Consider the following 57,671-nt stretch of genomic DNA (forward strand, 5'->3'; position numbering starts at 1 on the left):
CCCATTTATATCGTATTGATTTTAATTGCAATTATTGCTTTAGGGGAAGTGCTCTCTTTGTCCTCAAGAGCGAAGATCCCTACACTGCTAGTAGTTGTGGCAGTAACTTTTTTGTTGTTACAGACAGGAATTTTACCCGAATCATACATCGAAGCCTCTACTCTGGTGGCTGTCGGGGGCGTTCTCGTACCTGTGTTAATCGTTCACCTTGGTACAATGATCCCACTTTCGGTAATTAAATCTCAATACAAAGCCGTGATCATTACATTGATTGGATTAGTGATCTCTGTAGCTTTAATGCTGTCGCTCATTACCTTGCTATTTGATTATAGTACAGCGGTGGCAGGAGCTGGACCGCTAACCGGAGGTATTATTGCTTATATCGTGACAGCGGAAGGATTAACAGAGGCTGGATTTACGGCGATAGCCGCTATTCCTGTCGTTGTATTTGCGCTCCAAAACCTTGTAGGCATGCCGCTTACTTCTACGCTTCTGAGTAAATACGCAGTAAGTATTAGAGATGACTTGTCCAGTAGAGATTCTTCAAACGGAGAAGGGGACTCAGACGGCAGTGCGTTGTTGGGAGCCAATAGTCAAAAGAAGCTTCTCATCCCTGAGAAATTTTTAAGCAGTAATTTTATTTTACTTTTTATGTTATTTATTGGCGGAGCTCTCGCTACATGGCTTGGGGCAGTAACTGGAATTAACTATAGTCTTTGGTCACTTGCTATCGGGGTAGCCGGCGCAGCACTTCGTATTTATCCTGACCGAGCGCTGGATCGCTCGAACAGTTCAGGTTTTGCTATGGTTGCCCTGATTGTAGTAGTGGTAAGCTCGCTGGTGGGCATTACGTTTGAGCAGGTTGTTGCTTCGCTAGTTGCTGTTATTACCATTATTCTAATAGGAACAACCGGGTTAGTGCTAGGCGGAATTATTGGAGGTAAGATCTTTAAATGGAAGTCTACAAAAGCTATACCTGTCGTATTAACGGCAATGTACGGTTTCCCTGGTGATTATCTGATCGTCGAGGAAGTCAGCCGGAGTGTTGGTCGAACAAAAGAAGAAGAAAAAAGGATCATGGATGAATTAGTCGCCCCCATGTTAATCGGAGGGTTCACATCGGTAACAGTTGGTTCTATAGTCATAGCAAGTGTTCTAATCAGTACATTGTAATAAAAAGGAGGAGTTTAGGGTGGCTTACACACTTATTAAAAATGGAACATTAATTGATGGACTCGGAGGCAAACCGTTAGAAGAAGCTTCCGTATTGGTAAAAGACAACCAAATCGTAAAAGTAGGAAAGGATTCATCCATCAACGCTCCAGAAGGCGTAGAAACAATAGATGCAGAAGGTCAATATATATTGCCTGGATTGATTGATACCCATGTTCATATGACAATGGAATTAAAAAATATTCAGGATGCTGTATCGACTCCTTTTTCATATCGATTTTATGAAAGTACTCAATTTCTAAAACGTACGCTGAACACTGGAATCACATCTGTCAGAGACGCCGGTTTTACAGATATCGGGACAAAAAAAGCAGTAGAGGACGGATTGGTCGAAGGTCCCCGCCTGCAAATAAGTATAAACCCGTTAACGATCACAGGAGGCCATGGAGACAATTGGACTCAGTCTGGTGTTGATGCCACCCTCCAAACATATCCAGGTATGCCAGGTGGGATTTGTGATGGTGTAGAAGAAGTCCGTAAAACCGTCCGCCAAATGCTGAGAGCAGGGGCAGATGTTATTAAAGTTCATGCTACAGGGGGTGTGACAAGTCCTACCGACCACCCAGAGTTTACCCAATTTTCCTACGAAGAATTAAAAGTAATGGTGGATGAAGCTTACGACCGGAATGGTGTGAAAGTTATGGCTCATGCTCAAGGGGCTCAAGGCATAAAAAATGCCGTTAGAGCAGGTATCTATTCAATTGAGCATGGGATATATATTGACGATGAAGTGGTTGATTTAATGCTTGAAAATGATACATTCCTTGTACCTACATTGCTGGCACCTGTATCTGTACTTGAATCGGGGGAAAAGAATGACCGAATGGCTCCCTATGCCATTGAGAAATCAAAAGAAGTAATTGAAGCTCACAAAGCAAGTATTGCGAAAGCCTACGAGGCTGGCGTAAAAATTGCGATGGGCACAGATGCCGGAGTGATGGAACATGGAACGAACCTCAGAGAGCTCGGTCTTATGTGTGAGATTGGGATGACTCCTATGGAAGCAATAGTAGCTACAACTAAAACAGCAGCCGAATGCCTGGGATGGGAGAACAAGACAGGAACAGTGGAAGAAGGAAAATGGGCAGATATAATCGTAACGGCGATGAACCCGCTAGAAGACATTCGCTCGTTAGAAAACGCAGACAATGTTACAGTAGTGATGAAAGACGGAAAAATATATAAAAATATAGCAGGGTGATGGAGATGGAATGGAACTTATATGCACAATTAATGGAAGAGTATGATTCTAGTTTAACCTATGACGGGATCGACGGTGAAAGATTAGCTTCAAGATTACATGCCATTTCAAAAATTGGATTAACTCCTGACGGGGGCAGTCAGAGACCGGGATTTTATAAAGAAGAAAAACAGGCCAAAGATTTGGTTAAACAATGGATGAGTGAGGCCGGCCTTACAATTACTGAAGATGGAGCCGGAAATGTATTTGGTAGATTAGAAGGGAAGCAGCCGGGATTACCAGCTGTATTGAGCGGCTCTCATGTAGACAGCGTCCCAAATGGCGGTCATTTTGACGGTCCTCTCGGGGTTCTTTCTTCACTTGAAGTGGTAGAAGCGTGGAATGAAAGAGGATATCAACCCGAACGGTCTTACGAAGTCGTTATTTTCTCGGATGAAGAAGGAGCAAGGTTTAACAACGGTCTTACCGGGAGCCGCGCTATGACCGGGGAAGTTGACCGGGAGATCCAGGAGGGGTTAGTCGACCAAAATGATGTTTCTTTTGGTGAGGCTTTAAAAGAAGTTGGTTTATCTTCAGAGGGATTTTTTAATGCAAAAAGGAACCTGGATGAAGTGTCCCATTTTGTGGAGGTTCACATTGAACAAGGCAAAATTCTGGAACAGAAGAACCTCCCAGCAGGTATCGTGTCAGGCATTGCCGGTCCTTCCTGGCTCGAGATTACTTTTGAAGGGACAGCCGGACATGCAGGAAACACTCCTATGACGGAACGAAGGGACCCGCTTGTAGCAGCGGGGGAGTTTGTCAGTAATATTCACTACCTTCCTAAAGAAGTAAGTCGAACCGCTGTCGCTACTGTAGGAAAACTGAATGTACAGCCGAATGGAGCCAATGTTATCGCAGGAAAAGTTCATTTAATTGTAGACATCCGTGATATTTATGAAGACACAAGAGATCAGTTAGTGGAGTTAGTGACTCAGCAAGCGGACCGGATCGCTGATAAATATGGCGTGACCATGGAAGGAAAGCAGATATTAAAAGTCGCGCCCGTACCTATTGCTCCTAAGTATACCGATCTCTTGCAGCACACCTTTAACAACTTAGGAATGGATTCTCACCTTTTACCGAGCGGTGCCGGGCATGATGCTTTAATTGTCGGCCATCAAATTCCCGTTTCCATGTTGTTTGTCAGAAGCAAAGACGGAATTAGTCATACTCCAGAAGAGTGGTCCTCCCTAAACGACTGCGTCCAAACCGTTCACGTTTTAAAAAGATATATTGAAACCCATATTAATCAATAATCCCTACTCCTGTGCACCCATCGGGTACAGGAGTTTTTTGATGGTACACGGTACAGAAGGAGGAAAGAAGTGTACCCAAGAAGTGTACCCGGTACACAAACAATAAAAAGTGGTACCAGGTACACACTTTTCGCCAAAGTGTACCTGGTACCAAAAATGCTTTGAAAATTGAATTTTTAGTGGACGTTGAAGTATCTGGCTTCGGGGTGAGCGAAGACGATAGCTGTGACGGAGGCTTCGGGTTCCATCATGCATTCCTCGGTAAGTTCCACGCCGATCTGCTCTGGTTGAATGAGCTTAAATAGTTTCTTCTGATCTTCTAATTCCGGGCAGGCCGGGTAACCAAAGGAATAGCGCTGTCCCTGATATTTGGCTGAAAAACGTTCCTGCATGGTGAAATCCACTGCATCTGGGAATCCCCATTTATCACGCATCAGCTGGTGAATATGTTCGGCCAACCCTTCCGCTGTTTCTAAAGCTAGAGCCTGCAGTGCATGACTCTTCAAGTATTCTCCTTGTTCTTTCAACTTAACGGATTGGTCACGTATTCCCTTTCCGGCAGTAACAGAGAAGAATCCAACGTAATCCATTTCTCCACTGTCCACAGATCGCAAATAGTCAGCTAAACAAAGGTACGGATCTCGATTCTGTCTCGGAAAAGTAAACCGTTCGATGATTGTTTGTTGGTCACTTGGGTCGTAAATAATGACGTCGTCTCCATCCGACTGAGCCGGAAAGAACTGATAAAGCGCAGAAGGCTGAATAATCCCTTCTTTTTGAGCTTTTTCAATTAATTCATCAACCACCTCTTTTAAGTGTAGAGCCTTTTCATTTTTCTGTTCCATCAGTTTTGAGAATTTACCTTTTAACCCTAAGTGGTGTCCGATTAACATCTGCATATTAATGTAAGGTTCAATATGGGCAACTGAGTAATTTCTCAATAGATGCTGTTGAAAATCGTGAGGCTTAAATACAGGAACTGTTTTCGATACCGTTGAAACCGGTTTTTCAGCTACAGCGGTGGCGGCTGGCTTTTTGGCAGCCTGTTCTGCGCCTCTCGTTATGGCCTGTTCCTGCTTTTCACGCTGCTCCTCAATCAAGAGCTGGCGGTCTTCTTCATGACTCAGCCTATTCGATAACGACAGGCCGTCCATTGCATCTTTTGCGTAAAACACGGTGCCTTCATACTGGGGAGCAATCTTCGTGTTAGTGAACTTCCGTGAAAGGGCAGCGCCGCCAACTAATATAGGAATGTCAATTCGCTGCTGCTTTAAATCCTGGGCGGTAAGCACCATCTGTTGTGCAGATTTCACGAGCAGTCCGGATAATCCGACGAAGTCCGGGTTTTCATTTTTAATTTGTTCAATTAGTTCGGTGGATGTGACCTTAATCCCAAGATCAACGACATCAAACCCATTGTTACTCAAAATAATATCGACGAGGTTTTTGCCTATATCGTGTACGTCGCCTTTTACAGTTGCCAGTAGGATTTTTCCTTTTTTGTTCGACGTATCATCTTTTTCCATGTGTGGTTCAAGATAGGCAACAGACGTTTTCATTACTTCGGCACTCTGCAGAACCTCGGCAACAATCAGCTGGTTGTCATTAAACAGACGGCCGACTTCAGCCATACCATCCATCAAGGGACCGTTAATAATCTCTAACGGCGTCGGGTAACTTGCCAATGCTTCTTCTAAATCCGGGATCAGGCCTTCTTTCGTTCCTTCGACGACGTAGTGAGCGAGACGTTCTGATAGGCTCATCGTAGCTGTTGGTACTTTTACTTCCTTTTTCTTCCCGCGGTAAAAGGCCGTGAATTTGGCTAATGTTGCATCAGTGGTCTCAAAAAGAAGCTCGTTGGCCTGATCGATTTCTTCCTGGGCGATGGAAGCGAAGCGCTCAAGCTTCTCCGTATTAACGATCGCATAATCAAGCCCGGCTTTTGTACAATGATAAAGATAAACGGCGTTTAGTACTTCTCTTCCAACAGGAGGAAGACCAAAGGATACATTGCTTACACCTAAAACGGTCTGACAGTTCGGAAGCTTTTCTTTAATCATACGAATTCCTTCGACGGTTTCATCAGCAGAGCCAATATACTGTTCATCTCCCGTTCCAACAGGGAAGACAAGGGGGTCGAAAATAATATCCGACTCATTAAGTCCGTAATCTTCAACAAGAATATCCCTTGACCGAACAGCGATCTCAAGCTTGCGTTCTGCTGTAACCGCCATCCCTTCTTCATCAATCGTACCTACGACGACAGCAGCTCCATACTGCTGAACTAGTGGCAGGATTTCCTTGAAGCGGTCTTCGCCGTCTTCGAGGTTAATGGAGTTGATAATGACTTTACCTTGAGAGTAGGTAAGAGCTTTCTCGATAACGTCCACGTCAGTCGAGTCGATAATAAGAGGAACCTTCACTTTATTGATAACCTGTTTCATGAATTCTTCCATATCCCGCACTTCATCACGGTCAGGATCGGCGAGACAGATATCGATCACCTGGGCACCTTTTTTTACTTGTGCCCGGGCTATTTCGGATGCTTCTTCGAATTTCTCTTCAGCAATTAAACGTTTGAATTTACGGGAACCAATAACATTGGTCCGCTCCCCGATAAGAATAGGGCGGTCGTTTTTGTCTTCGTAAATGAAAGGCTCTATTCCAGATACAGCATGAGGGTGACTTGCAGGTGCTTTTCTTGGTGTGAAATCTTTAACGGCATCGGCAAGGGCTTTAATATGGTCAGGTGTCGTTCCACAGCATCCGCCGACTATGTTAAGCCAGCCTTTTTCAGCGAAACCGGCAATTTTTTCAGCCAGGGATTCAGGTGTTTCGTGATAGTTCCCTTCTTCATCAGGGAGTCCTGCGTTTGGATAGCAACTGACACTTGTCGTAGCTAAGTCAGATAATGAGCGAATGTGATCTCTCATAAATTCCGGACCTGTCGCACAGTTCAGCCCCACGACGGCAGGTTTCATATGTTCAAGCGATAGATAGAACGCTTCAATGGTCTGACCTGCAAGCGTTGTTCCCATCGGCTCGATGGTCCCTGACACCATGAGCGGCACTTCTTGCTCAACTTCTTTAAATGCGCGGGAGATACCTAGATACGCCGCTTTTACGTTTAGCATATCTTGAGAAGTTTCCAGCAGCAGAAGATCAACCCCGCCTTTAAGAAGTCCGCGAGCCTGCTCATGGTAAGCATGAGTTAAATGTGCAAAAGTCGTTCCACCGGTGACCGACAGCGTTTTAGTTGTCGGTCCCATCGCTCCGGCGACAAAGCGAGGGCGGTCTTCTGTGGAATGGCGGACAGCCGCTTCTTTAGCAATTTGAGCCGCTTTAATATTAATCTCTTCCGCTAAGTGCCCTAACTCGTATTCATCCAGGACAAGATCGGTAGCACCGAACGTATTCGTTTCAATAATATCGGCTCCCGCCTTTAAATATTCGTCGTGAATCCATTCGATTACACCGGGGGAGGTTAAATTCAAGTATTCATTACAACCATCATAGAGTTCTCCGCCAAAATCATCAGGAGAAAGGTCAGCGTCCTGGAGCATCGTCCCCATGGCTCCATCTAAAACTAGAATTCTATTTGAAAGATGCTGGTGAAATGCTGTCGTTTTCATGGTGAACCTTCCTTTCTGAGCGATGCTGGGTGACTTCTTTTATATATTTCGTTAATTCTACAGTAATTTCATAACGCAGGAATGGTGTAATTAAGTAAATTCCATTAAAAAGCTCCGCTGCTGTATCTATTAATGATTTGGCAATGGCAATTCCTTCAGCCTGAGCAAGGGAGGGGTCATGACTGACTGTTTCCATCCGTTTTCGTATTTCATCTGATAACGTAATTCCCGGTACTTCATTATGAAGAAATTCAGCATTTCTTGAGCTCGTAAGCGGCATAATACCTATATAAATCGGTGCGTCAATGTGCTTTGTGGCCTCATAGACTTCTTCAATCTGTTCTGAGCTGTAAACCGGCTGGCTGATAAAGTAGTCAGCGCCAAACTTTATTTTTTTCTCAAGACGTCCTACAGCCCGGTTAAGGTTACGTACGTTTGGATTAAAGGCTGCAGCTACGGAGAAGTTCGTGTTCATACCGAGTGATTTTCCTGAAAAAGAAATTCCTTTATTAAGTTGTTTAATGTATTGAATCAAATCAAATGAAGATAGATCATACACGGATGTAGCACCTGGAAAATCGCCAATTTTCGTCGGATCTCCGGTGACAGCCAACACTTCAGTAATTCCGAGTGTATGGAGTCCCATTAAATGAGACTGCAGCCCGATTAAATTGCGGTCCCGGCATGCAATGTGGACGAGCGGGTTAATATTATAATTCTGCTTAATAAGGGAAGCGATGGCCGTGTTGCTGATGCGCGGACTGGCCAGGGAATTATCAGCCAGTGTCACTGAGTCGACCCCTGCATCCCTTAAGGCTTGAGCCCCATTCATATATTTATCTGTATTTAATTTTTTGGGAGGGTCAAGTTCCACGATTACAGAAGGGCGCTTGGCTGCTATTTCATGAAGGTGAGGGGTGGTACGGACAGGTACGTCAGGTGTCTCAACTTCAGCAGGTTCACGCTGGACCTTTTTTTGCTGGATCGGTTTTTTACCTTTTACTTCTTCAGCAATGGCTTTGATATGTTCAGGTGTCGTTCCACAGCATCCGCCGATTAAACGAGCTCCTTCCTTATAAAGAGACCGTGCACTTGCTTTAAAATAGCTGGCATCCGTTTTATATACGAGTCTGCCATCCTGGTATGCTGGTAAACTCGCATTCGGATAAGCTGAGAGCACGGCCTTCTTAGGAAGCGGCACCCCTTCTAAGGCTCGAGTCATATGGTAGGGTCCAAGGCGGCAGTTGATACCTGTAACATCAGCACCGATATTCTCCAGAGCTTTTAAGGCATCAGGGAGGGAGGTTCCATCCTGCAGCACACCAGGTTCGTGCATCGATACTTGTGCAATAATAGGAAGCTTAGTTTCTTTTCTGGCAATCTGTACTACGGTTGACAGTTCTTCAAAGTCATAGAAAGTTTCTAATAAAAGACCATCCACCCCTTCAAACAGCATACAGTATAACTGCTCACGAAAACTTCGCTTGATTTCTTCCAGGGAGACTGCCTGTTTACTGATCGCCCGGATGCCTCCAATAGTTCCAACTACATAATTGTGGTCTGCCGCTGCTTGTTTCGCAAGTCTTATCGCGGATGTATTAATTTCTTTTACTTTATCCTCAAGTCCATAACGAGAAAGCTTTACATAATTAGCTCCGTACGTATTCGTTTGAATGACATCAGCGCCTGCCTCGACATACGCTTTATGAACGTTTAAAACCTCAGCAGGATGAGAACGGTTTAATTCCTCAAAGCATTGATCAATTCCATAAGAGTAGAGAAGCGTTCCTAGAGCTCCGTCTCCTACGAGAATCTGAGATTGTAGAGCTTCTTTCAAATTCATACATGTCCTCCTTACTTGAAATACCGATAAAAATAAAAAAGCCTTCTTAAGAAGAAGACTTTAATTTAAATTAATCCTCTCCTTATCTACCAAGTTTAAAAACTTGCTGGAGTTAGCACCATACTGTCAAAACAGTGGTTGCTGAGGCTTCATCGGGCCAGTCCCTTCACCTCTCTCGATAAGAAAGCATATGAAATTTTTCGAAATACATTGTTGCGACTTACGTTACACTAAATGATGAAAGGAATCAAGTGAATATTCTAAATTTTTCGCCCTGTTGACTTTTATGTTGTTGGATTTGGTTTGTTTACTTTAATTTTCCTTTTAACTAGTTATAATTACCCTGATTAAGTTCGACAATATATGACATTTCTGATCATAATGGAGTGAATTTTCACAATATTAAAACTTGTAAACGGATTTCTGTTATAATTTTCAAAAGCCTGCTATAAAGCCATTTACAACCACTATAAAAAGAATACTGGAAATCTATTAACGGCTATTGAATTTTAATGCAGTGGAATGTATGATTAATAAATTGGAACACTTGGATTAAGTACAATGTACTATTAATTTATACAATTTTTATTCATTTATGGGGGTTATATTATGGAAGCGGAAAAAAAGCAAGAACATGTTGCCCAGGGCTATACCTCAGGACAGCTTATTAAATTTTTAGTACCTTCAGTTATTGGGATACTATTATTTCTAGTGCCTGTATCGGTGGATGGTACAGTCACGATAGGATTAGGCATAATGGCAGACGGGCTTCAGGCTGCTATCTCAGAGCAGATTCCTTTATTTATGACAATTGTCCTCTGGCTTTCCGTTTTTGGAGCGTTTGTCATTAAAGCCATTAACAATCCTTCTATACGAAATCATAAATTTTTATCCAGTCTGTTTGATATTGGCGCATTATGGATTATCCTTCGAATCTTAGGAGCCGTATTTGCTACGTTAACGCTTGTTGGGGCAGGCCCCGAAATCATCTCTTCTGAACTGACGGGACAAGTCGTGTTGTTCGACTTAATCCCGGTGTTAATGGTTTGGTTCTTGTTTGCCAGTCTATTTATGCCGCTTCTTCTTGAGTTTGGTTTGATGGATTTTATCGGTACAGTAGTAAGAAAAGTAATGCAGCCCTTATTTAAGCTCCCAGGGCGTTCTTCCGTCGATGCTTTAGCTTCATGGATGGGGAGTGGAACCGTTGGAGTACTGCTGACGACTCAGCAGTACGAAGGAGGCTATTATTCCAAACGTGAAGCTGCTGTCGTGGCAACGAACTTTTCGATTGCTTCGATCGCTTTCAGTTTAGTCATAGCTCGTTTTATCGGAATCGACCATATGTTTGTCCAGTTTTACTTTACTGTAGCTGTCTGTGGAATTGTGGCCGCAGTAATTTGTCCTAGAATTCCCCCGCTTTCTCGAAAAAAGAATACGTATTACGAGCCGGCAGGAAAGCAAATTGATGAAGTCGTTCCCGCTGGTATCTCTAGTTTTCGCTGGGGAGTGGATCAGGCCGTAAAAAAAGCTGATCAAGTTAAAAGTGCAAAAGACGTCATCAGTCGTGGAGTTTTTAACGTTGCAGATATTTGGCTCGGTTTAATTCCCCTCGTTATGGCACTTGGAACAATCGCTCTAATCATCGCGGAGTTTACACCAATATTTACTTATTTATCTTATCCATTCATTCCTTTGTTAACCCTGCTCCAGATTCCTGAAGCTGCAGAGGCAGCTCCGGCGATGATTGTTGGTTTTGCAGACATGTTCTTGCCAGCTGTTGTTGGAGCCGGTATAGAATCTGAGCTTACGCGTTTTGTTATTGGTGTAATGTCTCTTACTCAGCTGGTGTACATGTCGGAAATCGGAATTTTGTTAATCAAGTCCAAAATACCATTGAATCTGTTTGAGTTGTTTGTGATTTTTCTTCAGCGTACAATTGTTACATTGCCGATTGCGGCTCTTATGGCTCATCTATTATTCTTTTAATGTTGAACTCATAGTAGGAGGTTATAGTTGTGGAATACAAATGGAAGCACCTTGTAGATAATATGTCTAATCGTTTAGCGCCGAGTATGGCGAAGGATCATCCGAATCTGCCTGTCGTTAAAGAGGAAGGCTGCTATTATTATGGGGTAAATGGAAAACAATATTTAGATTTTACCTCAGGCATTGCAACGACAAACGTAGGACACCGTCATCCAAAAGTGGTGGAGGCAATTAAGAAAGGAGCCGACCAGCTTGGGCATGGACCTTCAGGTGTCATAATTTATGAATCAATTTTAAATTTAGCCGACCGTCTGGCAGAAGTGATGCCTGGGAATCTGGATTGCTTCTTTTTTGGCAACAGTGGCGCCGAAGCGATTGAGGGAGCAATTAAGCTCGCGAAGCATGTCACACAACGCCCTTATATTGTTTCGTTTATAGGTGGATTCCATGGTAGATCGATGGGAGCCTTAAGTGTGACCAGTTCAAAAAGTAAATATCGTAAATTTCTTCAGCCATCCGGTTCTTACCAGGTCCCGTATGCTCAGGTCGATGAATGTCCTGAAGGCTTGGATCCTGAACAATACGTGGTGGACGAGCTTGAGAAGGATTTCGAAAGATTGTTTGCCCACCAGGTCACTCCTGAGGAAGTAGCGGCTGTTATCGTAGAACCGGTCCTTGGTGAAGGAGGTTATATTGTTCCACCAAAAGCCTGGCTGAAAAAGGTGAGAGAACTTTGTGACCGCTATAACTTACTGCTCATATTTGATGAGGTGCAAACAGGGTTTGGACGTACAGGCGAATGGTTTGCCTCACAGACCTTTGATGTTACCCCAGACATAATGGCCATTGCTAAAGGAATTGCAAACGGTATGCCGTTGAGTGCAACGGTAGCTTCAAATGAACTTATGAAGCAGTGGCCGCTTGGAAGCCATGCGACCACATTTGGAGGAAACCCGATCGCCTGTTCAGCAGCAAATGCGGTTCTTGATGTGATTAAAGATGAGAACTTACTTGAAAATACGAAGAAAAACGGAGCTTACGCAGCCCAAAAGCTTAATGAATTAAAAGCGAAGCACCCTGTGATCGGCCGGGTTCGTTCTGTAGGATTAATGATAGGGATCGAGATTATAGATCCCAAGACAGGAGAACCTAACAGTGAAGGCTTGTTTAAGATCCTGGATGCCGCCCTTGAAAACGGGGTACTTTTCTACTTCGGCGGGAATCAAACTGAAATTATCCGCATGATTCCACCGCTGACGGTTACAAAAGATCAAATTGATACTGGACTGGGAATGTTTGATGCAGCCTTAACAGCTTATGAAGAGGAAATTGGAGCTGTCATTAAATAAAGATAAAGAGCCTGTCTAAAAACGGACAGGCTCTTTACTTACTTAATTACCAGGACAGGACATTTAGCATGCTGTACAACATTGTTGCTCACACTGCCTAAGAAAAATTTCTTCACATTTCCTAATCCGCGGTTACCTATAATAATTAAATCGATGTCGTTCTTATTTGCATATTCGCAAATTTTTATTCCAGGATTGTTTTCACCTTTTCCGACCAAAGCTTCCGTTACAATTGGATGATGAACGGTTTTAAATTCCTCTTTAATCTTCTCTAAATCTTTCTTTAACTGATCGGCCAGCTCAGTTCCAATACTTTCGGACATTTTTGCATTAGTGAATGGTCCTGTCGGTTTGATAACAGAGATGACATGGACTTCAGCTTCGTTGTTGACTGATTCTTTAGAAAGTGCTTCCTGAATCGCTTTTTTACTGAGTTCTGAACCATCATATGCGACCAAAATCTTTTCCTTCATTATAACCACCTTCCTTGGAGTTATAATATTAAGGTTTTCCTACTTCCATTTTACCATACAGTGACATAGAAATCTTCCATTTTAACCCTTTTGTCGAATGACAATTGTTAATCGTGGTTAAACTTAGAATAAACATAAGATTAGGTGAAGTCCGTGAAAATACTATGCATTGACGGTGGTGGAATTAGAGGTATCCTTCCCGTAACGATCTTAAAAGCCATTGAAGAAGATTGCGGCAAGCCGATAGGAGGTTACTTTGACTTAGTAGCAGGGACAAGTACGGGCTCTATTATTGCTTCTTCTATAGTTCTCAACAAAAAAATGGCAGGTGTGCTTGAGTTTTATCAAACGTATGGGAAACAAATTTTTACTAGACAGGCTAAGGTGGGGCTGTTTAAAAGCGTGTATAGCGACAAGGATTTAAGAAAGCTGCTTCGTGATGTTTTCGGGGGGATTACACTCTCAGAAATTGATAAGCCGCTTCTTATTCCTTCAGTTGATATTACTAATGGGAAACCTTTTGCATTCCATTCGTACGACGGGAAAAGAGGAAAAGAAGTTGACCTATGGGATGCTATTCTTTCTTCCTGTTCAGCTCCGGTCTACTTTCCTCCAAATAACGTATCACAACAATATTTGACCATTGACGGAGGACTATGGGCTAACAACCCGTCGATCGCAGCCATTACAGAAGCCATTAAATCTTTCCAAATTAAAATGGACGATATGAAAGTTCTCTCGTTTGGCACGGGTAGACAAAAAGTCGATTTTTCCCTTTCGAAGAATAAATACTGGGGTCTGCGGCATTGGATGCCTTTGAAATTTCCCTCCTTAAAAACAAAGCCTAAGCTCCTGGATTTAGCACTGCATTTATCCTCAGAATCCGTTTCTTATCAAAGCCAATTATTATTAGGGGATCGCTATTTGCGTATAGATGATGATTTAGATCGGGAAGTTCCTTTCGATGACATTCATTGCATGGAAGAGTTGATAGAACTTGGAGAGAGTGTGTACAAAAATAATAAAAATGAAATTATTCGGTTTCTAGAGTAATAAGCTGCCTTTTTATAGCAGGACTGAAGAATAGAATATGAACAGGCTGGGACAAAACTGAATAAATCATAAAATAATCCGAATGATTCTGTAGAAATCAGTTCGGATTATTTATGTTAAAGAGAATTCACACCATTTCTACGCTAATGATCTGCGTTTATACTAATATCGTTTTTTGACTTCACTGCTTTACTTATGTCCCAGTCTCTTCCCAGCCCAAAGCCCACCCTAGAATTGAACGAATCCTATTTACTGTTGTTTCATTCCCAGTACAGCAACGTATTGCCACTCATCTTTAATTACAAACTTACGTCCGTCAAAAAAGAGGGGGGACTGGACAATTCCTAATCCATCGGCGTTGTAGCGGCCGGCGATACGCTGAAATACGAATAACTCATAAACTCCATTGCCGTCAAAATCAACAGGATATGCTGTATTTAATCCAGAGACCCAGCCCTGGACGGGGGATTTTAACTTGCCGTCCCTGGTATAAATTTCTGATAGGTATTCCTCTCCTTTGTTGCTGATATCGATAATGTAGTCGAGTTTTAATGTTTGGTTCGTTATTACAACTTTATAATTATCTTGATAGACGACATCGTATAAGTATTGGTCGTTAAAAGTCTCATAGTTGAATAATTCGTTCGCCTGATTGTTTAAAAAAGAGTAGATATATACAAAATAAAACCCGCCGCTGCCGCCGGAATTGATGTTGATTTGAATGTCATCGACTCCATCTCCAGTAAAATCGCCGAGGAACAGCGTCGGAGCGTACCCTGCATTTGTTTCAAGCGGGACGCTGTAGAAGGCTTGTGTTCTTCCGTCCTGGATGACTAACGTGATGTCGGTGGTATAAGGACTTCCCGTATCATTAGGTTTTCGTCCTGTTAAATAAACGTTATCGATGATTCCATCTCCATTTACATCCCCTTGAGCAAATGCAAGTACTGTCGGCTGATTTTCTGTAGGCCTGAAAGAGTAGGGGTACATAATTACTCATCCTTTCCAATGGATCTGCCTTTACACTATCCTATGCTTTGGAGTTCACAATTTATATGAAAAAAGTGGATATCCTTTTTGTAGACGATGGCTTGGAAGATGGTATATTCTTATAAGAAGGCATTACATATATAAAGGAGTAAAAGCATGTCTATTCGTAAACGTTTTATTCGTTCAAATATTTCTATTGTGATCATTCCGATTCTTTTGTTTCTTTTTGCAGAAGGCTATTTGCTGCTGTATACATTTGACTTTAGTGCGCAAGAAGGGGATCAGCTCACCTTTGCATCGATTCACATTGCCGGATGGCTCATTTTGTTATTAATCACGAATGCTTTGTTTATTTATTTCGTGATGAAAAATATAATCAAGCCGATGAAGAATCTGACAAAAGCAGCAGAAGAAGTGAGCGCAGGACAAATGGATGCTCCGTTTGTGCGGATGAAAAAAGATGAGATTGGAAAGCTTGCCGATTCATTTGAAAACTTAAGGCTGCAGCTGCTTGAATCTGAAGACGTAAAGAATAAGTATTCTGAGAACCGTAAGAAGCTCTTATACAATATTTCGAACGACTTAAGGCTTCCTATGTCGTTTATTAAAGAACAGATCGAATTCATGCAGAGAGAAGACATTTCTAAAGAGGAAGCAGACTCGGCATTACAGGCAGTTCATATGAAATCTATAGTACTTGAACGGTTAATCGATGAGTTGTTTCAGCATTCTGAACTTGATATGGGGCGGCTTGCTTTTTATTTTAAAAGACTGGAGCTGCGTTCTTTTATCATTGAAGTAATGGAAGAATTTCAAGTGGAGTGGGAAGAGGTAACGTTCACCTTCGAATCTGAAAAGGTAAAGCCTTATGAAGTAAAAGCAGATCCTGAGCAGTTAAAGAGGGTTATGGTTCACTTACTTAATAATAGTCTGCGATTTATGGAGAAAGAAGAGAAGAAAATTGAGATCCGCATCAAGGAACGACAGGGAGAAAGTATAGTAGAAGTCACGGATAACGGACCAGGTATATTGGATAATGATCTGCCTCATATTTTTGAAATGTTCTATCAATCAGAGCAGACAAAACTGTTTTCTGAAGGGGGAAGCGGTTTAGGGCTTCCCATTTCAAAGCGTATCATTGAAGAGCATGGAGGCAGCATTAAAGCAACCAGCCGGATTGGACATGGAACGACAATGAGCTTTACCCTTCCTTCTTACGATTCATAATCCATTCAAAAAAGCTTCCCAATAAAGGGAAGCTTTTTATACAAGGCTGAATCCTTCCTGTTCCAGGAAATCGGCAGCTTCTTCATAAGAGTTAAAGGAGCCTTCTAAATCTTCTCCCGCATAAACTTGATATCCATCTTCTTCACGCATAAGGACGAGAGTTTGGTCAAAGTCATTCATCCACTCTTCAAGGACAGGATTTTTTTCGGCCGGGGTAGTAGACAGGGAATCGACAGCCTCTCGAACAATATTGCGCAGCTCTTCTTCGGAGAAGTTACGAATGTTCACCATTCCACGCTCATCGGTTGGGTATCCTTCTATTTCTCCTGCGTATACAAAGCCGTTTCCATTAGGATGAAGGTGATAGACTACGTTTTTCTTGTCATATAAGCTTTCTTCAAAATGGAAGTTCACGCGGCCTAAAGAGACTTCTTTTTTAGTCAGCTCATCAAATTCTTCAACAATAGCAATTTTTTGTTCAAACGTTAGCATAAGTTCCTCCTGCTGAATTGTAATTGGTTAATTATAGCACAGGCTGAAGAGAATCGGAAATAAGGGATTGTAACTTGATGAAGAAAGTGGTATAGTAGTTGGGCGATGAGCTGTTTGTGTAAGACGAAGTATATGCCCTTTGAGGCTAAACGACGAATGTGGTCGTCGGTACATTCGCGACAAAAGATCGAAAGCTTTCCCTGAAATACGGGAAAGCTTTTTTGTTTGCTTTTGAAAATATCCCACCGCGGCTATTCATCATTCCCTTTTCAATCTGTTTCTGTTAATATCAGAGAAAATTCCCTAACGGATTTTGAGTGAGAATATCCTGGGAATAGGTGTGATATAGTAAATGGACCATCTTCGATTAGAAAGGGAAGGTGAATGTGATGTACCTAACGGTAAAGGAAACCGCTCAGTACTTGGACGTCCCAGAAGCCTATGTGGAGCATTTAATTCGAGAGAGTAAAGTCCGTTACCTTCACGATGGGGAACAGTATTTAATAAATAACGATCAGTTTGATGCTTATTTTGAGCAGATAGAAAAATTTCGCACGATGATGCAGGAATACTTAAGTGAACCTTTGCCTGAAGATCTCGATATCAAAGATGAAGACTAATAAGGGATTGGGACAAAATTGAATAAAGCATATAATAATCCGAACGATTCTATGAAATCAGTTCGGATTATTAACTGCCAAGAAAGGTTTTTTATTCACCGTTGCTCCGTCAAAATACTTCGCTTTTTCTTGGGTACGGCCTTAAGCGGAATCGAAAAAGCAAAGAGCGCTTTCCTGTGGGATTTTCGACTCACGCTGTTCCTGTCTACGCTAATGATCTGCGTCTATATGAGTCAATTTTTATTGGTATGCCATAGCTTTACTTATCTCTTGGCGTCCTTTACTTTTTGAACGTTCTTTTTCCGCGCTGCCATGTTTGCTGTATTTGAATCTGATGAATCTGCTCGGGCTTTACTTCTAAAGGATGCTTATTTAACAGAACGAAATCAGCTTGATAACCAGGCGCGATTTTTCCCTTTTCCTTTTCTCTGAACTCTAAGCGGGAAGGAGTTAAGGTGAAAGAATTAAAGCTGTCGTCAACAGAAAGCCGTTCCTGAGGCATCCAGCCTCCTTCAGGCTGATGGTTTAGATCCATGCGGGTGATAGCTGAATAGACCGAGATTAAAGGATTAATGCTCCCAATAGGCAGGTCAGAGCTCAATGTAACAGGGATGTTGGCACGGACCAGACTGTTCAGAGGGTCACAGAAACGCAGAAGGTGGTCGGGAGTCCACTTATCCTTTTTATCCCACTCTCCTAGTAAGAAAGAAGGCTGGGTTTCAATATACGGCTTTAGTTTCTGCAGCCGGTTTATCAAGTCAGGAGCCAGTGTCTGTGCATGAATAATTCGGTGCCTGAGTGCAGTTGTATTAGCTTCTTCTTGTTCCAAAGCTTCAATTGCTTGTTCGACAGCTCTGTCTCCAATAGCATGCATGGCTACCTGCATGTTTTTTTCACCGGCCAGTGCAACCATCTCATTTAACTGCTTTTGTGTATATATAAGCGACCCGCTTACTTCTGGATGCTCAGGATATGGATTCCTCATGGCAGCGGTGTGTAGACGCTGCGTTCCATCTAGGAAAATTTTGACCGCTCCAACTGTCACCTGATCTGTCCCGTCTCCTGTACGCAGGTTATTGGTTTTGAGAAACTCAGTTAAGTCCTCGATATCGAACACATAATGGTGAAGCTGAACATCCAATGGAAGTTGACCTTCAGCCTCGAGCTCTGTATAGGCCTCCCACAAACGCTCGTAGTCCCCAATAAAGCTTCTGTCATCCGTATGTACAGAGGTGATGCCGTGCTCACACAAATGAGGAAAAGCGGCGATTAATGCTTGTTTTGCATCTTCAGTAGAACGTCCCCAGAAACGGTGGTTAATGTAATGAACGGCTGTATCCTTAAAACGTCCTGTCCAATTCCCATTACTGTCTGTTTCTTTAAATTCTTCTGGCTCTCTATTAAAAGCCTCTTCTTGCTTTAACAAATCCATCGCTTTCTCGCTGATCACGCATTCATGTCCATCTTCATGCAAGAGATAAATGTAAGCATTCGCCTGGATTTTATTCAAATCCTCCGCGATTAATAAATGCTCTATGTCACTGAATTCAGAATCATTAAACCCTTTACCGAAAAACCAGCCTCCTTCATTTAAATCTTTATAGTGTTTCTCAATTAAATTTTTCATTTCTGTAAAACTTGTAGCTTCCGTTAAATCTAATTCTTTTTTTAAAAGCCCGTAGCGGAGTAAATGCATGTGACTGTCAATAAAGCCCGGACAAAGCACATACCCCTTTCCGTCTATTACTTCCTGATCCCCGGAATAAGGACTGGGATGAATCGCTTTAAATCTTTCTCCTTCAAATTCAACAGCATAGGTCTGTTCAGGCTTCTCATTACCGTAAGCTTGATAAATTCTAACGTTTTCTAAAATCATAATAGACTCCCTTCTAGTTCAACCTATTATTTTTCTACCCTCTCCCTCCTCAATTCATTCATTAAAAAAGCAGAGCTGCTGCTCTGCTTTAGATCCATTATTCTTTAACTGCAATAGCTTCAATTTCAACTTTTGCTCCTTTAGGAAGCTTTCCTACTTCTACAGCCGCGCGTGCAGGATATGGCTCGCTTAAGTAGCTGGCGTACACATCATTAACGGTAGCGAAATCATCCATAGAATCAAGGTAAATATTAGCTTTTGCAATATGCTTGTATGTCAGCCCGGCCTCATTAAGGATCGCTCCCAAGTTTTTCATTACCTGGTGAGCTTGCTCTCCCGCATCTTCAGAAACAAATTCCATCGTTTGAGGATCAAGAGGGATCTGCCCGGAAATGAAAATGAGGCTGCCTACATCGGCTGCTTGTGAGTAAGGACCAATAGCTGCCGGCGCTTTGTCTGTAGATAATGGTTTAAACATAACTGTCACTCCTTCTATGTAGTTAATTCCATCCTACCATGAGTCTGATAGAAAACGAAATTATTGTCGTTAGCTGTCCGACGAAATAATTTCCCGGGAAATAATTGTGGGATCCTCTCGAACGTTGGAGGTTTTTAGAAAATAAGCATAAAAACAAGTGGTTGGTATCCGGAAGAAATCCGTCTTGATAATTTGAATTTTAAGCGTTAATGTAGCTGTAATCGACCGTTGTTTTTACTGCGTTTGTAAACAAGGATATTTAACAATAACAATGTAGTATTACTTTTTTCCTTTTTAAAAGTAAAAAAAATCCTGAAATTAGTCGTTTAGTTACCAAATAATCATGATTTTATCCCAGATCGTTGTAAACGATTACTTGAAAGCTATGAATAGTGATACACTATGAAAGGATGTAACTGGATCAAGGAGGAAGTCTAGTGGGAAAACACGAAAATAACGAAGTAATCGACGAAGCATTGGGAGAAAAGAAAATTAAGAAGTTAGAGTTTCGCGGTGGAGTTTTTATGGCTACCATTCCATTAGTATTTTTCATTATCTGGGCGATCACGCTAAGTGTAGCCCAGCTTGTTACGGAAGAGGCACTAGTGTTAGGAATGGTAATCGGTGTAGCGCTTGGTTTGTTCTTTTGTAAATCGAAGTGGGCGGACTATGCTCAAAGTCTGATCTCAGGTATGGCTCAGCCTGTCGGTGTGGTGGCTGTCATTGCCTGGTTCTGGGCAGGGATGTTTGCCACCCTTTTATCCGCTGGCGGCCTTGTAGATGGCCTCATTTGGTTAGGGTTTCAAACAGGTCTTGAAGGAGGAGCATTTGTAGGAATTACCTTTTTGCTTTCAGCTCTTTTTGCAACAGCGGTAGGTACAGGCTACGGTACGGTGGCCACCTTTGGGATCCTTATGTATCCTGCCGGGGTTATTTTAGGAGCTGACCCTGTCATTCTGCTTGCTGCTATTTTAAGTGGAGCGGTATTTGGAGATAATTTAGCGCCTGTATCAGATACAACCATTGTTTCTGCTACTACTCAGGAAGCCGATGTACCCGGGGTGGTCCGTTCAAGGTTTAAGTACTCTATTACAGCAGCTGTTCCGGCTCTTATATTATTTGTTATTTTCGGAGGAGGAGGAAACAGGGGGGATACGCAGGTTATTGCAGAACTGCAGCAAGAAGTTGCTGCTGATGGACTGTTACTATTGCTTCCGTTTGCGCTAGTCTTGTTTCTAGCCTTATCAGGCCATCACCTGCTGACATCACTGACATGGGGGATAGCCGCAGCTGTTGGCGTAATGGCTCTTGCCGGAACCCCATTAACGGAAGTTATTCATATCTATCAAAATGATGCGGGAGATGCAGTTATTGAAGGGGCTTTAATGGATGGAATCGGCGGCTATTTCAATATGGCCATTTTAATTCTTTTCATTTTAGCGGCTGCTCATTTGATGGAAGTAGCGGGTACCATGGAAACCATTAAGAATTTCTTCTTAGGCATTATTAACAATATTGTCCGCCGTGCGGAGTTAACGATGTTTGGAATTGTCGCTTTCTTAAACGTGTTTATTACGATTAATACGGCTGCTGAAATCGCAGCTGCTCCTTTCGTTCGCAAACTTGGAAAAGAGATGAACATTCATCCTTATCGCCGTGCCAACTTTTTAGATACGGTCACCTCGTCGCTTGGGTACATTTTTCCCTGGAGCGGGGGCGTATTACTTGCATGGGCCACAATTCAGGGAGCAGCAGATGACTATGATTTCCTTCCTGTTGTCAGCCCGACAGAAGTATTTCCTTTCGTCTTTCAAGGATGGGGCTTACTGCTCGTTATGTTTATCGCAGCTCTAACAGGCTGGGGATTAAGATATAACGGTAAGAACGGTGAAGAAGTTAAACCAGCTGACTACCATTCAAACTCATAATATCCAAACCATCTTCCCCTATGGGGAGGATGGTTCTTTTGTACATAAGGCTCTTTAATCCAATCATTTAAAGTTGTTATTTTAAGCATTCTGGACCTTCATATCCGTTCACATGAGTACTATAATAGAGAAAAAGAATATATATTGTCGACAGGAGGACTACATAGAAATGGTAAACAGTTTTTATATAACATCAGATGAATTGAACAAACAGAAAAAATTTAACATAGGGTCCCTTGTGTTATTCGTTATATTCATCATCTTATTTACGCTTATGGTAAGCGGATTTTCATTCTGGGGGCTTGGACGTGCGGCTGTGATTTTAATGCTTTTATTTCCAATTGGCGGCGTGATCGTTGGATTAAAAGGTAATGGCTGGTTGAAATGGCTGATGCTGCTTCTTCACATCGGTGTATTTATAATGATGGCTTTCATTCTGCTGACGGCCCTTGGGGTCATGTAAGACAAAAACTTCCTTTTCACTCATAAGGAGTCAGGTTGAAAGTAGCCAGTTTAATTTATTAATCTTTTCTCTCTCTTTGTATTCGGTTTCTGCTGCTGCAGAGTCTAAGTGAATTTTAAGGAGTTGCGACCCAGGAGCCCTTATCTATATCGGTTTGTCAGACTTCTTTCCTGTAAGCTGCAAACACTTCGTTGATTCCGGTTTAAAATACAATAGTCGTTTCGTTTTAGCTATTTATAGTAAAGGGGTTTAGGAAACTAGGAGACTACTGTGGGAGGTGCGAACTCGGTGGGACCCCGGAGGGCTGTAGGCCCGCCATTCTCCCACGGAAAGGGAGTTTTTCCTAAAACCCTTATCCCTTCACCAGGTAACGGAGCTTTCTTTTTCTTCTCGATATATAAATAAAATTACTCTACCTGCGAGGTAGAAAATGCTTCCAGAAAAAACAGTATCTCCACTAACTGACTCCTTTTCTCATTAAAGAAGTCTTTTGTTATACAGCTGTATCATTTGATATATAACAGCTGATTCCATACAATTAAATGTAAGCGCTTTTATATATTGGGAGGGAGATACAATGCACGTACCTTTAGTCTTAACTGATTTTCTAGACCGCGCGGTAGAACTCTATGGCAGTAAGCCTGCTATTATTGATGACCGGCAGACATTAACGTATTACGAGTTAAATGAAAGAGTGAATCAATTATCCCGCGGACTGAAGGATTTGGGCGTAAAGAAAGGCGATAAAGTAGCTTATTTAGCCCCTAATACTACGGAAATGCTCGAAGGCTTCTATGGTGTCTTTCAAACTGGAGGCGTGATGACCCCATTAAATACGCGGCTTCAGCCGGCAGACTATCAGTTTATCTTAACTCATAGTGAGAGCAAAGTCCTTTTCGTAGATGAAGAACTGTATCCACTCGTTAAGCCTGTCCTGCATGACATTCCTAACTTAGAAGAAGTGATTGTTCATGGGAATGCCCCATATGGATGTTTCGGCTATGATGAGTGGCGAAGCAATTATTCTTCAGCTCAGTTTGAGCGGGAACCCCTGAAAGAATCAGATATTGCCAGTTTACTATACACGAGCGGAACAACAGGAAATCCTAAAGGAGTACTGCTGTCGCACCGCTCTAATTATTTACATGCCCTCTCTTCAATGCATCACTTGCGTGTATCCGATCAAGATACGCTTCTGCACGTCCTGCCTATGTTCCATGTGAACGGATGGGGATCTCCTTTTTATTACACCTTAAATGGTGCCACTCAAGTAATGCTTCGTAAAGTAGATCCTGCCACTATATTGGATAAGGTGAAAAAGTATCAAGTCTCGATTATGCATATGGCCCCCACTGTCTTAAATGTGCTCCTTGAGCAAAATGAGAAAAATCCTGATTTGCTCTCGCATAAAGGCCGTATTGTAATAGCTGGCTCAGCCCCGCCGCCTGCTTTTGTAAGAAAGGTGGAAGAAGAGATGGGCTGGGAATTCATTCAAGTATATGGAATGACAGAAATCACCCCCCTTATCACAACTTCGGCCTTACGTTCGATGGAACAGGAACTTCCGGCAGAAGAGCAGTATTTGTTAAAAGCAAAAACAGGATATGCGATGATTGGTTCCAAAGTCCGTGTGGTGAATGAATTAGGAGAAGAGGTACCGAAGGATGGTAAGACGATCGGGGAGATTGCCACCCGTTCCAATAACGTAATGGAAGGTTATTATAAAAATCCAGAAGCTACGAATGAAACGATACGAGATGGGTGGCTTTATACCGGGGATATGGCTGTAGTGGACGAACGGGGATATATTGAAATAGTCGATCGAAAAAAAGATGTGATTATCAGTGGAGGAGAAAACATTTCTTCAATAGAAGTAGAAGCTGCTTTATATGATCATAGTTCCATTCTAGAAACCGCAGTAGTGGCTGTACCTGACGAAAAGTGGGGGGAAGTCCCTCATGCCGTGGTAGTAGTTAGAGAAGGCCATTCGCTTGAAAAAGAAGAGCTGACCGATTACTGCCGAAAGAAACTGGCCCACTTTAAAGTGCCAAAAAGTTTTTCGTTTGCAGAAGAACTGCCTAAAACAGCATCAGGTAAAATCCAAAAAGTTGTCCTGCGTAAGCAGTTCTGGAAGGATGAAGACCGCATGATAAAATAACCCCGGGATTACCGGGGTTTTTGTATGCTTGTAGTTAGCAAGTGCGGAATAAAGGGTACGTGAGGTAAAAGACATACGTAGGAGGCATACAAATATGCACACGAACAATAGAAACAAGCGGCCAGTGGTTGCATTGACTGGAGCAAGTGGATATATAGGAAATCATTTACTTAAGAGGCTGACAGAATATGCTGATGTCATTGCATTATCAAGAAATGGAGATAACAAAGAGGATACAGACCACGTGACATGGAGGTCTTGTGATTTATACTCCCTTGCTGACGCTGAAAAAGGGCTGGAGGGTGCAGATGTTGCGGTTTATCTCGTTCACTCCATGCTTCCATCGGCTAAGCTCACGCAAGGATCTTTTGAAGATATGGATGTGATTCTTGCTGATAATCTTGCTCAAGCCGCAAAGAAAAAAGGTGTGAAACAAATTGTGTATTTAAGCGGGATCGTACCGGAAACAGAACATCTGTCCCGACATTTAAGAAGCCGGGTGGAAGTAGAACGGATACTTGGGTCCTATGGGATTCCTGTAACGACGATCCGAGCAGGACTGATTGTAGGTCCCAAAGGATCTTCTTTTCCGATCTTAGCTAAGCTGGTCAAACGACTTCCAGTAATGGCCCTGCCAAAATGGACGCGAACAAAAACACATCCGATTGCTTTGCCGGATGTTCTTCATGCATTAAATAGAAGCATAAATAATGAGAAGCTGAAAGGAAAGGCCATCGATGTAGGCGGCCCCGAAGTGATGAGTTATAAGGAAATGATCATTCAGACGGCGGAAGCATTAGGGAAAAAGCCGAAGCTGATTGACGTTCCATTGATTACTGTTAAACTTTCAAGGCTTTGGGTGAGCTTGATTACTCAATCGCCTAAGGAAATGGTCTATCCTTTAATAGAAAGTCTTGTGCATCCGATGACAGCGAGCACGGAAAGAATGGAACAAGAAGTAAGCCGCGGCCAAATGACATTTAAAGAAGCTGCAGAATGGTCGTTACAAGAAGAACAAACTCCTGCAAAATCAAGAAAAGTCAAACGACCTGTAGTTCAAAGAGATGTACGCTCTGTACAACGCATTTACCTGCCGGACGGTAAAGATGCCTCCTGGGCAGCCGCTCATTACGTGAAGTGGCTGCCTGATAAGTTTAGTCCCCTTCTTAAAGCAGAAATGGATAATAGCAATAACTGCAAGATTAGGCTTTCGTTAACTGGAAAAACTTTATTAAAAATGAGCTTTGCCTCGGAAAGAAGCAGTAATGAACGGGCTTTGTATTATATAACAGGCGGTGTGTTTCTTAACGACCAAAAGAACGAAAGAGGACGTCTGGAATTCAGGCAGATCCCTAACTCGCAAGAATGTATTGTTGCAGTTCATGATTATATGCCTTCTTTACCCTGGTTTGTGTACAAGTACACCCAGGCAAAAGCTCATTTGCTCGTAATGTATCTTTTCCGTAAACATTTACAAAATATGATAAAATCAACAGAAAGCAGGACACCTCGTGTGAGAAAACAAGCTGAAAGCTCAGCTTAATAAACGAGAGGAGGGTGGTGTAATGAAGCTGCCTGAAAAGTTTGTTAACAATGTATTGGCTGCTTGTCCAGAAGATGGACAGGAGTGGCTTGACTCACTTCCTGAGCTGGTTAGTTATTGTGAAAAACGCTGGTCCCTTACAATAGAGCATCCTTTCTCCCTTTCTTATAATTTCGTGGCGCCGGCAACTGCTCGAAGTGGAGAAAAAGTTGTGGTAAAGATATCCCTTCCTGAAGAAGGATACGAACGTGAAGGGCTCATGGCTCTAAACCCTGAGGGGCGAATAAATATAGTGGACCAGGATAAAGAAAAAAGAATACTCTTGTTAGAAAGAGTCGATCCGGGAAACCCGCTCTCAGAAATGAATAACGATGAAGAAGCGACGTATACAGCCGCTCACGTTATGAAGAATATCATTTCAAGTCCCGCTCCTGAATCTCCTCTTCCGTCAACGAGGCTGAGAGAACAGCAATTAAGGAAGTTGTATTTAGGGTGTGATGCTTATCTCGGTCCCATCTCAAAGCGAACGTTGAAGCTGGCTTTAGAAGTATTTTCATATTTAAACGATACAGCCCGCAAGCGCAAGGTGCTCCACGGTGACTTTCACCACTACAACATTTTGCAAAAAGGGGACGGGGAATGGACAGCCATTGATCCTAAAGGGTTAATAGGAGAGGTTGAATATGACCTGGTCCAGTTTTTATTGAATCGTCTGCCTGACCATAATCGGCAGGACTGTATTCGCAAACGAGTAGAAATTTTCGTAGAAGAACTTCAATTAAGCAAGGAAAGGCTGCTTTTATATGGGTTCTGCCATTCGGTACTCGCAGCTTCCTGGACAGTAGACCAGCGTACAGGGCATTATGACGAAGTTTTTTACTCGGGAATTGACACTTTTCAACGACTCTATGAAAATACATATCATCAGTCTATTGATATTTACCGGAAACGAGGAAGAAGTAATGGAGAGAAATCAAGCAATACATAAGAAGAAATGGTTAGTCATTGGAATTATATTAGTCGCTCTAAACCTAAGGCCTTCAATTACGTCAGTAGGTCCCTTGATTAGTTCAATACGTGAAGACCTCTCTATCTCGAATGGCGTAGCTGGACTGCTGACCACTCTGCCGTTAATAGCCTTTGCCGTTTTGTCAGCTCTTGCACCAAGACTCGGACTCAGAGTAGGACAGGGACAGGCGGTTTTTATCGGTATAATTATCCTTACGGCAGGCATTTTTATCCGCTCGGTCGAATGGATAGCTACGCTGTTTGTTGGCACGACGCTTATTGGGGTCGGAATTGCAATTGGTAATGTGCTCCTGCCGGGAATCGTAAAAGAGCAGTTCCCAGACAAAGTAGGACTGCTTACTGGAATCTACTCTATCTCTTTAAGCGGATTCGCCGCTATCGGTTCTGGCATCAGTTTTCCCCTTGCTGAGCGTTTATCAAGCGGATGGCAGGGGTCATTAGGTGTATGGGGGCTGCTTGCGTTAGCTGCTATTATCGTATGGATACCGCAGACTAGAATCAAGAAGAAGCCCGTAAAAATTCCTAAAATTGATATTAAAAACAGTCCGATGATGCGATCGAAGCTCGCCTGGCAGGTTACGATCTTTATGGGAACACAATCTTTTATGTTTTATTGTTTAATTACGTGGCTTCCTGAAATCATGCAAAGCCGGGGGATGGACCCGGCAACCGCAGGCTGGATGCTGTCCTTTATGCAGATTGTGGGGCTTCCTGCTACATTTCTAACGCCCGTGCTGGCCGGGCGCATGAATAACCAGCGCGGTATCGTGTTATGTATTGGAGCCTTATACCTCCTTGGTTTAACAGGAATGCTTGGTGTAAACACAGTCCCGCTTCTAACCGCATGCATTGTTCTGATCGGAGTAGCTCAGGGAGCGTCTGTAAGTCTCGCTTTAACTTTATTAAGTCTGCGGGCTTCTACTGCCGTACAGGCTGCGAATTTGTCAGGTATGGCCCAGTCGATCGGCTATTCGCTTGCAGCAATCGGACCGATATTATTAGGAATGCTGTTTGATGTCACTGAGAGCTGGACAGCGGCATTGATTATATTTATAGGAGTGGTTCTTATTATGGTCAGTGCAGGAATGGGAGCAGGTAAGAGGCAGGAAGTTCCCGATAGTGAACTGTTGAATCATTCGACAAACTTTTAAAAAGGTGGTTAGTAAGTAGCGACGGCATAGTTCAATTTTTTAAAAAATTGAACTTTTTTAAATTAACGCTTACATAAAAGAATATCGTTTTACTAATATAATGAGCGGGTATCTCCGAGAATGGAATTATTTTAATCGCTTTAAGTAACCATTCAGGAGGTAGACAAGATGTCTAAAGGAAAGAGTATCCATGCGTTAATTATTCTTATGTTCACTCAATTTATTTCTGGTGGGGTAACGAATACAAAAGGAATTGTGTTGGATAAAGTGGAACAGGATATTGGGTTGAACATGGATGAGTTCGGCCTTGTGGTATTTATATTCCAATTAGGATTTACATTAGCCAGTGTGATTATCGGTTATTATACGGATAAAAAGGGACTACGGATCATGACCGTCATCGGGTCCATCATTATGGGACTTGGTTTCTTAGGAACTGGCTTGGCTCCTAACATTATGTTTTTCTTAGGTTTTTATATGATTGTTGGTTTTGGTTTAGGATCACTAGGAGTCGCATCGAATGCAATCGTCCCTGCGGCGTATCCTGATAAGCAGCGTCAGATGTTTAACTACGCAATGGGGGTTTACGGACTTGGGATGGTATTATTCCCGCAGATTCTTAACTTCTTGTTTCAGTTTGCTTCATGGAGAGCGTTTTACATTGGAATTGCGGTTTGTTTAGTATTTGTAATTATTTATGTTACGTCAGTAGCGTTCCCATCAGGTCGGGCTGAGAAGATTGATTTGAAAGCTTTCATTCCGATGCTTCGGGATGCTCAATTTGTTTTTCTTATGGTTTTCCTGATGCTTCAAGTTTCAGCAGAGGTGTCGTTTACAAACTTCTTCCCGACGTATTTGAAGTCCCTTGATTTAGGTGGACTGTCGACTGATGCTAAAGACGATATGGTGGCAACCATTCTATCTTTATTTTCTGTCTTTTTCATGATTGGACGGCTTACTGTGGCATATCTGTCGAACTGGATTAATGAGCGTCTTATTCTGATAACATTTTCCGCGGGTTCAGTTGCAATGGTGGGGATCAGCTTCTTATTCGCTAATAGCTTTCCTTACTTGTTTGCTGGTGCAGGATTGTTCTTCTCGACGCTTTTCCCTACGGCTACTGCGTTCGGTACACAGCTTTCGAAAACGAGTGGTTCAGCTTTAGGTCTGATCTACATTGCTTCAGGGATTGGAGGCGGTATTGCTGGTTATATTGTAGGTCTTGCGTCCGATTGGTTTGGTCAGAAGGGCGGTTTCAGTGTGGTGCTGATTTTCTTAGTGATCATGTTCATTACTTCTCTGTTCTTAGACAGTAAGAAATCCAGTCAGGAAGGGTACGCTTCTTCCTAATGAAAAACGTCGAAGAATCCACTGAGATTCTTCGACGTTTTTTAATTTTTGAAATAAGCCTCAATAATCATTTGCAGCGTGCTCGTTGACAGATTTAAATGTTCAACGTTTGTATCTTTTATCAGCTGTTGAGTATTGTAGTCTTCAAAAGAAACGTTACCTGCTAAATATACACGGAAAATATCAATCATGCTGTTCAGCTGCTGTTCTTCAGGCGTCAGGTCGGTTATATTGCCAGAATGAACGAGATCTAATTCGTGAAAGCTCAGCGCTGATTTAAACATGTTCAGAATTTCAATGTTGGTTGGCGGATTCGGATTTGTAATGTTATAGATCTTCCTGGGTTCTGCTTTAGTAACAGCGAGACTTAAGATATCGGCTACATAATCAACAGGTACAAAATTGGAGGTGCCTTCTTCATTTGCAATTACACGGTATTTTACTGTGGCATCACTGCTGTTATTTCTGGCAACCCGTCGTTTGAAAATATGAAGCGCCCTCATGAACCCGTACAAAGTAAATTCAGAGTCGGCTTCTCCTGTTTTGGAGTCTCCGACGATAATGGCCGGGCGGAAGATGGAGACTTCCATTTGATCCTGGTAAGACCAAACGAGATGCTCCGATTGCACTTTACTTGCTTCATACGGATTGTGATATTCGGCATCCAGAGGGTACAATTCTTCTACACCTTTACTGCTTTTTCCAACGGTGTAAGCTGTACTGATATAGAAAAATTTCTCCGCACCAAGTGCTTTTGCAAGTTCCAGTGTATTCTTGGTTCCTTCATAGTTAATCTCGAACAATTCATCGCTTAATTCCACATCAAACTTTACAAGGGCTGCAGAATGGTAGAAGCATTCCATGCCAAGGTTCTGTAGTTTTTTAAACTGTTCATCCGATAAGCCGCAGTAAGGCTGGGTAATATCTCCTTTAATCAAATGGATTCTGTTCTTTTTTTCTTCAGAAAACTGATTAACGAGGCGTTCTCCCTTAGACACATTCCTTACCAATACATAGACGTGATGATCGACGTTCTCCATGAGATTACCAATCAATTTTCCCCCTAGAAATCCAGTCGATCCTGTTAAAAATATATTCAAATTCTTCACTCCTGGAGCTGTACTTTAAGAAATTTGCTTCGTCGGTTTAACCCCTCGATTTCCTTTAAGAAAATCAAGTGTCACCTTATTAAATTCCTTATAGCGCTCAATATTACAAACGTGGCCGCATTTTTCGATTAACTTAAATGTGGCATTAATATCATGTTGAATGTCTTTTTTAAGATTCTTAATAAAAAGATGATCTTCGCTGCCTGATACGTACAGCTTTGGAATACTTTTAGCTAGTTTTGGTACCAGGTCATAACTTTGGGCAACTTTATCTATAGAATTAAACCAACCGATAAAATCTTCCCGCTTCATTTTACTTGCTTCTCTAATAAAAATATCCCGTGATGTTTTATGATTTGCTCTCGGCATAATAATATGAGCGAAAAGGTAGTAGATCCATAAGTGGGGTGTTACGGATTTAAATACTCGTCCGATCAGCAGCAAAAACTTGGAGAATACATTAAAACGTGTGATTGCCCCGGAAAGGACTGCACTTTGTATTCGTTCCGGGTGACTTTTCATCATATAATGAAGGATGATAGATCCCAGTGAGACACCGACAAAGTGAGCACGCTCTATATTTAAATGCTCAAGTGTACGAATTACTTCCTGAGAAACCAGTTCCTGGGAAAAATTATCCCCATAATGACTTAAGCTGGGAGAATTGCCATGTCCGGGTAAATGAATGGTCACTACATTAAAATGCTCACGATAATACTTCAATTGTTTATAGAAAATGTTAGAATTCCCGCCCATGCCGTGAAGCAGCACTAAGTCTTCCTTGCCACTAACCTTGTTGTACACCTTATATTCTAACACGTGGACCCTCCTGAAATACGTTATATATTCATTCGATTAAAGTCTATGTCATTCGACAGAACATCTGCCTCTTCTCATAGTAAAGCATAGAACCGCAGGGGGCTAGCCATATCAGGAGAATTCTTAATTTTTTTGTGAACTTTGTGAATTCAGCTGGTTTTTCAGGTTGAATATGGTAAAAAGTAAGCGGTCTATATCACTCCTTTTCTTATTTACACCTAAATTTCCAGGCTGTTTCTGGTAAAATAGTGAGGAGAAAGGAGAGCTTCTTATGTCATACAATTTTGAATGGTCCTGGAATCTGCCTGAAATTATTCTTTTAGGGATCGCATATTCCATATTTATCATCATTTTTACAAGCTTGTATAAGAAACAATCTGAAAAACCTCATATAGGAAAAGCTCTGTTAATAAGTTTTGGAGGTTTTATTTCTTTTTCAATAGACTTTCATTTTCAGGAGTATCCCGTCAGCATTGCCGTTCTGCCTCTGGGTGTTTGGTTTCTTATATTTTTTATTAAAAGAAGCGATGAAGAACGGTGGCGGATATACCGCGGCTATGCATGGCTGGGTTTTGGATTTAACTATGTCTTTCTATTAACTGGACTGCTGACACCGCTATTATTTAATCTTATGTATAATAAAAATGATCCAACTACATATTTAGCTCACACGGATGAGGCAGATGTGCATCTATCCCATGAATCAGCGGAACCGCAAATCTTACATAATGAACGATTAGCTGCTGAATTGAAAAATGCTCAAATTGAAGAGTTTGACAGTGTGGGGTGGCACCGGGAAGCGGAGGATGGTGAGGAGAAAGAGCGATTTCCTTACGTTTTATCGGGAGTCGAGGCTGAATCAGGAAGCGATTTAAAGGCGGTCACTTTTGTTGAGAAAGATGGAAAAGGCCTCCTGATTCAAACGCAGAACGACCAGCTTTATGTAAGAACAGAGCAGTCGGTGCTCGAGAAGGGAGAGTAAAATGAAGAAGAAGCTTCTAATTGGTACACTGCTCTTGCTTGTCGTACTGCTGACTACTGTATTTATTCTTCCATTCAATATTACAAAGCCGGGTGATCCCCCTGAAAATAGTGTACTTAAAAAGGAAATTGAGTCCAGCCTGCCAGTAGAAGTAGATCAAATTATTGATCGTCAGCAAGTCAGTGACAACCATGCTTTTTTTCCTTTTATCACAGAAGAGGGGCAGCGTGGGATGAGTGTGTGGAAAGTAGAGAACCGGAAATGGACAATAGGGGCTTCGGACAATGGAGGCGAACCAACATTATGGAAAATCGACCCTGAGGACCCCGACACGTTTAATATGATTTATAACTTACATCCTGACGATGGTGTGGATAAGATAGACTTTTATAGTAAGCGAGATCGCAATTATCATATAGCAGGTGAATATCAGACTTATGTTCCTCAAATTATGTCGAAAGAAGAAGTTGACTTAAGCCGGAGTTATGGTGTTCACCCTATTCCTGAATTATGGAAGGAATTGCAACATCAGCAGGGAGCATTAGCTCAATCCAATGGTAACGGAAGGAGAGGCCTGTCCCCAATCAATAGCACCAACAACCATATCCAAACATTGTATGTACCGTATGACGATGAGGGCGAACATATAAGGTTAGAGCAGACGGCTGGAGATCATTCTTTTTCGAATGGAGAGCAGATGGACCTTATTATTTGGATGGATCCGCTCGAGCTGGAAGAAGAACAGATACAATAGGTTGATTCTGATCCCTCCGTATGCTATTTTAAAAGTAATGCCACCTCAGCGCAAAACGACTGCGGGAACTTAACCATTCTCTACTGAGGTGGCAGGTTACATAGGGGAGCGGGATTCTATTTGTGAATCCCGCTCTTTTTGTGTGCCAAAATATACCTGATTATCCTCGTCATGACAGTGAAAACGCTTCAAAATATAGAGAAAAAAGAAAAAATATATAATTTTCAGAATAAAGGTTGTTATTGGGAAATAACCGTTATAGAATACTCCTTACATTCAATTTTGAAGGGAGGCTCAGCGATGCTTACATTTGTTGCATCCATCTTATTTTTATTAGCAGGTTATTTCATATACGCAAAGGTGGTCGAGCGGATTTTCGGCATTAATGACGAGAACCAAACACCTGCCTATTCACATAACGACGGCTTTGACTACGAACCTATGAGCTGGTGGAGAGCGAGTCTGATTCAGCTCCTTAATATCGCTGGGCTTGGGCCTATTTTCGGTGCTGTTATGGGAGCCTTGTATGGTCCTGTTGCTTTTATATGGATTGTTATCGGCTGTATCTTTGCTGGGGCTGTGCATGATTATTTCAGTGGAATGATGTCCGTCCGGCATAAAGGAGCTCAATATCCAACAATTGTCGGGAAGTATTTAGGGAAAAATGTGGCGAAGGTGATTAACTTATTATCGATTGCTTTAATGATCCTCGTGGCTGCTGCTTTTACCGCAGGGCCGGCTGAGTTAATTGCTCAGACGACACCACTGACTTTTATAACTGCACTTATCATTATTTTTGCTTATTTCTTAGTAGCGACCATGCTGCCTGTTCATAAAATCATTGGAAGAATCTATCCGTTTTTAGGAGCCGTTTTAATCTTTATGGCTGTATCCATCGGGATCGGATTGTTTTTCTTTGAAAATCCAGTACCGAATTTAACGGTTAGTAATCTGCACCCAGGCGAGCTGCCTATGTGGCCGCTGCTTATGGTTACGATCTCTTGCGGGGCGATTTCAGGGTTCCATAGTACACAAAGCCCTATTCTTGCGAGAACTCTTAAAAAGGAAAGCGAAGGACGTAAAGTATTTTACGGAGCGATGATTGCAGAAGGGATTATTGCGTTAATCTGGGCTGCAGCAGGTATGGCTTTCTTTGGAAGCACTGGAGGTTTGCAGGCTGCTCTTGATGCTGGCGGGCCCGCGGGCGTGGTCAATGAAATTAGTTCAACAACGCTTGGCACATTCGGTGGCATTCTCGCTATCCTTGGTGTGATTATTTTGCCGATCACAACAGGGGATACGGCTTTACGCTCATCCAGGATGATGCTTAGTGAACTTTTGACTAAGAAGGATACGAGTGCTCATGCTGCACCAAGTAAGCTGAAAAGCGGATTGATCGTGCTCGTCGTAGCTGTACCGGCTTTCTATTTATCTACCATTGATTATAACTTCTTGTGGAGATATGTCGGCTGGTCTAACCAGGTTGTGGCTACGGTAATGCTCTGGTCTGGTGCCATGTATCTTCTTCAACATCAGAAGTTTCACTGGATTTGCAGTATTCCTGCGCTGTTTATGACAGCTGTGGTCAGTACGTATATTTTCTACGCGCCGGAAGGTTTTGGTTTGCCATATGGAGTGTCCATGATCATTGGCGGAGTAATTTGGCTTGCTGTTCTTGGCTGGTTTATTATTCAAGTGACGAGAAGCAAATCAGTTAAACGAAACCGCCCCGTGGTAGCAACTGAAGCTAGTTAATTGTGAGCCTGACTCGAAGATGAGTCGGGCTTTTTTTATGCAAAAGTCTATCCTTTGAGAGCAAAGGACAGACTCACTGTTCTTTCACACAGTAGGATAAATTAAATTTCTCAATTGAGTGGATGATCTGGATTCGAAGTTCCTGCTCTAAATCTTCTCGTTCCCATGGAGGCAGGGTGGCACTTAATTTTTTAATTTTCGGCTCAAATCTGCCCAGGAGTTCTGCTACAGCCCGTTCATCATTTTCCTTGGCTCGCAGCAGCAGGGTATACAGGTTATTCTCCATTTTCTTTTTCCTCCTCTATAAGGTCCAGGACGACTTCTTCTAATCGCTGTATGCTTTTGTCTAATCGGAATAAAATGAAAGACGCGATTACAATTGGGAAACCGAAGCTTTCAACGGCCTGGACCCATAAGTCTAGTCCCATTTCTAATCCTCTCCTTTAAGAGTTTGTCTTAATTTCATGATGACACGCTGATATGTTTTAGAGATTGTCTGCTGAGAAACATTCAGCTGGTCAGCAATTTCTTGAAATGTAAATCTTTGTACAGCGTAAGCATACAAAATATATTGCTGTCTTGGAGTAAGCCCTTGTACAGCTGTATACAAGGCTCTATTTTCAAGAGACGCAAATAGATTACGATTGGTTAAATGGCGGATCACATCCTGACCATCTGATATGGTTTCTACATCCTCAATGTCAATGAACTGCTTCTGACTATACCGCTTTTTATGATAATCCTTCGCTTGTCTCCATAAAGCAGTGTTTACATATTTTACAAAACGGGCTTCAATTTGAAATTGTGGAAAAAGCTGGTGTACGTCACTGCAGTTTGATGTCGAAGGCTTCGTTATGGCAGTTATCAAGGCAGAGTCATTACTTGATTTCTGTAAAAAAGCTTGAAGCGGTTTTTCAAATTCTTTCCTCATTTGCCACCCTCCTTACTATAGAATAAGGGTTGTTCATTAAAATTCACAACCTACTTACGAACTAGTGTTCGTATTTTTGTTCGAAAAAATACCCCTTCTAAGGAAAAGGGGTGAAAATTTTAAAAGGGATTGGGTTCAACACTTGAAGTTGCCTATCGAAATTAGGATTGATCTTTAATCAGCCATTATACGTAAAAACCAGCAGAGCCCCCACTCTGCTGGTTTTAGTATCCTGTTATTCTTCAATTAAGCGCCCGTCAAATGCGTCGTCAGGGTTGATGGTTTCACCGTCTGCCTGAATGTCACGCAAATAATCTGCGAACAGTTCACGCTGAAAGTCAGGATCAGCTTCCCATTCTACTTCTCCAAAGGTGGTGTAGTCATCACCAGAGCCAGTAGATAAGAAGTTGTTCGTAACAACAGAGAAGGTCTCGTTGTTCTCTTCGCCTTCGGTGTAAACTGGAGTTCCATCCCAAAGTTCAATGGAGGAGACCCGTTCACCGTCCGCTTGAGAAGGATCGTAAACTACATTCATACCGGAGAATTGGATTTGCATAAAGTTCCAGTCATCTTCAGCTGGTCCTTCCAAAATTTCTTTGATCTGTTCGCCGGTCATGTCTGCCGTTACATTATAGTTATCAAACGGCAGAACTTCAAAGACATCTCCATACGTAATTTCACCTGCGCTGATATTACTTCGAATTCCTCCGCTGTTTTGAAAAGCGATATCGGTGTCGGCCCGTTCACGCATCGCGTCGGTAATCATATTACCTAATTGACTGACTCCAAGATCCCCGTATTTGCGGTCCCGGGTGATCGGCCCTTCAGTTGTAGAAACGACTTCGCTCGTGATTTCTTCCACCTCAGCCTTATAGTAATCGACGATATCTTTTACACTCTCATCTTCGCCTGCTAAGTGGGAGTAAGTTTCCAGCATATCGACTTCCGATCCATAAATTTCTTTTGAGTCGCGGTCGACGAACAGCTGGATGTGACCAACAGCATTGGTGTACTCATCTGCTTCTACCACCGGGATATCATTTACGTGACCGGCTACTCGTTCATGCGAATGTCCGCCGACTAAGGCATCCAGTCCGCCATTTTCTGCGCCGGCAAGATCGGCGAGTTCTCCCATAATCGCATCTGTTTCTTCCTCATGCCAGCCAGGAAGGTGTGAAGTAACCATTACCATGTCAGCACCCTGCTCTTTTAGCTCGGCAGTCAGCTCTTCCGCTATTGGGGCAGGGGTAGGAAATTCCAAACCTTCGACGTGAGTAGAGAGAGTTGTTTGCGGTGTTTCCGTTGTAGCAAAGCCAATGATCCCAATGGAATATCCACCGATTTCCACCATTGTATAAGGCTGTGCCCAGTCTGGACGTTCACCTGTATCTTCTTCAAAAATGTTAGCCCCTAGAATGGGGTAGTTGGCGTCTTCCATACGATCTTCCAGGACGTCTACGCCCCAGTCAAATTCATGGTTGCCGATAGAGCCGGCATCATAACCAATATCATTCAAAGTTTCAATGGTAGAAAGACCATCGAAAGAGTTAGAAATTAAGGTTCCCTGCATTGTATCTCCGCCGTCAACGACAACGGTCCCATCTCCATTTACGGAGCGGAAATCTTCGATAAGACCTCCGACCATTGCCATTCCGCCTTGTTCATACTCTGAATCATGTTCAATATTTCCGTGTATATCATTCGTTGATAGAATATCAATGACATCAAATACGAGAGGTTTGAAGGATTTAGCTACTTCTTCACGGCTCATAGGCTCAGTCGGATTAAATTCCTCTTCAAAAGAAATATCGAATGCACCTGCCAGGGTAGCATAAGCCACATAAGGTTTCGCTTCTTCAGGGATGGAGTCTACGTCGTTAAAATTGTTCAGTACTTCTAAATCTACATCAGGCTGTTTCCCATCATTCATCGCTAAAGTAAATACTTTGGCCATATCTACCTTAGTAATCGGTTCGTTAGGTTTAGCACCTTTACCTTTGTTGGAAGTATCGGAGAAGAAAATATCCTTAGGATTTAATCCTTCCATTTCATTTGCACGCTGCAGCATCTTTTTAACTTCAATTCTAGTAATCTCAGTATCGTTATGTATCTTTCCATTACCTTTTTCCTGCATAATGTTCTTTTCCATCATTAATTCTGTGTCACTCATGTTAACAGCATCAAAGTTGGTATCTGCCTTAACAGAGTCGGCTTGATAGAGGGATAATGCCATAACAGGGGCGGCAAGAACAGTGAACAGTTGTCTTTTTTTCATAGCTTCCTCTCCTTCAATAGTAATAGTAAACCGTCTCTAATTTAACAGAATGTTCACATTTTAAAAATCAATCAATCTATCTAATTTTACTATACACAGGAAGGTATTTTAGGGAAGGCTGTTTAATTATGTAAATGGTACTATATCAAGCTTTATAATAAGTGAAAATTCTATCATGTATTCAGTGAAATTGCCCGAAGAACTAATGTAATAGGTATATAGATTTATTTGATTCGATGAGTAACAGGTTGATATGCCTATACAAGGAAATGAGTTTGAGAGGTATTTGAATTAATTAAGAAAAAAGGAGGGGGAGATGGGGTGGTGTGGGAGGTAAAATGAACTAATACTTTAAGATTAAAAAATCCGCTTCAGCAGTAGAAGCGGATAAGGTAGATCGTTTATTGCATAAGCTCTCTTTCAAGTTCGTGTTCTTTTATATACGCCAGAGGAAGCAGGGTGCTCTTGAAATCAAATTCTTCCAGCTTCATTCCTTTTTTCGCTTTATGAGGCAGATCAGGATTAGCCAGCGCCCTCGTTCCAATAGAAATGAGATCAGCATGCTCGTTTCGTAAAACTTCTTCAGCTTTGTCAGGATCGCCCAGTTGACCGTTTGCAATTACGGGCAGATGACTGAATTCCTTAGCTGCTTGAGACAGCGTTCGAGTTCCTTCACCGAAAGAAGGCTGGGCACCGTCCGCATCCGTTACGTGTATATAATCGAGAGAGGTTGTACTAAGCTTAGTGAAGATTTGCTCTGCTTCTTTCTCGCCGCCTGCCCATTTGTGTTCTCCATCTGCTACTTTAGCTTGAGAAAGCCGAATACCTACAATGAAGTCTTCGCCTACAGCTTCGCGTACTTCTCCAATAAGTTCAACAATCAGGCGTAATCGATGGCTGATTGAACCTCCGTAACGATCTTCACGCTTGTTTAAATAATCTGTTAGAAACTGGTCAAGCAGGTATCCATTTGCTGCGTGCAGTTCGACACCATCAAAACCGGCTTCCTGTGCACGTAAGCAGCTCTCTACAAATGCTTCTTTTGTTTGAGTAATCTCATCCTCGGTCATGCCGCGTGGCCTAGCAAAAGCGCCTTTGCCTCCATAGAATTCCAATTGATCTCCTTTAGGGGCTACAGGAGAAGGAGCAATTGTTTCATCGGTATAGCTGTTTCCCTGGCTTTGCCCACCGGCATGCATAATTTGTGCAATAATAACGGTATCATTATCGTGTACAGCTTCGACCACAGGTTTCCATGATTCGGTGTGACTGCCATTTGCCAGTCCAGGCTGGTTGTAATATCCCTGGCTGTAACTGTCATCAGGGTAAATTCCTTCGGTTATGATCGCACTGAACCCGCCTTTTGCGTAACGTTCATAATATTTTTTCATTGTGACGTTTGCACGCCCATCGTCCTCAGCACTAATTCGTGTCATAGGCGCGACAATGAAGCGATTTTTTAACGAAGTATCTTTCAGGTTAAATGTTGAGAACAATTGATGATAATTCATAGTACGGCCTCCTTAGCTAACGTTTCTTCTACTTATCCTATCTAGTGGGAATCTCAGATTCAAGATAAATGCTCAATTATGAACTGATGTACATCCTATCCATACCCATTTTCATCAATCTTTAAAAGTGCTTCAATTGTTTGTATCGAAATGCAACAGGGAATATTCCCAATAGTCTATGGAAGGAGGACTAACGATGAAGGCTTTATTTCTGAATGCATCCTTGAAGAAATCTGATCAGACATCAAATACGGAAGGACTGGCACAGGAAGTTATTGATCTTTTTTCAAAAGAAGGAGTAGACAGTGAGATCGTCAGACTTGCGGATTATTACATTCCATATGGGATTGAAAAGGATGTTGGAGACGGTGATGAGTGGCCGCAGGTGTTTGAGAAGGTAAAAGCAGCGGATATCGTTATTTTAGCTTCCCCAGTGTGGCTTGGAGAGAAGAGCAGTCTGGCCACTGTGGCAATGGAACGCCTCTATGGCAGCAGCAGTGAAACCAATGATAAAGGACAGTCCATTTACTACAACAAGGTAGCCGGGGCTGTTGTAACAGGAAATGAAGATGGAGCAAAACATGCGGCTTCTTCATTGCTGTACGGTCTCTCTCATATTGGGTTTGTCATCCCGCCAAATGTTGATGCTTATTGGGTGGGAGAAGCTGGACCAGGCCCTTCTTATTTGGATGAAGGAGGACAGGAAAATGAGTTTACAAACAAGCATGTAGAAATGTTGGCTTATAATACAATGCATCTGGCTAAAATCTTTAACGAAAATCCGATTCCGGCTAAAGGCAACGTAATGGAGGAGTAGGAGTTAAGAAACGGACGTCTAGGAAGAAGAGGACGTCCGTTTTAAATGATATTCAATTGATTTATACTCCTTTTCATGGTTCGTGAAATAGGCAAGTTCGTTAAGTTTCTCTAAATAATATTTTTTGTCTAAGTCGTACATGTAGTTCTGAAAAACCTGCTCGGTTGTGCTGCCGGCGAAGGACCATAAGGTATCGTGTTTATCCTTCGTGATAACTTGTGCGAGCATACTCAATACAGCAATCAGCTCGGTCATAATTGTAAAGTTGCCCTCTGCGGCATTCCGAATCGTGCTGAACGCTGTATGCAAATAGTATTCAAAATCCTCACGTGGTACGATGATCCTTGTCTGGCCCTGATTATCATGCATGTAAGGGCTGAACGTTGCTTTCTCATCAATATCTACAAGCAGGTCCGAAATATGGTGAAGTGTTGAAACTGCCGTTTGAGGGTCTGAATTACCGACGGCTTTTACGGCGATTTCACTTAATTTCATCATTCCTAGCTTCATTTCCTGTATTTCTGTTTTCTTATGCCCGGATTCAATCAGATTGAGATAGGTAGATTTGTTTACATGATTCTGTCCGGGCCCCCAGTATGACAACAAAATATTTTCTTTCAGCGCAAAGTCACCGATTTTTTTGTGGAATTGAATAATAATGTTATCTTTCTTTGCCTGCTTAACCATTTCTTTGAAATAGACGGTTTGAATATACCCGCTTTTTGGGATTTTGACAAACTGGCGTTCATCTGTATATTCATCCATTAAATTGCCGGGCTCATAGCTGCTGCTTTCGTCAAAGCCATATTTTTTCGATTCTTTAATCGTCGCTTTAGAAGTTTTTTTCATCGCATAAGTAAAATTGTGAACCTGCATCCAGCTGGCCGCATGGTTTATAAAAAAGATAAAGGTAATAATAGTTAAAGCGGCAAGTAAGACGGCCATTACCGGGATGGCAGAGTATAGTTCATTTTCATTGTTCGTAAGAAATAAGAAAATGACCAATACATAAATAAAGCTGCCGTGAAAAATGCCTAATAAATGCTGTGTGGTTTTATCAGCGATAAAATTAAACATCATCCGAGGAGAAAACTGATCGCTGAAATTAGTTAAAACAACAAGGAGCGAGTTCAGTGTGAATGCGCTCAATGTTAAGATGCCTCCGATTAAAGCGCTGACTAAGATTTGTGTTGCATCTCCTCCGGAAGTAAACCAGGGGTGAACATAGGTAGAGATATTCACCTTAAGGTCGAGGGTAATTGTCAGCGCTATAACGAAGGTCGATGCAATAATGTACAGAAGCGGCATCGACCATAATGTCATCTGCAGCTCATTTTTTCTCTGCCGGCTCGACATTTGTAAATATTTACGCATTTCTAATGGGACGAAATTCATCCACCTTTTCTTCACCCTGCAGTCCTCCTGTTCATTAAGTTCTTTAATTTCATACCCTGCCTAATTAGGAAAATAACCATTAAATCTTTTTTACAAAGTTTATAATTTCAGCAGGAAAGGGAAAGGAATGGAATAATAAGTATCCCAATATAAAAGGAGATTAACCATGAAAAAAATTCCTGAATCTAACCGGTTGGATCAAACGATTAATGTTTTGCGTGAGGGGTATCAGTTTCTACCTAAACGGTTTAAGCAATTACATACAGATGTGTTCCAAATGAGCCTGCTCGCTGAGAAAGTAATTTGTTTAACTGGAGAGGAAGGCGCCAAGTTATTTTATGATAGGGACAAGTTCCAACGGAAGGGGGCACTTCCAAAACGGATCGAAAAGTCCCTGTTTGGAGAAAATGCTATTCAAAGTATGGATGGCGATCCTCATGAACACCGAAAGCTTCTCTTTATGTCGTTAATGACTGAAGAGCATTTACAAAGGCTGCATGACTTAACATTACGGTACTGGAGAGAACAGGCTTCAGGATGGGGAAGTGAAGTCGTGTTATTTGAAGAAGCGAAGCAGGTTCTGTGCAAGGCCTGCTGTGAATGGGCGGGTATTCCTTTAAAGCAGGAAGAGGTTAAAGACCGGGCAGAACAGTTATGGCTTATGATTGATGCGTTTGGGGCAGTTGGACGCAGGCACTGGAAGGGGCGGCACTCCAGAAAGGAATCTGAACAATGGATGATAGATAAGATTTTAGATGTACGACAGCTTAAGCTGGATGCCCCTGAAGATTCAGCCCTCTATAAGATGGCCTTTCATCGTACTTTAGAGGGGGATCATTTAGATGCTAGAATGGCTGCTGTGGAACTGTTAAACGTGATCAGACCTACCGTAGCTGTTGCAGCATATATTGCGTTTGGAGCCTTAGCGATACACGAGGACAAAGAGCTGGAAGCAAAAATCAGGACAGATGAGAATGCATATATGGAGTGGTTTGCAAAAGAAGTAAGACGCTTATTCCCATTTGTTCCATTCCTTGGTGCTCGTGTAAAGCAGGATTTCAACTGGAAGGGATATCCTTTTAAGGAAGGTCGTTTAGTACTTTTAGATATACATGGAACCAACCATGATCCTAGACTGTGGGAGGAGCCGCACGCCTTTAGACCTGAGAGATTTGAAGACTGGAACGGTGGATTGTTTGACTTAATTCCTCAAGGAGGAGGAGATCACTATAAAGGCCATCGCTGTCCGGGGGAATGGATCACGATGGAAGCGATCAAAGCGAGTATGAAGTTCTTAGTTGAAGTCATTCAATATGATGTTCCTTCCCAGGATTTAAGCTACAGCTTGAGAAGGATGCCTTCTCTTCCTAAAAGCCGGATGATCTTATCAAATGTTCAACTAAAAGGGGAGGAGCGTATAGAAGGTTAAAGGTAAGCTAAAGCTAATACACAGCATGTTTCTTACTTAGAAAGAGGGAGTCTCATGATTAGTGTATGGGTTAAAGCCTTCGTATTACCTGTTTTGTTAGTATTAGCCGGCTACTTCCTTGAAGGCGTTCAATTTGGCGCTGTCTGGCAGCCGCTCCTTGTGGCAGCTGTACTTATTGCTGTCGGAGTGCCAATGGAGAATAAGTGGCTCCGTAAAGGGAGTTTAATGGCAGGTGTGTTTATGGACGTAATCGCTGCTTTCTTCATAATTTGGGGACTAGGCAGTATGTTTGGGACAGCAGCTGTTACTTTTACAGCAGCATTTATTCTTTCTCTCATTATCGGGGCCTGTGAATATGTGCTTCATAAACATTTACTGCACAATGACAGGCCGTCACCGGTGTCAGAGTGATGAAAATAATAAGCCGCATGTGTGTATGACCCACATAGCGGCTTATTAAACGTGGGGAAGATGATAAAAGCTGCAAGTGTTCTTGTACAGCTGTTTATATACGCTTTCTAAATCGATTCGCTTGAGTTCACTAATTTTCTTTACTGAATGATGTAGCATTTTAGGGTGCGTCCACTCACTTTTAAAAAACTCCCATGGCCCGTCTGTCTCTACCATTAATAATTCTAATGGGTAGAGACGGATGAGCTGCTGAGTTTTTTCTTTATATAGGCAGTCTGGTGTAATCGAGACAAAATAGCGGTTGCTCTTCATTCTTTCAATGGTTTTAGTACCGCCTTTAAACCAGTGGAAATGAGCTTTTTTTATCGAATGTTTTTCGAGAAAGTTACAAGTGACATCTGCATCTTCATATATCGAATGCAGAGCTAAAGGCTTATTATACCAGGCCGCTTTTTTCATAAACTGCTCGAGTATTTCTATATAAGGCCCCAGATCGATGGCGGGGTTTTCCTGACGTAAATAATAGGGAAGGCCGACTTCACCTATTGCCGTTAATTGATCAGATTGCTGATCAATCAATGTGATTATTTCTTCTATCTCATGTTCACCGGGAAGAGGCTGTTCAGGGTGGAAACCAACTGCAGGATAAATTCCAAGTTTTTTGTCTGCCATATCCAGATTTTGATAACAGGAATCAAGGTTACTAGAAACACTAATTAAACCATCTATTTGATGCAGTCGGGTCTCTTGTAAAATTCTTTCCCTTCTTTCTCTTGCGTACCAGTCAAGGTGAATGTGGGCATCAATTACTGAGTGTACCATGCAATTCTCCTTTACTTCGTTTCCTATAGCATAACGCAAATCAATACATAGTAAATAGGTGAGTGTGATATGGTATACTCGTGCTAAGAGACAGCCAGCATAGAAAGGAGTCTGTTTATGGCCAAAGTTTACGTGATCCATGAAAATGATGAATGGACAGATCATCTCGTCAAAAGGTTAGAAGAGCTTGAATTGCCTTATGAATTGTGGCATTTACATGAAGGAACAATTGACTTAACGAATGAACCTCCTGAAGGTGTTTTTTATAATCGGATGAGTGCTTCTTCCCATACAAGGAACCACCGTTATGCTCCAGAATTTGCAGAAGCCGTACTTGCCTGGCTTGAAAGACACGGGCGCACGGTTATAAATGGGAGCCGTGCGCTGAGGCTGGAAGTAAGCAAGGTTAATCAGTACATGGCTTTAAACAGCGCAGGGATAGTGACACCCCGTACGATTAGTGCGATAGGAAAAGACGCTGTCATTGAAGCGGCAGATAAGCTGGGGGACTCCTCATTTATAACGAAACATAATCGTGCCGGAAAGGGTCAGGGTGTTCAGCTCTTTCACTCAATAGAAGCGCTGAAGGAATATGTATACAGCGAGCAATTTGATGAACCTGTAGATGGTATTACCCTGATCCAGCAATATATTGAAGCACCCCAGCCTTATATCGTTCGACATGAGTTTATCGGGGGACGTTTTGTATATGCAGTGAAGGTTGATACATCTGAAGGGTTCGAATTGTGCCCGGCCGATGCTTGTAAAATTGAAGATCTGGCATGTCCTGCAGAACAGCCTCCGGTAGCTCAAGGTGCTAAGTTTCAAATTTTAGAAGGGTATTATCACCCCATTTTGAAAAAATATGAACAGTTTTTACGTGAAAACGGCATTCAGGTGGGAGCTATCGAAGCTATTCAGGATGAGGACGGTCAGCTGTACACTTATGATGTGAATACGAATACAAATTACAATTCAGATGCTGAAGTGGTTGCTGGAATTCATGGGATGCTTGAGCTGGCAAAATATTTGGAGAAAGAATTACAAAAGGCAGCGGTGAATAACGGACACAGGTAAAAATATAGGTGCCGTAATTGATTCGTACTTCCGGGAAAAGATCGTACAGTTTAATGTACGGTCTTTTTCTTTTATAGAATTCAAGGTCCTTCATAATTTCTTGAAATTTTCAGGGTAGGATGAAAAACAGTGGGCAGGTTTAGTGTTTGATTTAGAAGTGGAATGATTAAGTACAAAGAAAAATGATGTGTCTTACATTTGTAAGCTGTAGTGGAGGAAGAAGAATGATGAATAAAATATCGCTCAAATTAGGTTTGTTCTTTTTCGTACTCATAATCATTATTGAGTTTATTTTGTTTGTCATTCTTTATACCAGCATTTCGGAAGACCGGATTAACGAAGTTATGGAACGATTGTTAGCAAGAGGGAATAGTCATCGTGATGTATTAGAAAATAACTTTAACGCTTCAACGTTAGACCATGTAGCTCTTATGGAGTCGGAAGCCTCAACCGATGTGGTTATTCTCGGCAGGGATTCTGAAGTTTTGGCTGCATCCACACAAGTAAAGGAAGAAAAGAGAGCGATAATTGAGGAACACCAGGCAATGGGCCACCAGTCAGAAGAAATGATTGAAGAAAGGTGGAAAACCGAGCCTTATGTGGCTACCATATCTCCGGTACTCGTTAAGGGGGAAGTCCAAGGGTATGTGTATATGTTTTCCCCTTCTGAAGAAATCTCTAATATTCTATCACAGCTTGCCCGTCAATTTATGATTGCAGTGGCCATCGGCTTACTCGTTACCATATTGATTGTAATGTTGCTGACAAAGCTGATAACCAAGCCTTTAATTCAAATGAAAGAACAAACGGAGCAGTTAAGTCAAGGAAACTTGGATATTGAATTTCAATATTCCCAAAAGGACGAACTAGGTGTCCTGGCTGCATCCATACAAAAACTTGCCGGCGACCTGGATCGTTTGAAGAAGGAACGAAGCGATTTTCTATCGGCTATCGCCCATGAGCTGCGAACCCCTTTAACTTATTTGAAGGGATATACGGACATTTTGTCTAAGCCAGGGCTGACTAGTGAGCAAAAAGAGAAAGCCATTGCCATTATTAAAGAAGAAGCTGTCCATGTGACAAATATGGTTCAGGAGCTCTTTGATCTTGCCAGGATGGATAGTAATGCTTTTTCACTGGATAAAGAAAATATAGATATAGTACCCCTCGTTGACCAAATTAAAGAAAGGCTGTATCCCTTATTAAAAGAAAAAAAGATGAAATTATCAATCGAATGCAAAGAAAGCATTATTATTCCTGTGGATCCCACTCGTTTTAAGCAGATATTAATAAATGTCCTGGATAATGCCATTCACTATAGTCCTCCTCACACCACGGTTCGCCTTAGAGTGGAGGAAGAAAAAGACTGCATTAGGATAAAGGTGAAGGATGAAGGTCCTGGAGTTCCTGAAGAATCACTTGCTCTCTTATTTGAACAGCTTTATCGAGTAGAAAAATCCCGTTCCAGGGCTTATGGGGGAACAGGCCTTGGGTTGTCGATTGTGAGGGAATTAATACAAGCGCATGCAGGGAAAGTAACAGCTGAAAATGCAGATGACGGAGGGCTCCTTGTTACGATGTCTTGGCCGAAGGGGGAGGAAAGATGACCAGAATCTTATTAGTTGACGATGAGCAAAGAATGCTTGAGCTCTTACAGTTGTACTTAGAGCCGCATGGATATGAGTGTGACGCCGTACTTAGCGGAAAAGAAGCCTTAGACTTAGTGAACCGCAGAAATTATCACCTCGTCTTACTTGATGTAATGATGAAGGATATGGATGGTTTTGAGACATGTAAGCGAATGAAAGAAAAAACTGATACACCCATTATTATGGTGACAGCTCGTGATCAAAAGCAGGATATTCTGCGGGGGTTTCGTTTGGGCGCTGACGATTATATTACAAAGCCGTTTGATGAAGACATTCTTCTTGCAAGAATAAATGTTCTGATTCGCCGCCAGGAAAAAGGGGTAAACATTTCAAGTGCAGGGCTTGAGTGGAATGAAGAAATGCATCGGCTCTCGTATGAGGAAAAGGAAATTCGCTTAACCCCTAAAGAATTTAGACTGATCGGCCTGTTGATGAAGCATCCAGGCCGGGTATTTGAACGGGATCACTTACTTGAATTAATCTGGGGAATTGATTCGTACACCGAAAGCCGCACGATCGACTCCCATGTACGAAATGTGCGGGACAAAATAAGAGTTTATGGTTTTCCGATTGATGATTATTTAAAAACCATTTGGGGGGTAGGCTACAAATGGGAGAAATAAGTGAATAGGTAAGGAGGTACAAATATGGACCATTCCAATCATAACCATCATCACGTAAAGGAAGAACATGAGCATCATCATAATCACGAAGAACATGACAGCCATGAAGGACATGACCATGGTGCCATGGTGGAAGATTTTAAAAGAAGGTTTTATATATCACTTATCGTGACAATTCCAATTCTGCTGCTCTCATCGATGATTCAGGATTTTCTAGGATTTGAGTTTACTTTTCTTTACGATCAATATGTTTTGTTTGCTCTCTCTACTTTTGTTTTCTTCTATGGCGGGTGGCCATTTTTAACGGGGGCAGTATCAGAAGCTAAAGCCAAAAACCCGGGGATGATGATGCTGATCGCCCTGGCTATATTGGTCGCTTATGGATACAGTTCGTTAGTCGTCTTCGGCTGGCCGGGCCGCAACTTCTTCTGGGAACTGGCTACACTTGTTGACATTATGCTTCTAGGGCATTGGATTGAAATGAAATCAGTAATGGGTGCCTCAAATGCTTTACAAGAGCTCGTTAAGCTGATGCCCAACGAAGCCCATCGCATAAAAGAAAACGGGGAAACAGAAGACGTGAAAGTAGATGAGCTTTCGAATGATGATCATATTCTGATTAAACCTGGAGAGAAGGTACCAGTTGATGGGCTGATTTTAGATGGTAATTCAGCCGTAGATGAGTCGATGTTAACGGGAGAATCTGTTCCTGTTGAGAAAAAACAGGACGATGAAGTAATCGGAGGATCCATCAATAAAGAGGGCAGCCTTACGGTTCAAGTCAAAAAAACGGGTGATGATACGTACCTTTCTCAAGTAATTACCCTAGTTAAAGAAGCCCAAAGCTCTAAATCCCGTGCGCAGGATTTGGCCAATCGAGCTGCTAAATGGTTGTTTTTCTTAGCCCTTACAGCAGGAATTGTTACTTTCATTATATGGATCTCCCTAGGATTTGCCCTAGACGTGGCAGTAGAAAGAATGGTAACAGTAATGGTTATTACATGTCCTCATGCCCTGGGACTTGCCGCGCCGTTAGTTGTAGCGGTGTCTACTTCCTTGTCCGCTAAACAAGGACTGTTAATTAGAAATCGAACCCAGTTCGAGAATGCACGCCGCTTAGATGCCGTCATCTTTGATAAAACTGGAACATTGACTAAAGGGGAGTTCGGAGTTACAGATTTAGTTCCTGTCTCTTCTTTCGATCAATCGGAATTACTGTATTGGGCGGCAAGTATCGAACAGAATTCTGAACATCCTTTAGCGTCAGGCATTCTACAAAAAGCAGAGGAGGATTCAATAAAGACGGATGAGGTTACAGAATTTGAATCTATGACGGGAAAAGGTCTTCAAGGGAAAGTACAGGGGAAGCAGGTTAAAGTGGTTAGTCCTGGTTATGTCCAGGATGCTGATATCAGTTTTGATGAAGAAGTCTTCTCTAATCTTGCACAAGAAGGGAAGACCGTTGTATTTGTACTTGTAGAAGAGGAACTTGCTGGTATGATTGCTCTGGCTGATATGGTACGGGACTCTGCAAAAGAAACCGTTCGACAATTGAGAGCGGAGGGAATTCACTCGATTATGCTCACCGGCGATAATAAGAAGGTGGCTGACTGGGTAGCGGATCAGCTTGAAATTGAAGAAGTTTATGCAGAAGTATTGCCTGATCATAAAGCGGATCAAGTAAAAGAGGTGCAGAAGACCGGCAGAAAAGTAGCGATGACCGGAGATGGAGTAAACGATGCTCCCGCTCTTGCAACTGCTGACGTAGGTATTGCTATAGGCAGCGGTACAGACGTAGCTGTAGAAACAGCTGATATTGTTTTAGTTAAGAGTAACCCTAAAGATATAGCAGCTGTTATCTCTCTTTCAAAAAATACGTACCGAAAAATGGTTCAGAATCTTTGGTGGGCGGCAGGTTATAATATAGCAGCTATCCCGCTGGCCGCAGGTGTCCTGGCTCCAATCGGGGTTGTGTTAAGTCCGGCAGTGGGAGCGATTCTTATGAGCATAAGTACAGTTGTTGTCGCCATCAATGCCAAGCTTCTTAAAGCCTAAAAAAAAACTGTCGAAAAATTTTTTCGACAGTTTTTTAGTTAGTGGCGTTTATGCAGCCAGAGCACACCGGACTTAGCTAAACGAGGCAGTCGCCCTGTAACAGGCTGCTGCATCATATTTCCAAATCCATCCGATTTCCCTAATGACCCTAATGTACCTTTTAATTTAAGTTCTTTAGGCTTCGAAGGCTCTTTTCCATTGAAAAGGGAAGCAAGAATTTCCCCAATTTGTTCTCCTTGCTGACCTGCAAGCTGAGCACTTGGTGAGAAAGTAGAAGAAGCACAATCTCCCACTACAAAGACGTTTGGTCGTTCAGGCACTTGATAGAAATCATTAATTACGACCTTCTCCTGCTCATCCATTTTAAACGGAAGTTCCCGAACTAAATAATTCGGACGCACACCTGCAGTCCAGATGGTTACGTCATTAATATAACAGACACCGTTGTTGCATACCCCATCTTTTTCCACATAGCCAACGTTTGCCTTGTGCAGGACTTCTACGTCATTACTGGTAAACCATTCTTCCACATAATCCTGGATTTTCTTATCGAATGCACGCAGAACAGTCTCTCCACGGTCGAGAAGACGAATGTTTAAATCAGGTCTGCTTTCTCTCACCTCCGAAGCAACCTCAATGCCGCTTAATCCTGCTCCTACAACGGTTACCTTTCCATACGCTTTTAAATTAGCTACGGAAAAGCCGGCACTTCGGGCATTGCCGAAAGTTTGAACGCTTTCTGTATACTCTTTGGCTCCTTCGATACCATGGTAATTATCTTCACAGCCGAGAGCAATAATTAAATAGTCATAAGAAATCATTTCTTTGAAGTCTTTGATTAAGACCTGTTCGTTTTCTATATCAATTTTGTTTATTTCAGTAAAAACATAATCCACCTGGTCGTGCTCAGGGAATTCCATTCTTACGTTCTTATCTGCTTCTGTTCCTGCTGCAATTGTGTAAAATTCAGTTTTCAGGGAGTGGTAGGGATTGCGGTCTATTACCGTTATATGTACGTCCTTTGGTATACCTTGATCCAGTAACGTTAATAAAGCTTTTAACCCGCCGTATCCGCCTCCGAGAATGACTAGTCTTTTCAATTGTGACACCACCTTACGTTACTTTAATTTAGAATGTGGACTTTATTATGTGTTTATCCATTAGAAAACGCTTTCGGTATACTTTCCACTAATAGACTACCAAAATTCAAGCCATAAAACTACAATAAGTCCATGATTATTCAATTTTTTTTACTCAAATGATGGCGATTGAAGGAATCCAGTTAGTAGTAGTTTGAAACTAATGGATAAGGGTACTTTATTATTGGATATAGTTATTTAGACACGAGACTGATGGAGGGGATAAGATGAGTGAAGAAAACAGTATTATTGAGCAGTCATTGACAGCGCTTTTGGAAGATAAGAGTTTTCTGCCTGATCTAAAAGCTCAGACAAGAGAACAAGCCTTTAAATCGTTGGTGGCGATACTTTCAACGCCAAATCATATACATAAATCGTTTCTGAGGGTAGCCCTTGAAGACGGTACTATTGTAAGGATTCCCTCTTTTCGTGTACAGCATAATGATACACTCGGCCCTTATAAAGGGGGGATCCGTTTCCATGAGTCGGTGAACGAAGGGGAAGTAGCAAATTTGGCCCGCCTGATGACTTTAAAAAATGCCCTTCATGAGCTTCCGTTTGGAGGAGGCAAAGGCGGAGTCATAATAGATCCGAGAGAGTATAGTGTGAAAGAGCTGAACTTGATCTGTAAGAAATATGTGCAGTACTTTAATGATATCTTAGGTCCTGATAAAGATATTCCTGCCCCGGATGCAGGGACGGGAGAACGTGAAATGGACTGGATGATGGCCGAATATAAGAACATTCACCCGGGAATGCCTTATCGCGGAAGTTTTACAGGCAAGAGTATTATAAACGGCGGTTCGCTGGGCCGCAAAGAAGCAACCGGGAAAGGCGTGTATTTTGCTTTTAAATATTTATTGCACGATTTTATGAATAATAATGAGAAATGGTTGAAGAATCAGGACAATCTTTTTGCTAAAACAGCTTTAAGCAAAAAGGATAAGAAGCTGAATATTGCTGTACAGGGATTTGGGAATTTAGGAGCAGTGGCAGCTAGAGAAGCATTTAAAAGTAATGAATTGCAGATTAATGTTGTTGCCGTAAGCGACCGAAATGTCATGCTTTATAACTCGGATGGCCTGGACATACCTGCCTTAGTAAAATATGCAGAAAAAAACCAAGGGGATTTACCCAGAACAGATGAAGCGTTAGCTCAACATGAAATCAAAGCCGTTATCAAAGAAAGAGATGAACTGTTGGAGTTAGATGTAGACATGTTAATTATGGCAGCTCTGGAAAACCAAATCCATGAAGATAACATGGAGAAAATAAAAGCGGAAATTATTGTAGAAGGGGCGAATGCGCCTATTACAGAAAAAGCCGATGAATATTTAAGCGATAAAGGAGTCCTTGTGATTCCCGATATTCTGGCAAATGCAGGCGGAGTTATTGTCTCTTATTTAGAGTGGATACAGGGAAGGGAAACTCAATTTTATAAAGAAGAGGAAATTTATAAGCTTCTTTTTGATAAAATGCAGAACACAATGGATACGATATTGCCGCAATTCTTTGGAGATCCGTTTCCTCTTCGGCAAAACTGTTACATTCACTCTGTGATGAAACTTTCCACCGTCTTATTTAGACAAGGTAAATTATACTAACAGATAAACGGACCTACTGTTGGGCTGTTTTTAGCTTGTGGTGAACCCATGGTTTTCCGCAAGCTTTATTCTTACCGCCAGGACCGAAAGTCATTTCTGTTTTTAGCGCCCGAGCTTCCTCGCGAAAACCACGCTCAGTGATCTCGGCTCACTCGTTCTTCCACAGGAGTGTAATGGAAATATTTGTAAATGGAGATAATAGCGATAATAATATGCATAACTGTTGACGATACTAAGAAGACTCTGTATGCTCAATTAGGTAACAAAACCGATATAATTGGTTGGTTTTAATATAGAAAGGAGAGTTATAAATGAAAAAGGCAGGTTTATGGATCGTAGCGTCTTTATTATTACTTATTATATCAGCTTGCGGGTCTAATGAATCAGAAGAGGGTGGTTCTGATGGAGACCAGAATTTATATGAGCAGATTCAGGAAGAAGGTGTACTTACCGTTGGTACTGAAGGGACGTATGCTCCTTATACCTTCCACGATGAGAATGATGAGTTAACAGGCTATGATGTAGAAGTAGCTAAAGAAATCGGGGAGCGTCTGGATCTTGAAATAAAGTTCGAAGAAACAAAATGGGATTCTATGTTTGCTGGTCTAAACAGTGAACGCTTTGATATGATTGCCAACCAAGTTGGTATTAAACCGGACCGTGAGGAGAAATACAGCTTTTCTGAACCTTACACGTATACAGCAGCCGTACTTGTAGCTAGAACAGATAATGAAGAGATTCAGAACTTTGAGGATCTTGAAGGAGCATTGTCTGCTCAATCACTAACGAGTAATTATGCTGAAATTGCTCAAGAATATGGTGCTGAGATTGAGAGCGTAGAAGGTTTTACTCCGTCTGTTGAACTGCTAAGAAATGAGCGGGTAGATGCGACGGTTAACGATCGCTTGTCTGTTTTGGATTATCTTAATCAAACAGGGGATAATGCTCAAATTGAAATAAAAGATCAAGAAGACGATGCTTCAGAAACAGCTATGATGTTCAGGCAGGATAACCCGGAGCTGGTTGAAGCAGTGAATGGCGCACTAGAAGAAATGAGAGAAGACGGAACTCTTGAAGAGATCTCCAAAGAATGGTTTGATGAAGATGTATCTGTACAATAGTTTTTTTAGTGCTGAAAATATAGAAATTCTGCAAGACTCCTTTCTTCCTTTATTGAAAGGAGTCTTGTCCTATACGATTCCATTAACATTAATCTCATTTTTTATTGGTATTATTATCGCTGTAGTCACTGCCGTATGCCGGATCTCCGGCATTAAGCTGCTTTCAGGAATTGCAAGGGTGTATGTTTCCATCATTCGAGGTACACCATTGCTGGTGCAGCTGTTTATTGTGTTTTTTGGATTAGGAAACCTGGGAATTGACGCTCTGAAATTTGAACCTTTTACCGGGGCTGTTATTGCATTTTCTCTAAACACGGGAGCTTATGCTTCAGAAATTATACGGGCCTCTATTCTATCGATTGAGAAAGGGCAGTGGGAGGCATCCTCTTCCATAGGGATGTCTTATTTCCAATCTTTAAAAAGAGTCATTCTTCCGCAGGCTACAAGGGTATCTATTCCGCCGCTTTCTAATTCATTTATTGGCCTGGTTAAAGAAACCTCGTTAGCTTCGACAATTCTAGTGAGCGAAATGTTTCGAAAGGCTCAGGAGATCGTAGCCACCACATACACACCTTTACTAGTTTATGTTGAAGCAGCTGCCATATACTGGGTCATATGCTTTGTATTATCTCTTATCCAGGAACGAATCGAAATTCGTTTAAATCGCTATGTGAAAACGTAAGGAGTAGTCAGTATGATTTCAATGCAACAAATTTCAAAACAATTCGGTGACTTAGTTGTCTTAAAAGATATTAATTTAGAGGTTGAGAAAGGTAAGGTGGTCGTCGTTATTGGGCCGTCCGGGTCTGGTAAAACGACACTATTACGGTGCTTAAACATCCTTGAAAAGCCTGAGAGCGGTTCTATAACCATTGATCAGCAAACCATCGATTTCTCAAGAAAGGTATCAAAAAAAGAGATCCTTTCATTTAGAAAGCAGTCCGGTATGGTGTTTCAAACCTACAATCTTTTCCCTCATTTTACAGCTTTAGAAAACGTGATGGAGGGCCCTGTAACCGTACAAGGAGTCAACAAAGCAAAAGCCCGCGAAAAAGCAGGCAGCCTTCTTAGTAAGGTTGGACTCTCAGAAAAGCTGGATGTCTACCCCTACCAGTTATCTGGTGGGCAGCAGCAGCGAGTGGGAATTGCACGAGCTATGGCAATCGATCCAAAAGTAATGTTGTTTGACGAGCCAACTTCTGCTTTAGATCCGGAATTAGTCGGTGAAGTACTTCTCGTGATGAAACAGCTGGCAGAAGAAGGGAGAACCATGGTGGTTGTTACACATGAAATGAAATTTGCAAGGGAAGTAGCGGACGAAGTGATATTTATGGACAACGGAGTGATTATTGAGTCTGGGAAACCGGATGAGTTATTTTCCCGTCCAAAAGAACAGCGGACAAAGGAATTCCTCAATCTAATCAATCAGTAAAATACTCCTTGGTACAGGGGTTTTCAGACTGTCGAGAAAGTCTCGACAGTCTTTATTTTTCACTTAAACTTTCATTATTCACAGCGTTATTTTGGTTCAAAATGAAATCGAAATCGTGACCATTGAAGAACTGGTACCCGAGGCTCACTTGCTTCGTAAGATTGATCAATATATAAATTTTTCCTTTATCCCTGAAAGAGTACGTGCAAGAAAATGGCCGTCCTTCTCTTGATCCTCTTGTGGTATTCAAAATGATGTTTATCGGCTATTCCTATGGATTCGAACGGGAATTGGAAAGACAAATCAAAACCAATGCTGCCAATCGTTGGTTCCTGGGACGGAACCTCACCGATCCTGTCCCTCATCATTCCACCATTAGCTGGAACCGTCGGAAACGATTCAAGGAGACAGATGTCTTTCAAGAGGTCTTGATGAAATGGTCCTCCAGGCGATGAATCACCGTATGGTGGGAGGAAGGTTCCTCTTCACCGACTCCACCCGCTTAAAAGCGAATGCCAATAAGAAAAAATTCTCCAAACAAGACGTCGAAGTGGAGACGACGGATTACATCGATGACCTTAATGAAGCTATTTTGGAAGATCGAGTGAAGCACGGAAAAAAGCCTCTCGAAGAGAAAATGTCCGGGTACAGGGATTACTGACAGCTGCCTGTCAGAACATGAAAAAGATTGCCCTTCACCTGGACAGGATTAGCCAGGTGAAGGAGAGTCTTTTTCGGTTACGGGCGGGCGAATACTGTGAGACTTCTGCGGAAAAACGGGCGATCCGAGACCCCCGCAGTGTGGGTTTTACAAGGAGGCTCGGGCGTTCGTCCGCGGAAAGTGAGTGGTATTCGCCCGCCCGTGCCCACAAAAAAGCTTGCAGAAAAACACGGGGGTTCTCTACAAGCTAAAGGCCTTTACACAGGCGTTTTTTTCTTTTTTAAAAAACCAACCTTTACCGAAAGAGTAAAGCGCCTCAGGTGATTCTAAAGTTTAAATACTTTAACACTCCTATTATCTCCATTAAACTATGAAGGAAACTACTGACAAAAAGAGGGTAAGATATGAGACAAATACATAGTGACATATTGCAGTTTAGAGGCTCCCATTATCAATTCGGCTATGAACAGGGGAAATTACTGAAAGGATCTTTGACAGTAAAAAATCGTGAACAACAATGGAAAGTCCGTAAACCGCGTTTTGTAGTACAACAAAAGGAAGTAAAGGCCGCCATTACGTCATTTGCTCCGTGGCTATGGGAGGAACTGCTGGGTCTACAGGACGGATTAAAGTGGCCTATGGATCGCGTTTTGATGGAGTACGGAGGCTACCGTATCGATTATAAGCGCTCAGGATGTTCCATTATGACAGGGGACGGTTACTTTATTCGAAATTATGATTATATGCCTAAAACCTATGAAGGGCGGTATGTATTTTTTCAACCCGACGATGGGGGGTATGCGATTGCTGGCCCCTCTCAGCGTATCACAGGAAGAATGGACGGGGTGAACGAACATGGTCTTGTGATCGGCTATAACTTTATGCATAGGAAGAAACCTGGTGATGGATTCATCTGCTGTATGATTGGGCGCTTGATTCTTGAATCATGTGCGAATGTAGAAGAGGCAGTGAAAATGCTCAAGGAAATTCCACACCGCCATTCCTTCAGCTATATTGTATTTGATAAAAGTAATCAAACGTATGTAGTAGAAGCCTCGCCTCGCGGAGTTGAAGTCCGTGAATCGAATGTTTGCACCAATCATTTTGAGATCTTGATTAAGGAAAACAGGAACCACCTAGTTGACTCTATGAATCGCTTTAACGCTATCACCGGTGCACGAGATACCCTTAATGATGCCTATGATGCGTTTCGTTTAATGAATGATACAGATAAAGGTGTGTTCTCTAAACAATATAGAAATTGGGCAGGTACAATTCATACCTCCGGCTATTTACCACAATCATTGAAAATATGGTTTGCTCTTGGAGGAAATCAAAAACCGGTCGAGTTTGATTTTTCTCAATGGTTATCTGGTAGTGATTTTTCTGTTGATCAAGTAACCGGGATGGTTGATACAGATATTCCGTTTGTTCACATTGACGAAGGAGCTTACTGGACTGGACGTAAATAGCATGCACCGAAACTATTAGCATTTTTTTCATGGATTTTAACACAGCAACAATTAAAAACAGTTTACCTGAAATTTGAAAAAAGACGTTTAGAATTTTTTCGATTGAGGAACAGGCTAATATAAGTAAATGAAAGTTGAAAGATTAGGAATTGCAGGTCCGCAGCTGCACGTATGATATGAAGAATACTCATTGAAGGAAATGGCAAAAGGCAATGTTGTAACGGTAAGAGCTGGCAGGGCGTCAGCTCTTTTTGTCGGCTTGTTAAGCAAAAGAAGGGGTGATGGTTTGCATGGTAATACGATACCGTATTTGAGAGATTTTCTGACAAGGAAATTAGAGCCTTCCTTTATTATAATGTTTGGTTCGTATCAAAACGGTGGGGAAAGAGGCGAGAGTGATATCGACATAGCTTTTTGCAGTGACTCTAATCTATCTATTTATAAACTGTTCCTAA

At 42.0% G+C, this 57,671-nt stretch carries 48 protein-coding genes, 1 pseudogene and 1 riboswitch (2 of these 50 cut by a window edge); of the genes and pseudogenes, 32 read left to right on the forward strand and 17 right to left on the reverse strand.

From position 1 onward, the window contains the following. The 3 genes in view from C1A12_RS17425 to C1A12_RS17435 are tightly spaced (at most 19 nt apart) and all read left to right on the forward strand, a layout consistent with a single transcriptional unit that may run on beyond the window. Positions 1 to 1,173 carry the 3' portion of a hypothetical protein gene (locus tag C1A12_RS17425; protein WP_101845900.1) on the forward strand. The gene continues 6 nt to the left of window position 1, outside the view, so the window shows 1,173 of its 1,179 coding nt (coding positions 7-1,179); its start codon lies off the left edge, out of view; the stop codon is at positions 1,171 to 1,173. Positions 1,174 to 1,192: 19 nt separating this feature from the next. After that, positions 1,193 to 2,434: an amidohydrolase family protein gene (locus C1A12_RS17430; protein WP_101845902.1), complete on the forward strand. Its 1,242-nt coding sequence runs from the start codon at positions 1,193 to 1,195 to the stop codon at positions 2,432 to 2,434. 5 nt (positions 2,435 to 2,439) lie between these two features. Continuing rightward, positions 2,440 to 3,732, forward strand: coding sequence for a Zn-dependent hydrolase (locus C1A12_RS17435; protein ID WP_306417019.1), 1,293 nt, complete (start codon positions 2,440 to 2,442; stop codon positions 3,730 to 3,732). A gap of 176 nt (positions 3,733 to 3,908) precedes the next feature. Here C1A12_RS17435 and metH read toward each other — a convergent pair whose 3' ends face one another. Together metH and C1A12_RS17445 are read right to left on the reverse strand one after the other, a co-directional pair. Beyond that, positions 3,909 to 7,364, reverse strand: coding sequence for a methionine synthase (gene metH, locus C1A12_RS17440; protein ID WP_101845906.1), 3,456 nt, complete (start codon positions 7,362 to 7,364; stop codon positions 3,909 to 3,911). Further along, positions 7,327 to 9,207 (reverse strand): bifunctional homocysteine S-methyltransferase/methylenetetrahydrofolate reductase, encoded by a 1,881-nt coding sequence (locus tag C1A12_RS17445; RefSeq protein ID WP_101845908.1) that lies wholly within the window; start codon positions 9,205 to 9,207, stop codon positions 7,327 to 7,329. The genes metH and C1A12_RS17445 overlap by 38 nt, the downstream gene beginning before the upstream one ends. Before the next feature lie 79 nt (positions 9,208 to 9,286). Then, positions 9,287 to 9,392, reverse strand: a riboswitch (SAM riboswitch). Between the two features lie 424 nt (positions 9,393 to 9,816). On the opposite strand from C1A12_RS17445, the gene C1A12_RS17450 reads away from it, so the two are divergent. Both C1A12_RS17450 and C1A12_RS17455 read left to right on the forward strand, forming a co-directional pair. Continuing rightward, a complete protein-coding gene (locus tag C1A12_RS17450) occupies positions 9,817 to 11,193 on the forward strand; it encodes a YjiH family protein (protein ID WP_101845910.1) in 1,377 nt (458 codons plus the stop codon). 29 nt (positions 11,194 to 11,222) lie between these two features. Beyond that, the gene (locus tag C1A12_RS17455; RefSeq protein ID WP_101845912.1) at positions 11,223 to 12,542 is read left to right on the forward strand and encodes an aspartate aminotransferase family protein; all 1,320 of its coding nucleotides are present in this window, start codon (positions 11,223 to 11,225) and stop codon (positions 12,540 to 12,542) included. Positions 12,543 to 12,580: 38 nt separating this feature from the next. Here C1A12_RS17455 and C1A12_RS17460 read toward each other — a convergent pair whose 3' ends face one another. After that, positions 12,581 to 13,015, reverse strand: a complete 435-nt coding sequence (locus C1A12_RS17460) for a universal stress protein (protein WP_101845914.1) — start codon at positions 13,013 to 13,015, stop codon at positions 12,581 to 12,583. Between the two features lie 153 nt (positions 13,016 to 13,168). On the opposite strand from C1A12_RS17460, the gene C1A12_RS17465 reads away from it, so the two are divergent. After that, positions 13,169 to 14,068: a CBASS cGAMP-activated phospholipase gene (locus C1A12_RS17465; RefSeq protein ID WP_101845916.1), complete on the forward strand. Its 900-nt coding sequence runs from the start codon at positions 13,169 to 13,171 to the stop codon at positions 14,066 to 14,068. A gap of 249 nt (positions 14,069 to 14,317) precedes the next feature. On the opposite strand, the gene C1A12_RS17470 is transcribed toward C1A12_RS17465, so the two are convergent. Then, entirely contained in the window at positions 14,318 to 15,058 is a 741-nt protein-coding gene (locus C1A12_RS17470) for a spore coat protein (protein ID WP_101845918.1), read from the reverse strand. A 156-nt stretch (positions 15,059 to 15,214) separates the two neighbouring features. On the opposite strand from C1A12_RS17470, the gene C1A12_RS17475 reads away from it, so the two are divergent. Next, the gene (locus tag C1A12_RS17475) at positions 15,215 to 16,285 is read left to right on the forward strand and encodes a cell wall metabolism sensor histidine kinase WalK (RefSeq protein WP_101845920.1); all 1,071 of its coding nucleotides are present in this window, start codon (positions 15,215 to 15,217) and stop codon (positions 16,283 to 16,285) included. Between the two features lie 36 nt (positions 16,286 to 16,321). Here the strand turns inward: C1A12_RS17475 and C1A12_RS17480 are convergent, their stop codons facing one another. Further along, positions 16,322 to 16,777: a hypothetical protein gene (locus tag C1A12_RS17480; protein WP_101845922.1), complete on the reverse strand. Its 456-nt coding sequence runs from the start codon at positions 16,775 to 16,777 to the stop codon at positions 16,322 to 16,324. 389 nt (positions 16,778 to 17,166) lie between these two features. Between C1A12_RS17480 and C1A12_RS17485 the strand changes: the two genes are divergently transcribed. Further along, positions 17,167 to 17,397 (forward strand): excisionase family DNA-binding protein, encoded by a 231-nt coding sequence (locus C1A12_RS17485; RefSeq protein WP_101845924.1) that lies wholly within the window; start codon positions 17,167 to 17,169, stop codon positions 17,395 to 17,397. Between the two features lie 280 nt (positions 17,398 to 17,677). Here the strand turns inward: C1A12_RS17485 and C1A12_RS17490 are convergent, their stop codons facing one another. Both C1A12_RS17490 and C1A12_RS17495 read right to left on the reverse strand, forming a co-directional pair. Beyond that, complete coding sequence (locus tag C1A12_RS17490; protein ID WP_101845926.1) at positions 17,678 to 19,273, reverse strand: amidohydrolase; 1,596 nt, start codon at positions 19,271 to 19,273, stop codon at positions 17,678 to 17,680. A 97-nt stretch (positions 19,274 to 19,370) separates the two neighbouring features. Then, positions 19,371 to 19,751 carry a RidA family protein gene (locus C1A12_RS17495; RefSeq protein ID WP_101845927.1) on the reverse strand — a complete coding sequence of 127 codons (381 nt, stop codon included), beginning with the start codon at positions 19,749 to 19,751 and terminating at the stop codon, positions 19,371 to 19,373. A gap of 437 nt (positions 19,752 to 20,188) precedes the next feature. Here C1A12_RS17495 and C1A12_RS17500 point away from each other — a divergent pair, with 437 nt between their 5' ends. The 7 genes from C1A12_RS17500 to C1A12_RS17530 all read left to right on the forward strand — a co-directional run bounded on the left by C1A12_RS17500 (position 20,189) and on the right by C1A12_RS17530 (position 29,373). After that, on the forward strand, positions 20,189 to 21,679 hold the full coding sequence (locus C1A12_RS17500; RefSeq protein WP_101845929.1) for a Na+/H+ antiporter NhaC family protein: 1,491 nt from the start codon (positions 20,189 to 20,191) through the stop codon (positions 21,677 to 21,679). Positions 21,680 to 21,848: 169 nt separating this feature from the next. After that, positions 21,849 to 22,142, forward strand: a complete 294-nt coding sequence (locus tag C1A12_RS17505; RefSeq protein WP_101845931.1) for a hypothetical protein — start codon at positions 21,849 to 21,851, stop codon at positions 22,140 to 22,142. A gap of 577 nt (positions 22,143 to 22,719) precedes the next feature. Next, positions 22,720 to 24,300, forward strand: coding sequence for a long-chain-fatty-acid--CoA ligase (locus C1A12_RS17510; protein ID WP_101845932.1), 1,581 nt, complete (start codon positions 22,720 to 22,722; stop codon positions 24,298 to 24,300). A 94-nt stretch (positions 24,301 to 24,394) separates the two neighbouring features. After that, entirely contained in the window at positions 24,395 to 25,843 is a 1,449-nt protein-coding gene (locus tag C1A12_RS17515) for an NAD(P)H-binding protein (RefSeq protein WP_101845934.1), read from the forward strand. Positions 25,844 to 25,865: 22 nt separating this feature from the next. Then, the gene (locus C1A12_RS17520) at positions 25,866 to 26,831 is read left to right on the forward strand and encodes an aminoglycoside phosphotransferase family protein (protein ID WP_101845936.1); all 966 of its coding nucleotides are present in this window, start codon (positions 25,866 to 25,868) and stop codon (positions 26,829 to 26,831) included. Further along, a complete protein-coding gene (locus C1A12_RS17525) occupies positions 26,806 to 28,023 on the forward strand; it encodes an MFS transporter (RefSeq protein ID WP_101845938.1) in 1,218 nt (405 codons plus the stop codon). Before C1A12_RS17520 ends, C1A12_RS17525 begins: the two co-directional genes overlap by 26 nt. Positions 28,024 to 28,191: 168 nt before the next feature. Next, on the forward strand, positions 28,192 to 29,373 hold the full coding sequence (locus C1A12_RS17530) for a sugar MFS transporter (RefSeq protein WP_101845940.1): 1,182 nt from the start codon (positions 28,192 to 28,194) through the stop codon (positions 29,371 to 29,373). A 41-nt stretch (positions 29,374 to 29,414) separates the two neighbouring features. Here C1A12_RS17530 and C1A12_RS17535 read toward each other — a convergent pair whose 3' ends face one another. Both C1A12_RS17535 and C1A12_RS17540 read right to left on the reverse strand, forming a co-directional pair. Next, positions 29,415 to 30,473 carry an SDR family oxidoreductase gene (locus C1A12_RS17535; RefSeq protein ID WP_101845942.1) on the reverse strand — a complete coding sequence of 353 codons (1,059 nt, stop codon included), beginning with the start codon at positions 30,471 to 30,473 and terminating at the stop codon, positions 29,415 to 29,417. 24 nt (positions 30,474 to 30,497) lie between these two features. Beyond that, positions 30,498 to 31,301, reverse strand: a complete 804-nt coding sequence (locus C1A12_RS17540; RefSeq protein WP_235001652.1) for an alpha/beta fold hydrolase — start codon at positions 31,299 to 31,301, stop codon at positions 30,498 to 30,500. A gap of 271 nt (positions 31,302 to 31,572) precedes the next feature. Between C1A12_RS17540 and C1A12_RS17545 the strand changes: the two genes are divergently transcribed. From C1A12_RS17545 to C1A12_RS17555, 3 genes are all read left to right on the forward strand, one after another. Beyond that, a complete protein-coding gene (locus C1A12_RS17545) occupies positions 31,573 to 32,283 on the forward strand; it encodes a hypothetical protein (protein ID WP_101845944.1) in 711 nt (236 codons plus the stop codon). A gap of 1 nt (position 32,284) precedes the next feature. After that, a complete protein-coding gene (locus C1A12_RS17550) occupies positions 32,285 to 33,037 on the forward strand; it encodes a hypothetical protein (protein ID WP_101845946.1) in 753 nt (250 codons plus the stop codon). 300 nt (positions 33,038 to 33,337) lie between these two features. Then, on the forward strand, positions 33,338 to 34,792 hold the full coding sequence (locus C1A12_RS17555) for a carbon starvation protein A (protein ID WP_101845948.1): 1,455 nt from the start codon (positions 33,338 to 33,340) through the stop codon (positions 34,790 to 34,792). 73 nt (positions 34,793 to 34,865) lie between these two features. Here C1A12_RS17555 and C1A12_RS17560 read toward each other — a convergent pair whose 3' ends face one another. From C1A12_RS17560 to C1A12_RS17580, 5 genes are all read right to left on the reverse strand, one after another. Then, a complete protein-coding gene (locus C1A12_RS17560; protein WP_101845951.1) occupies positions 34,866 to 35,078 on the reverse strand; it encodes a helix-turn-helix domain-containing protein in 213 nt (70 codons plus the stop codon). Beyond that, positions 35,068 to 35,220 (reverse strand): YvrJ family protein, encoded by a 153-nt coding sequence (locus C1A12_RS17565; protein WP_101845953.1) that lies wholly within the window; start codon positions 35,218 to 35,220, stop codon positions 35,068 to 35,070. The genes C1A12_RS17560 and C1A12_RS17565 overlap by 11 nt, the downstream gene beginning before the upstream one ends. A gap of 2 nt (positions 35,221 to 35,222) precedes the next feature. Then, entirely contained in the window at positions 35,223 to 35,723 is a 501-nt protein-coding gene (locus C1A12_RS17570) for a sigma-70 family RNA polymerase sigma factor (protein ID WP_101845955.1), read from the reverse strand. 235 nt (positions 35,724 to 35,958) lie between these two features. After that, a complete protein-coding gene (locus tag C1A12_RS17575) occupies positions 35,959 to 37,998 on the reverse strand; it encodes a bifunctional UDP-sugar hydrolase/5'-nucleotidase (RefSeq protein ID WP_101845957.1) in 2,040 nt (679 codons plus the stop codon). A 401-nt stretch (positions 37,999 to 38,399) separates the two neighbouring features. Beyond that, positions 38,400 to 39,509: an NADH:flavin oxidoreductase gene (locus C1A12_RS17580; RefSeq protein ID WP_101845958.1), complete on the reverse strand. Its 1,110-nt coding sequence runs from the start codon at positions 39,507 to 39,509 to the stop codon at positions 38,400 to 38,402. A 196-nt stretch (positions 39,510 to 39,705) separates the two neighbouring features. On the opposite strand from C1A12_RS17580, the gene C1A12_RS17585 reads away from it, so the two are divergent. After that, positions 39,706 to 40,326 carry a flavodoxin family protein gene (locus C1A12_RS17585; protein ID WP_145997061.1) on the forward strand — a complete coding sequence of 207 codons (621 nt, stop codon included), beginning with the start codon at positions 39,706 to 39,708 and terminating at the stop codon, positions 40,324 to 40,326. Between the two features lie 18 nt (positions 40,327 to 40,344). On the opposite strand, the gene C1A12_RS17590 is transcribed toward C1A12_RS17585, so the two are convergent. Next, complete coding sequence (locus C1A12_RS17590; RefSeq protein WP_101845962.1) at positions 40,345 to 41,736, reverse strand: DUF2254 domain-containing protein; 1,392 nt, start codon at positions 41,734 to 41,736, stop codon at positions 40,345 to 40,347. 151 nt (positions 41,737 to 41,887) lie between these two features. Between C1A12_RS17590 and C1A12_RS17595 the strand changes: the two genes are divergently transcribed. Then, positions 41,888 to 43,150, forward strand: a complete 1,263-nt coding sequence (locus C1A12_RS17595; protein ID WP_101845964.1) for a cytochrome P450 — start codon at positions 41,888 to 41,890, stop codon at positions 43,148 to 43,150. A 54-nt stretch (positions 43,151 to 43,204) separates the two neighbouring features. Further along, positions 43,205 to 43,561, forward strand: coding sequence for a DUF2512 family protein (locus C1A12_RS17600; protein ID WP_101845966.1), 357 nt, complete (start codon positions 43,205 to 43,207; stop codon positions 43,559 to 43,561). A gap of 45 nt (positions 43,562 to 43,606) precedes the next feature. Here the strand turns inward: C1A12_RS17600 and C1A12_RS17605 are convergent, their stop codons facing one another. After that, the gene (locus C1A12_RS17605; RefSeq protein WP_101845968.1) at positions 43,607 to 44,383 is read right to left on the reverse strand and encodes a TatD family hydrolase; all 777 of its coding nucleotides are present in this window, start codon (positions 44,381 to 44,383) and stop codon (positions 43,607 to 43,609) included. A 117-nt stretch (positions 44,384 to 44,500) separates the two neighbouring features. Here C1A12_RS17605 and C1A12_RS17610 point away from each other — a divergent pair, with 117 nt between their 5' ends. The 4 genes from C1A12_RS17610 (at position 44,501) to C1A12_RS17625 (ending at position 49,787) form a co-directional block, all read left to right on the forward strand. Beyond that, positions 44,501 to 45,460, forward strand: a complete 960-nt coding sequence (locus C1A12_RS17610) for a RimK family alpha-L-glutamate ligase (RefSeq protein ID WP_101845970.1) — start codon at positions 44,501 to 44,503, stop codon at positions 45,458 to 45,460. Between the two features lie 224 nt (positions 45,461 to 45,684). Next, positions 45,685 to 47,067, forward strand: a complete 1,383-nt coding sequence (locus tag C1A12_RS17615; protein WP_159462222.1) for a HAMP domain-containing sensor histidine kinase — start codon at positions 45,685 to 45,687, stop codon at positions 47,065 to 47,067. Further along, on the forward strand, positions 47,064 to 47,732 hold the full coding sequence (locus C1A12_RS17620) for a response regulator transcription factor (RefSeq protein ID WP_101845973.1): 669 nt from the start codon (positions 47,064 to 47,066) through the stop codon (positions 47,730 to 47,732). Before C1A12_RS17615 ends, C1A12_RS17620 begins: the two co-directional genes overlap by 4 nt. Positions 47,733 to 47,756: 24 nt before the next feature. Beyond that, positions 47,757 to 49,787 (forward strand): copper-translocating P-type ATPase, encoded by a 2,031-nt coding sequence (locus C1A12_RS17625; RefSeq protein WP_101845975.1) that lies wholly within the window; start codon positions 47,757 to 47,759, stop codon positions 49,785 to 49,787. Between the two features lie 38 nt (positions 49,788 to 49,825). On the opposite strand, the gene C1A12_RS17630 is transcribed toward C1A12_RS17625, so the two are convergent. Further along, positions 49,826 to 50,887 carry an NAD(P)/FAD-dependent oxidoreductase gene (locus tag C1A12_RS17630; RefSeq protein WP_101845977.1) on the reverse strand — a complete coding sequence of 354 codons (1,062 nt, stop codon included), beginning with the start codon at positions 50,885 to 50,887 and terminating at the stop codon, positions 49,826 to 49,828. A 266-nt stretch (positions 50,888 to 51,153) separates the two neighbouring features. On the opposite strand from C1A12_RS17630, the gene C1A12_RS17635 reads away from it, so the two are divergent. From C1A12_RS17635 to C1A12_RS17675, 7 genes and pseudogenes are all read left to right on the forward strand, one after another. After that, positions 51,154 to 52,530, forward strand: a complete 1,377-nt coding sequence (locus tag C1A12_RS17635) for a Glu/Leu/Phe/Val dehydrogenase (protein ID WP_101845979.1) — start codon at positions 51,154 to 51,156, stop codon at positions 52,528 to 52,530. A gap of 311 nt (positions 52,531 to 52,841) precedes the next feature. Then, a complete protein-coding gene (locus C1A12_RS17640) occupies positions 52,842 to 53,651 on the forward strand; it encodes an amino acid ABC transporter substrate-binding protein (RefSeq protein ID WP_101845981.1) in 810 nt (269 codons plus the stop codon). After that, positions 53,629 to 54,333 carry an amino acid ABC transporter permease gene (locus tag C1A12_RS17645; protein ID WP_101845984.1) on the forward strand — a complete coding sequence of 235 codons (705 nt, stop codon included), beginning with the start codon at positions 53,629 to 53,631 and terminating at the stop codon, positions 54,331 to 54,333. Before C1A12_RS17640 ends, C1A12_RS17645 begins: the two co-directional genes overlap by 23 nt. 12 nt (positions 54,334 to 54,345) lie before the next feature. Further along, on the forward strand, positions 54,346 to 55,083 hold the full coding sequence (locus C1A12_RS17650) for an amino acid ABC transporter ATP-binding protein (protein WP_101845986.1): 738 nt from the start codon (positions 54,346 to 54,348) through the stop codon (positions 55,081 to 55,083). A gap of 73 nt (positions 55,084 to 55,156) precedes the next feature. Continuing rightward, positions 55,157 to 55,720, forward strand: a pseudogene (locus tag C1A12_RS21445) (transposase); the annotation flags it as partial. Between the two features lie 428 nt (positions 55,721 to 56,148). Next, positions 56,149 to 57,216, forward strand: a complete 1,068-nt coding sequence (locus C1A12_RS17670; RefSeq protein ID WP_101845993.1) for a C45 family peptidase — start codon at positions 56,149 to 56,151, stop codon at positions 57,214 to 57,216. Positions 57,217 to 57,415: 199 nt separating this feature from the next. Further along, on the forward strand, positions 57,416 to 57,671 hold the 5' portion of the coding sequence (locus C1A12_RS17675; protein ID WP_235001677.1) for a nucleotidyltransferase domain-containing protein. It continues 224 nt past the right edge of the window; only the first 256 of its 480 coding nucleotides appear in the window; its start codon is at positions 57,416 to 57,418; the stop codon falls past the right edge of the window.

This window comes from Halobacillus sp. Marseille-P3879 (assembly GCF_900240285.1).
Classification (GTDB): domain Bacteria; phylum Bacillota; class Bacilli; order Bacillales; family Halobacillaceae; genus Halobacillus_A.

What these genes read in the sequence shown, in the direction of transcription:
- C1A12_RS17435 (WP_306417019.1), top strand. Translation starts at nt 2,440, where the DNA reads ATGGAATGGAACTTATATGCACAATTAATGGAAGAGTATGATTCTAGT.
- metH (WP_101845906.1), bottom strand. Translation starts at nt 7,364, where the DNA reads ATGAAAACGACAGCATTTCACCAGCATCTTTCAAATAGAATTCTAGTT.
- C1A12_RS17445 (WP_101845908.1), bottom strand. Translation starts at nt 9,207, where the DNA reads ATGAATTTGAAAGAAGCTCTACAATCTCAGATTCTCGTAGGAGACGGA.
- C1A12_RS17450 (WP_101845910.1), top strand. Translation starts at nt 9,817, where the DNA reads ATGGAAGCGGAAAAAAAGCAAGAACATGTTGCCCAGGGCTATACCTCA.
- C1A12_RS17460 (WP_101845914.1), bottom strand. Translation starts at nt 13,015, where the DNA reads ATGAAGGAAAAGATTTTGGTCGCATATGATGGTTCAGAACTCAGTAAA.
- C1A12_RS17470 (WP_101845918.1), bottom strand. Translation starts at nt 15,058, where the DNA reads ATGTACCCCTACTCTTTCAGGCCTACAGAAAATCAGCCGACAGTACTT.
- C1A12_RS17475 (WP_101845920.1), top strand. Translation starts at nt 15,215, where the DNA reads ATGTCTATTCGTAAACGTTTTATTCGTTCAAATATTTCTATTGTGATC.
- C1A12_RS17480 (WP_101845922.1), bottom strand. Translation starts at nt 16,777, where the DNA reads ATGCTAACGTTTGAACAAAAAATTGCTATTGTTGAAGAATTTGATGAG.
- C1A12_RS17485 (WP_101845924.1), top strand. Translation starts at nt 17,167, where the DNA reads ATGTACCTAACGGTAAAGGAAACCGCTCAGTACTTGGACGTCCCAGAA.
- C1A12_RS17490 (WP_101845926.1), bottom strand. Translation starts at nt 19,273, where the DNA reads ATGATTTTAGAAAACGTTAGAATTTATCAAGCTTACGGTAATGAGAAG.
- C1A12_RS17495 (WP_101845927.1), bottom strand. Translation starts at nt 19,751, where the DNA reads ATGTTTAAACCATTATCTACAGACAAAGCGCCGGCAGCTATTGGTCCT.
- C1A12_RS17505 (WP_101845931.1), top strand. Translation starts at nt 21,849, where the DNA reads ATGGTAAACAGTTTTTATATAACATCAGATGAATTGAACAAACAGAAA.
- C1A12_RS17510 (WP_101845932.1), top strand. Translation starts at nt 22,720, where the DNA reads ATGCACGTACCTTTAGTCTTAACTGATTTTCTAGACCGCGCGGTAGAA.
- C1A12_RS17515 (WP_101845934.1), top strand. Translation starts at nt 24,395, where the DNA reads ATGCACACGAACAATAGAAACAAGCGGCCAGTGGTTGCATTGACTGGA.
- C1A12_RS17520 (WP_101845936.1), top strand. Translation starts at nt 25,866, where the DNA reads ATGAAGCTGCCTGAAAAGTTTGTTAACAATGTATTGGCTGCTTGTCCA.
- C1A12_RS17525 (WP_101845938.1), top strand. Translation starts at nt 26,806, where the DNA reads ATGGAGAGAAATCAAGCAATACATAAGAAGAAATGGTTAGTCATTGGA.
- C1A12_RS17530 (WP_101845940.1), top strand. Translation starts at nt 28,192, where the DNA reads ATGTCTAAAGGAAAGAGTATCCATGCGTTAATTATTCTTATGTTCACT.
- C1A12_RS17545 (WP_101845944.1), top strand. Translation starts at nt 31,573, where the DNA reads ATGTCATACAATTTTGAATGGTCCTGGAATCTGCCTGAAATTATTCTT.
- C1A12_RS17550 (WP_101845946.1), top strand. Translation starts at nt 32,285, where the DNA reads ATGAAGAAGAAGCTTCTAATTGGTACACTGCTCTTGCTTGTCGTACTG.
- C1A12_RS17555 (WP_101845948.1), top strand. Translation starts at nt 33,338, where the DNA reads ATGCTTACATTTGTTGCATCCATCTTATTTTTATTAGCAGGTTATTTC.
- C1A12_RS17560 (WP_101845951.1), bottom strand. Translation starts at nt 35,078, where the DNA reads ATGGAGAATAACCTGTATACCCTGCTGCTGCGAGCCAAGGAAAATGAT.
- C1A12_RS17565 (WP_101845953.1), bottom strand. Translation starts at nt 35,220, where the DNA reads ATGGGACTAGACTTATGGGTCCAGGCCGTTGAAAGCTTCGGTTTCCCA.
- C1A12_RS17570 (WP_101845955.1), bottom strand. Translation starts at nt 35,723, where the DNA reads ATGAGGAAAGAATTTGAAAAACCGCTTCAAGCTTTTTTACAGAAATCA.
- C1A12_RS17575 (WP_101845957.1), bottom strand. Translation starts at nt 37,998, where the DNA reads ATGAAAAAAAGACAACTGTTCACTGTTCTTGCCGCCCCTGTTATGGCA.
- C1A12_RS17580 (WP_101845958.1), bottom strand. Translation starts at nt 39,509, where the DNA reads ATGAATTATCATCAATTGTTCTCAACATTTAACCTGAAAGATACTTCG.
- C1A12_RS17585 (WP_145997061.1), top strand. Translation starts at nt 39,706, where the DNA reads ATGAAGGCTTTATTTCTGAATGCATCCTTGAAGAAATCTGATCAGACA.
- C1A12_RS17595 (WP_101845964.1), top strand. Translation starts at nt 41,888, where the DNA reads ATGAAAAAAATTCCTGAATCTAACCGGTTGGATCAAACGATTAATGTT.
- C1A12_RS17600 (WP_101845966.1), top strand. Translation starts at nt 43,205, where the DNA reads ATGATTAGTGTATGGGTTAAAGCCTTCGTATTACCTGTTTTGTTAGTA.
- C1A12_RS17605 (WP_101845968.1), bottom strand. Translation starts at nt 44,383, where the DNA reads ATGGTACACTCAGTAATTGATGCCCACATTCACCTTGACTGGTACGCA.
- C1A12_RS17610 (WP_101845970.1), top strand. Translation starts at nt 44,501, where the DNA reads ATGGCCAAAGTTTACGTGATCCATGAAAATGATGAATGGACAGATCAT.
- C1A12_RS17615 (WP_159462222.1), top strand. Translation starts at nt 45,685, where the DNA reads ATGATGAATAAAATATCGCTCAAATTAGGTTTGTTCTTTTTCGTACTC.
- C1A12_RS17620 (WP_101845973.1), top strand. Translation starts at nt 47,064, where the DNA reads ATGACCAGAATCTTATTAGTTGACGATGAGCAAAGAATGCTTGAGCTC.
- C1A12_RS17625 (WP_101845975.1), top strand. Translation starts at nt 47,757, where the DNA reads ATGGACCATTCCAATCATAACCATCATCACGTAAAGGAAGAACATGAG.
- C1A12_RS17635 (WP_101845979.1), top strand. Translation starts at nt 51,154, where the DNA reads ATGAGTGAAGAAAACAGTATTATTGAGCAGTCATTGACAGCGCTTTTG.
- C1A12_RS17640 (WP_101845981.1), top strand. Translation starts at nt 52,842, where the DNA reads ATGAAAAAGGCAGGTTTATGGATCGTAGCGTCTTTATTATTACTTATT.
- C1A12_RS17645 (WP_101845984.1), top strand. Translation starts at nt 53,629, where the DNA reads ATGAAGATGTATCTGTACAATAGTTTTTTTAGTGCTGAAAATATAGAA.
- C1A12_RS17650 (WP_101845986.1), top strand. Translation starts at nt 54,346, where the DNA reads ATGATTTCAATGCAACAAATTTCAAAACAATTCGGTGACTTAGTTGTC.
- C1A12_RS17670 (WP_101845993.1), top strand. Translation starts at nt 56,149, where the DNA reads ATGAGACAAATACATAGTGACATATTGCAGTTTAGAGGCTCCCATTAT.